The organism is Pseudomonas guariconensis (genome assembly GCF_024127895.1).
In the GTDB taxonomy this organism is placed as follows: domain Bacteria; phylum Pseudomonadota; class Gammaproteobacteria; order Pseudomonadales; family Pseudomonadaceae; genus Aquipseudomonas; species Aquipseudomonas guariconensis_B.
In genome coordinates, this window is the sequence record NZ_JAMYBK010000017.1 from 56,009 (window position 1) to 111,117 (window position 55,109).

General features: G+C 65.5%; 57 protein-coding genes (2 of these 57 running past the window's edge). 26 read left to right on the forward strand and 31 right to left on the reverse strand.

From position 1 onward, the window contains the following. The 3 genes in view from NJF35_RS17210 to NJF35_RS17220 are tightly spaced (at most 9 nt apart) and all read right to left on the reverse strand, a layout consistent with a single transcriptional unit that may run on beyond the window. Positions 1-853 carry the 5' portion of a COX15/CtaA family protein gene (locus NJF35_RS17210; RefSeq protein ID WP_225789980.1) on the reverse strand. Its footprint begins 221 nt before the window's first position, so 853 of the gene's 1,074 nt are visible here — the first part of the coding sequence; its start codon is at positions 851-853; its stop codon lies off the left edge, out of view. A 9-nt stretch (positions 854-862) separates the two neighbouring features. Next, entirely contained in the window at positions 863-1,447 is a 585-nt protein-coding gene (locus tag NJF35_RS17215) for a hypothetical protein (protein WP_253091315.1), read from the reverse strand. Continuing rightward, the gene (locus NJF35_RS17220) at positions 1,413-2,153 is read right to left on the reverse strand and encodes an SURF1 family protein (protein WP_253091316.1); all 741 of its coding nucleotides are present in this window, start codon (positions 2,151-2,153) and stop codon (positions 1,413-1,415) included. The genes NJF35_RS17215 and NJF35_RS17220 overlap by 35 nt, the downstream gene beginning before the upstream one ends. Before the next feature lie 63 nt (positions 2,154-2,216). Between NJF35_RS17220 and NJF35_RS17225 the strand changes: the two genes are divergently transcribed. After that, entirely contained in the window at positions 2,217-2,420 is a 204-nt protein-coding gene (locus NJF35_RS17225; RefSeq protein ID WP_225789977.1) for a twin transmembrane helix small protein, read from the forward strand. 21 nt (positions 2,421-2,441) lie between these two features. On the opposite strand, the gene NJF35_RS17230 is transcribed toward NJF35_RS17225, so the two are convergent. From NJF35_RS17230 to coxB, 4 genes are read right to left on the reverse strand one after another with little or no spacing between them, the layout of a single operon-like run. Then, positions 2,442-3,329 carry a cytochrome c oxidase subunit 3 gene (locus NJF35_RS17230; protein WP_253091317.1) on the reverse strand — a complete coding sequence of 296 codons (888 nt, stop codon included), beginning with the start codon at positions 3,327-3,329 and terminating at the stop codon, positions 2,442-2,444. 16 nt (positions 3,330-3,345) lie between these two features. After that, entirely contained in the window at positions 3,346-3,912 is a 567-nt protein-coding gene (locus NJF35_RS17235) for a cytochrome c oxidase assembly protein (protein ID WP_225789975.1), read from the reverse strand. A 10-nt stretch (positions 3,913-3,922) separates the two neighbouring features. Continuing rightward, entirely contained in the window at positions 3,923-5,512 is a 1,590-nt protein-coding gene (ctaD, locus tag NJF35_RS17240) for a cytochrome c oxidase subunit I (RefSeq protein ID WP_225789974.1), read from the reverse strand. A 52-nt stretch (positions 5,513-5,564) separates the two neighbouring features. Next, positions 5,565-6,692, reverse strand: coding sequence for a cytochrome c oxidase subunit II (gene coxB / locus NJF35_RS17245; RefSeq protein WP_225789973.1), 1,128 nt, complete (start codon positions 6,690-6,692; stop codon positions 5,565-5,567). A 368-nt stretch (positions 6,693-7,060) separates the two neighbouring features. Here coxB and NJF35_RS17250 point away from each other — a divergent pair, with 368 nt between their 5' ends. Together NJF35_RS17250 and NJF35_RS17255 are read left to right on the forward strand one after the other, a co-directional pair. Continuing rightward, positions 7,061-7,705, forward strand: coding sequence for a hypothetical protein (locus NJF35_RS17250; protein WP_225789972.1), 645 nt, complete (start codon positions 7,061-7,063; stop codon positions 7,703-7,705). A 109-nt stretch (positions 7,706-7,814) separates the two neighbouring features. Further along, positions 7,815-8,897, forward strand: a complete 1,083-nt coding sequence (locus NJF35_RS17255) for a hypothetical protein (RefSeq protein WP_253091318.1) — start codon at positions 7,815-7,817, stop codon at positions 8,895-8,897. Between the two features lie 2 nt (positions 8,898-8,899). Here NJF35_RS17255 and NJF35_RS17260 read toward each other — a convergent pair whose 3' ends face one another. The 6 genes from NJF35_RS17260 to prlC all read right to left on the reverse strand — a co-directional run bounded on the left by NJF35_RS17260 (position 8,900) and on the right by prlC (position 17,282). Beyond that, positions 8,900-10,429 carry a SulP family inorganic anion transporter gene (locus NJF35_RS17260; RefSeq protein WP_253091319.1) on the reverse strand — a complete coding sequence of 510 codons (1,530 nt, stop codon included), beginning with the start codon at positions 10,427-10,429 and terminating at the stop codon, positions 8,900-8,902. Positions 10,430-10,631: 202 nt separating this feature from the next. Continuing rightward, a complete protein-coding gene (locus tag NJF35_RS17265; RefSeq protein WP_225789969.1) occupies positions 10,632-11,351 on the reverse strand; it encodes a carbonic anhydrase in 720 nt (239 codons plus the stop codon). A 276-nt stretch (positions 11,352-11,627) separates the two neighbouring features. After that, positions 11,628-12,686, reverse strand: coding sequence for a PA0069 family radical SAM protein (locus NJF35_RS17270; protein ID WP_225790031.1), 1,059 nt, complete (start codon positions 12,684-12,686; stop codon positions 11,628-11,630). A 61-nt stretch (positions 12,687-12,747) separates the two neighbouring features. Continuing rightward, a complete protein-coding gene (locus NJF35_RS17275; protein WP_225789968.1) occupies positions 12,748-14,817 on the reverse strand; it encodes a M3 family metallopeptidase in 2,070 nt (689 codons plus the stop codon). 138 nt (positions 14,818-14,955) lie between these two features. Beyond that, a complete protein-coding gene (locus tag NJF35_RS17280) occupies positions 14,956-15,234 on the reverse strand; it encodes a YheV family putative zinc ribbon protein (RefSeq protein WP_225789967.1) in 279 nt (92 codons plus the stop codon). After that, positions 15,231-17,282, reverse strand: a complete 2,052-nt coding sequence (gene prlC, locus NJF35_RS17285; RefSeq protein ID WP_253091320.1) for an oligopeptidase A — start codon at positions 17,280-17,282, stop codon at positions 15,231-15,233. The genes NJF35_RS17280 and prlC overlap by 4 nt, the downstream gene beginning before the upstream one ends. A gap of 102 nt (positions 17,283-17,384) precedes the next feature. Between prlC and NJF35_RS17290 the strand changes: the two genes are divergently transcribed. Then, complete coding sequence (locus NJF35_RS17290; RefSeq protein WP_225789965.1) at positions 17,385-17,933, forward strand: gamma carbonic anhydrase family protein; 549 nt, start codon at positions 17,385-17,387, stop codon at positions 17,931-17,933. 44 nt (positions 17,934-17,977) lie between these two features. After that, complete coding sequence (locus NJF35_RS17295) at positions 17,978-18,628, forward strand: HAD family hydrolase (protein WP_225789964.1); 651 nt, start codon at positions 17,978-17,980, stop codon at positions 18,626-18,628. Positions 18,629-18,667: 39 nt separating this feature from the next. On the opposite strand, the gene NJF35_RS17300 is transcribed toward NJF35_RS17295, so the two are convergent. Beyond that, entirely contained in the window at positions 18,668-19,759 is a 1,092-nt protein-coding gene (locus NJF35_RS17300) for an aminopeptidase (RefSeq protein WP_225789963.1), read from the reverse strand. A 66-nt stretch (positions 19,760-19,825) separates the two neighbouring features. On the opposite strand from NJF35_RS17300, the gene NJF35_RS17305 reads away from it, so the two are divergent. Next, positions 19,826-20,239: a hypothetical protein gene (locus NJF35_RS17305; RefSeq protein WP_225789962.1), complete on the forward strand. Its 414-nt coding sequence runs from the start codon at positions 19,826-19,828 to the stop codon at positions 20,237-20,239. A gap of 89 nt (positions 20,240-20,328) precedes the next feature. Further along, positions 20,329-20,742, forward strand: coding sequence for a hypothetical protein (locus NJF35_RS17310; RefSeq protein WP_225789961.1), 414 nt, complete (start codon positions 20,329-20,331; stop codon positions 20,740-20,742). 199 nt (positions 20,743-20,941) lie between these two features. On the opposite strand, the gene NJF35_RS17315 is transcribed toward NJF35_RS17310, so the two are convergent. Then, complete coding sequence (locus NJF35_RS17315; protein WP_225789960.1) at positions 20,942-21,175, reverse strand: DUF1161 domain-containing protein; 234 nt, start codon at positions 21,173-21,175, stop codon at positions 20,942-20,944. A gap of 72 nt (positions 21,176-21,247) precedes the next feature. After that, positions 21,248-21,673 (reverse strand): OsmC family protein, encoded by a 426-nt coding sequence (locus NJF35_RS17320; protein ID WP_225789959.1) that lies wholly within the window; start codon positions 21,671-21,673, stop codon positions 21,248-21,250. A 156-nt stretch (positions 21,674-21,829) separates the two neighbouring features. Between NJF35_RS17320 and NJF35_RS17325 the strand changes: the two genes are divergently transcribed. After that, a complete protein-coding gene (locus NJF35_RS17325) occupies positions 21,830-22,834 on the forward strand; it encodes an LLM class flavin-dependent oxidoreductase (RefSeq protein ID WP_225789958.1) in 1,005 nt (334 codons plus the stop codon). Positions 22,835-22,938: 104 nt separating this feature from the next. Here NJF35_RS17325 and NJF35_RS17330 read toward each other — a convergent pair whose 3' ends face one another. Beyond that, positions 22,939-23,160, reverse strand: a complete 222-nt coding sequence (locus NJF35_RS17330) for a DUF1161 domain-containing protein (protein WP_225789957.1) — start codon at positions 23,158-23,160, stop codon at positions 22,939-22,941. Between the two features lie 110 nt (positions 23,161-23,270). Further along, positions 23,271-23,486 (reverse strand): dodecin, encoded by a 216-nt coding sequence (locus NJF35_RS17335; RefSeq protein ID WP_225789956.1) that lies wholly within the window; start codon positions 23,484-23,486, stop codon positions 23,271-23,273. 150 nt (positions 23,487-23,636) lie between these two features. Here NJF35_RS17335 and NJF35_RS17340 point away from each other — a divergent pair, with 150 nt between their 5' ends. Next, positions 23,637-23,960 (forward strand): YqjD family protein, encoded by a 324-nt coding sequence (locus tag NJF35_RS17340; RefSeq protein ID WP_225789955.1) that lies wholly within the window; start codon positions 23,637-23,639, stop codon positions 23,958-23,960. Here NJF35_RS17340 and NJF35_RS17345 read toward each other — a convergent pair. Next, the gene (locus NJF35_RS17345) at positions 23,957-24,853 is read right to left on the reverse strand and encodes a LysR family transcriptional regulator (RefSeq protein ID WP_225789954.1); all 897 of its coding nucleotides are present in this window, start codon (positions 24,851-24,853) and stop codon (positions 23,957-23,959) included. The genes NJF35_RS17340 and NJF35_RS17345 overlap by 4 nt on opposite strands. 107 nt (positions 24,854-24,960) lie before the next feature. Here NJF35_RS17345 and trpB point away from each other — a divergent pair, with 107 nt between their 5' ends. Continuing rightward, positions 24,961-26,178 (forward strand): tryptophan synthase subunit beta, encoded by a 1,218-nt coding sequence (gene trpB, locus NJF35_RS17350; RefSeq protein WP_253091321.1) that lies wholly within the window; start codon positions 24,961-24,963, stop codon positions 26,176-26,178. After that, entirely contained in the window at positions 26,175-26,984 is an 810-nt protein-coding gene (gene trpA, locus NJF35_RS17355; RefSeq protein ID WP_225789952.1) for a tryptophan synthase subunit alpha, read from the forward strand. The genes trpB and trpA overlap by 4 nt, the downstream gene beginning before the upstream one ends. A 56-nt stretch (positions 26,985-27,040) precedes the next feature. Here trpA and NJF35_RS17360 read toward each other — a convergent pair whose 3' ends face one another. After that, positions 27,041-27,370: a DOPA 4,5-dioxygenase family protein gene (locus NJF35_RS17360; protein ID WP_225789951.1), complete on the reverse strand. Its 330-nt coding sequence runs from the start codon at positions 27,368-27,370 to the stop codon at positions 27,041-27,043. A 78-nt stretch (positions 27,371-27,448) separates the two neighbouring features. Between NJF35_RS17360 and NJF35_RS17365 the strand changes: the two genes are divergently transcribed. The 4 genes from NJF35_RS17365 (at position 27,449) to NJF35_RS17380 (ending at position 32,412) form a co-directional block, all read left to right on the forward strand. Then, entirely contained in the window at positions 27,449-28,066 is a 618-nt protein-coding gene (locus tag NJF35_RS17365; protein WP_225789950.1) for an NAD(P)-dependent oxidoreductase, read from the forward strand. A gap of 172 nt (positions 28,067-28,238) precedes the next feature. Further along, positions 28,239-29,756: a choline-sulfatase gene (gene betC / locus NJF35_RS17370; RefSeq protein WP_225789949.1), complete on the forward strand. Its 1,518-nt coding sequence runs from the start codon at positions 28,239-28,241 to the stop codon at positions 29,754-29,756. A 14-nt stretch (positions 29,757-29,770) separates the two neighbouring features. Beyond that, positions 29,771-30,697 carry a choline ABC transporter substrate-binding protein gene (gene choX, locus NJF35_RS17375; RefSeq protein WP_225789948.1) on the forward strand — a complete coding sequence of 309 codons (927 nt, stop codon included), beginning with the start codon at positions 29,771-29,773 and terminating at the stop codon, positions 30,695-30,697. Between the two features lie 149 nt (positions 30,698-30,846). Further along, positions 30,847-32,412, forward strand: a complete 1,566-nt coding sequence (locus tag NJF35_RS17380; RefSeq protein WP_253080750.1) for a SulP family inorganic anion transporter — start codon at positions 30,847-30,849, stop codon at positions 32,410-32,412. Positions 32,413-32,452: 40 nt separating this feature from the next. Here the strand turns inward: NJF35_RS17380 and aroE are convergent, their stop codons facing one another. Further along, positions 32,453-33,277: a shikimate dehydrogenase gene (gene aroE / locus NJF35_RS17385; protein WP_225789946.1), complete on the reverse strand. Its 825-nt coding sequence runs from the start codon at positions 33,275-33,277 to the stop codon at positions 32,453-32,455. Positions 33,278-33,302: 25 nt separating this feature from the next. Then, positions 33,303-34,214, reverse strand: coding sequence for an oxygen-dependent coproporphyrinogen oxidase (gene hemF, locus NJF35_RS17390; RefSeq protein WP_225789945.1), 912 nt, complete (start codon positions 34,212-34,214; stop codon positions 33,303-33,305). 135 nt (positions 34,215-34,349) lie between these two features. Between hemF and NJF35_RS17395 the strand changes: the two genes are divergently transcribed. After that, entirely contained in the window at positions 34,350-35,327 is a 978-nt protein-coding gene (locus NJF35_RS17395; protein ID WP_225789944.1) for an NADPH:quinone reductase, read from the forward strand. Between the two features lie 147 nt (positions 35,328-35,474). On the opposite strand, the gene NJF35_RS17400 is transcribed toward NJF35_RS17395, so the two are convergent. From NJF35_RS17400 to dprA, 3 genes are all read right to left on the reverse strand, one after another. Beyond that, entirely contained in the window at positions 35,475-35,780 is a 306-nt protein-coding gene (locus NJF35_RS17400; RefSeq protein WP_225789943.1) for a DUF3077 domain-containing protein, read from the reverse strand. Between the two features lie 376 nt (positions 35,781-36,156). Further along, on the reverse strand, positions 36,157-36,714 hold the full coding sequence (locus NJF35_RS17405; protein ID WP_225789942.1) for an L-threonylcarbamoyladenylate synthase: 558 nt from the start codon (positions 36,712-36,714) through the stop codon (positions 36,157-36,159). Between the two features lie 37 nt (positions 36,715-36,751). Further along, positions 36,752-37,849, reverse strand: a complete 1,098-nt coding sequence (dprA, locus tag NJF35_RS17410; RefSeq protein WP_253091322.1) for a DNA-processing protein DprA — start codon at positions 37,847-37,849, stop codon at positions 36,752-36,754. 209 nt (positions 37,850-38,058) lie between these two features. Here dprA and def point away from each other — a divergent pair, with 209 nt between their 5' ends. Genes def through NJF35_RS17435 form a run of 5 tightly spaced genes read left to right on the forward strand, consistent with a single transcriptional unit; the run spans position 38,059 to position 42,593 of the window. Further along, entirely contained in the window at positions 38,059-38,565 is a 507-nt protein-coding gene (def, locus tag NJF35_RS17415; protein ID WP_225789940.1) for a peptide deformylase, read from the forward strand. Positions 38,566-38,625: 60 nt separating this feature from the next. Continuing rightward, positions 38,626-39,558 (forward strand): methionyl-tRNA formyltransferase, encoded by a 933-nt coding sequence (fmt, locus tag NJF35_RS17420; RefSeq protein ID WP_253080747.1) that lies wholly within the window; start codon positions 38,626-38,628, stop codon positions 39,556-39,558. Next, the gene (rsmB, locus tag NJF35_RS17425; RefSeq protein ID WP_253091323.1) at positions 39,555-40,865 is read left to right on the forward strand and encodes a 16S rRNA (cytosine(967)-C(5))-methyltransferase RsmB; all 1,311 of its coding nucleotides are present in this window, start codon (positions 39,555-39,557) and stop codon (positions 40,863-40,865) included. The genes fmt and rsmB overlap by 4 nt, the downstream gene beginning before the upstream one ends. A gap of 25 nt (positions 40,866-40,890) precedes the next feature. Next, positions 40,891-42,264 carry a Trk system potassium transporter TrkA gene (gene trkA / locus NJF35_RS17430; protein ID WP_225789937.1) on the forward strand — a complete coding sequence of 458 codons (1,374 nt, stop codon included), beginning with the start codon at positions 40,891-40,893 and terminating at the stop codon, positions 42,262-42,264. 11 nt (positions 42,265-42,275) lie between these two features. Continuing rightward, positions 42,276-42,593: a tetratricopeptide repeat protein gene (locus NJF35_RS17435; protein ID WP_225789936.1), complete on the forward strand. Its 318-nt coding sequence runs from the start codon at positions 42,276-42,278 to the stop codon at positions 42,591-42,593. 274 nt (positions 42,594-42,867) lie between these two features. Here the strand turns inward: NJF35_RS17435 and NJF35_RS17440 are convergent, their stop codons facing one another. Both NJF35_RS17440 and NJF35_RS17445 read right to left on the reverse strand, forming a co-directional pair. After that, positions 42,868-43,755: a lysophospholipid acyltransferase gene (locus NJF35_RS17440; RefSeq protein WP_225789935.1), complete on the reverse strand. Its 888-nt coding sequence runs from the start codon at positions 43,753-43,755 to the stop codon at positions 42,868-42,870. Positions 43,756-43,796: 41 nt separating this feature from the next. Beyond that, complete coding sequence (locus tag NJF35_RS17445) at positions 43,797-44,348, reverse strand: DNA-3-methyladenine glycosylase I (RefSeq protein ID WP_225789934.1); 552 nt, start codon at positions 44,346-44,348, stop codon at positions 43,797-43,799. 83 nt (positions 44,349-44,431) lie between these two features. Here NJF35_RS17445 and glyQ point away from each other — a divergent pair, with 83 nt between their 5' ends. From glyQ to NJF35_RS17465, 4 genes are read left to right on the forward strand one after another with little or no spacing between them, the layout of a single operon-like run. After that, positions 44,432-45,379, forward strand: coding sequence for a glycine--tRNA ligase subunit alpha (glyQ, locus tag NJF35_RS17450; RefSeq protein WP_225789933.1), 948 nt, complete (start codon positions 44,432-44,434; stop codon positions 45,377-45,379). Next, positions 45,376-47,430 (forward strand): glycine--tRNA ligase subunit beta, encoded by a 2,055-nt coding sequence (gene glyS, locus NJF35_RS17455; protein WP_253091324.1) that lies wholly within the window; start codon positions 45,376-45,378, stop codon positions 47,428-47,430. Before glyQ ends, glyS begins: the two co-directional genes overlap by 4 nt. A 4-nt stretch (positions 47,431-47,434) precedes the next feature. Then, positions 47,435-47,965 (forward strand): D-glycero-beta-D-manno-heptose 1,7-bisphosphate 7-phosphatase, encoded by a 531-nt coding sequence (gene gmhB, locus NJF35_RS17460; RefSeq protein WP_225789931.1) that lies wholly within the window; start codon positions 47,435-47,437, stop codon positions 47,963-47,965. Positions 47,966-48,008: 43 nt separating this feature from the next. Beyond that, positions 48,009-48,779: a lysophospholipid acyltransferase family protein gene (locus NJF35_RS17465; protein WP_225789930.1), complete on the forward strand. Its 771-nt coding sequence runs from the start codon at positions 48,009-48,011 to the stop codon at positions 48,777-48,779. A 180-nt stretch (positions 48,780-48,959) separates the two neighbouring features. Here the strand turns inward: NJF35_RS17465 and NJF35_RS17470 are convergent, their stop codons facing one another. Next, complete coding sequence (locus NJF35_RS17470) at positions 48,960-50,579, reverse strand: MFS transporter (protein ID WP_225789929.1); 1,620 nt, start codon at positions 50,577-50,579, stop codon at positions 48,960-48,962. A 96-nt stretch (positions 50,580-50,675) separates the two neighbouring features. Then, on the reverse strand, positions 50,676-52,325 hold the full coding sequence (locus NJF35_RS17475) for a GMC family oxidoreductase (RefSeq protein WP_225789928.1): 1,650 nt from the start codon (positions 52,323-52,325) through the stop codon (positions 50,676-50,678). Between the two features lie 171 nt (positions 52,326-52,496). On the opposite strand from NJF35_RS17475, the gene NJF35_RS17480 reads away from it, so the two are divergent. Next, complete coding sequence (locus NJF35_RS17480; RefSeq protein WP_225789927.1) at positions 52,497-53,384, forward strand: LysR family transcriptional regulator; 888 nt, start codon at positions 52,497-52,499, stop codon at positions 53,382-53,384. Here NJF35_RS17480 and NJF35_RS17485 read toward each other — a convergent pair. Then, positions 53,373-54,191, reverse strand: a complete 819-nt coding sequence (locus tag NJF35_RS17485; protein WP_225789926.1) for a sulfite exporter TauE/SafE family protein — start codon at positions 54,189-54,191, stop codon at positions 53,373-53,375. The two genes, NJF35_RS17480 and NJF35_RS17485, sit on opposite strands and share 12 nt — an antisense overlap. Next, positions 54,188-55,109, reverse strand: the 3' portion of a protein-coding gene (locus NJF35_RS17490; RefSeq protein WP_225789925.1) for an FAD/NAD(P)-binding oxidoreductase. 359 nt of this gene lie beyond the right edge of the window; 922 of the gene's 1,281 nt are visible here — the last part of the coding sequence; its start codon lies off the right edge, out of view; its stop codon occupies positions 54,188-54,190. The genes NJF35_RS17485 and NJF35_RS17490 overlap by 4 nt, the downstream gene beginning before the upstream one ends.

The window sequence follows — 55,109 nt, forward strand, 5'->3', positions numbered from 1 at the left end:
GCACGGCCAGCGCCAGCAGCACCAGGCGGGCCAGGCCGGAAAGAGCGTTGCGGTGCAGCTTCCAGCTGAGCAGCAGCAACACGGCGATGACCAGCAACGCACCGAGCCGGTGGCTGATGTGGATAGCGGTACGCGCATCGCTGTCCAGCTGCCCGCCCAGGTAGTTCGGGCCGACGTGCTGGGTCAGGTGGAAGCCGTTGCTAAAGTCCGCCGCTGGCCACCACTGGCCGTGGCAGGTGGGCAGGTCGATACAAGCGACCGCCGCATAGTTGGCGCTGACCCACCCCCCCAAGGCGATCTGCCCGATCACCACCAGCAATGCCAGCGCCGCCACCCGCCGCAGGCTCAGCGGCAGCTTGGGCAAGGGCGCGAAGGCCCGGGATAGACGCAGGGACAGCAGGAACAACAGGCTCAGGGTGGTGAAGCCGCCGAGCAGGTGCGCAGTGACCACCTGGGGCCAGAGCTTGAGGGTCACCGTCCACATGCCGAACACCGCCTGCGCCAGCACCACGCCCAGCAACAGCAGCGGCAGGCGATAGGGCTGGCCGTCACGGGCATGGCGCCTCAGTGCCTGGAACGCCAGTACGGCGATCACCAGCGCCAGGGTGCCGGCGAAGTAGCGATGGACCATCTCTGCCCAGCCCTTGGCTTGCTCCACCGGATGCTCCGGGAAGTGCAGCTCGGCATGGGCCAACTGCGCCTCGGTCTTGGGCACGCCGATGAAACCATAGCAACCCGGCCAGTCGGGGCAGCCGAGGCCGGCGTGGGTCAGCCGGGTATAGGCACCGAGCAGGACGACCAGCAGTGCCAGCAGGGTGGCGAACACAGCGAGGCGGTATCCGGGTCTGGCCATGGCGGCCTCCTAGCCGATGTTGGACAGTTTGAGCAGGTGGCGCAGGTCGTCGAGCACATGCTTGCCCTTGGCCTTGACGTCGTAGCGCAGCACCAGGTTGCCGTGGGGGTCGACGATCCACAGCTGCGGGCCGGGCTCGCCGACCTTCTGGCCGTAGCGTTGCAGGTCAAGCGGATAACGCTGCAGCTGCGGATATTCGCGGCCCAACAACGCCTGGTAGTCAGCGTCCAGCGGCTGCGCGGCGGCCAGGGCATGGCTGGCACGGCCAGCGTCGCGGCCCAGGCCGATCTGGATCTGCCGGGCCAGGTACACCAGTTGCTGGCAATCCTGGGCACAGGCTTGCGGCGCGCTGACCAACAGTTGCCAGCCTTCCTCCTGGGCGTCGATGCCAATGTCGGCGCGGGTTTCGCCGCTGCCGATCATCGCGCCGTGGTAACTGCGGCCCTCCGGCACCCAGAACTTGAACTTGTACATGCTGGTGGCGAGGATCATCGGCCCCAGCGCCACCAGCAGGATGAGGATCAGCTGCAAGCGCCCACGCGCGCGGGACTTGTGGCGTTCAGGCACGCCCAGTGGACTCGTGACGGCGCCCATGGTTGTTCTCCTTGTTGTTGTGCCAACCGAAATAGAGGTAGAGCAGCACCAGCGCCGTGGCCAACGCGAACCACTGCACGGCGTAGCCCAGGTGTTTTTCCGGCCCCATGGCGACCACCGGCCAGTCCAGCCGGTAGCTGGCTGGCCCCGGTTCGAGGCGCAGCTCATGGGGGAAACCTTCGCGACCGAGCTGTTGCCACACTTGCGCAGGGTCGATGGCGGTGAGCAGGTGCGGCCACTGCTTGCCGGCCGGGTCGGGGTGCAGTTGGAAGATGCTGCCCGGCGCCACGTAGACCGAGGCGTCGAGGGTCAGGGGGTGTTCGGGGGTATCGAAGCGCACCGGCACCCGGCGGTCGGGCCACGGCAGCCAGCCACGGTTGACCAGCAGCCACAGGCCGCTGGCCTGGTCGTGGAAGGGTTGCAGCAGCTCGACGCCGACCTGGCCGTCGCGCAGGCGGTTGTCCAGCAGCAGGCTGTGTGCGGCATCGAAGCGGCCGTGCAGGTGTACGCGCTGGAAGGCCGGGTCAGGCAATTGCTGCAACTGCGCGACCGCCACCGGCGCCTCGACGCGACGCTCGGCATAACTGTCGAGCAGCTGGCGCTTTTCGTCCGCTCGGCGCAGTTGCCAACTGCCGAGCGCGATCAACCCCGGCAGCAGGGCAAGCACCACCAGGGTCGGTACCAGGCCAGGGCGAAACGGCTTCACCACGGCCTCGCAAGGTCGATCGCTATACTTGAAACCATCACTGCATTCCCCCGGAGTATCGCCATGCTCAAGGCTGCGATTGTCCTGATGTTGTTGGCCACCATCGCCAGCCTGTTCAGCGGGCTGGTGTTCCTGGTCAAGGACGACGAACACTCGACCCGCCTGCTCAAGGCCCTGACCGTGCGCGTCACCCTCGCGGCGCTGACCATCGGCCTGGTCGCCTGGGGCTTCATCAGCGGGCAGCTCGTCTCGCACGCGCCGTTCTGAATCCTGTGCAGGAGCCCCCTGCTACAGTACATACACGAAGATGAACAACCCGACCCAGACCACATCGACGAAGTGCCAGTACCAGCTGGCCGCCTCGAAACCGAAGTGCTTGTCGGGGTTGAAATGCCCGCGCAGCACACGCACGAGCATCACGATCAATATCAAGGAGCCCAAGGTCACGTGGGCGCCGTGAAAGCCCGTGAGCATGAAGAAGGTCGCGCCGTAGATCCCCGAACCCAAGGTCAGCCCCAGGTGGGCATAGGCCTCGTAGTACTCGTAGGCCTGCAACGCCAGGAACGACAGCCCGAGCAGGATGGTCAGCCACAGCCACAGCTTCAGTGGGCCACGATGCCCCTTGCGCAGGGCATGGTGGGCGATGGTGATGGTCACGCTGGAGCTGACCAGCAGGATGGTGTTGATCAGTGGCAGGTGCCAGGGGTCGATGATGTCCTTGGGTGGCGGGAACAGCTTCGGGTCCGGTGTGTTGAGCAGCGGCCAGGCGAACTCGAAGCCGGGCCAGAGCATCTGCGAGACGCCCTTGTCGCCCTCGCCGCCGAGCCAGGGCCCGGCCAGCACCCGCACGTAGAACAGCGCGCCGAAGAAGGCCAGGAAGAACATCACCTCGGAGAAGATGAACCAGCTCATGCCCCAGCGGAACGAGCGGTCCATCTGCGCACTGTACAACCCCGCACGGCTCTCCTTGACCACCGCGCCGAACCAGCCGAACAGCATGTAGGCCAAGAACAGCGCGCCGACGAAGAAGATCCACGGCCCATGGGACGCCTCGTGGCCGGCCTTGAGGTCGTTGAACCAGGTGCCCAGGCCGAACACCGTGATGAGCAGGCCGATCGTGGCGATGATCGGCCACTTGCTCTGCGCCGGGACGTAGTAGTGCTCGTGACTTGCCATTGTTGTTCTCCTTCCCTTAACGGGCGCCCTGGACGTCCTGGGCCGCGACATGGGCGACCGGCGGGTGGCGAGCGGTGATATCGAACAAGGTGTAGGCCAGTGTCAGGTGCTTCACGTTGGCCGGCAGGTCGCGGTCGACGATGAAACGCACCGGCATCTCGATGCGCTCGCCGGGTTGCAGCACCTGCTGGGTGAAACAGAAGCACTCGGTCTTGTGGAAGTACGCCGCGGCCTCGGCCGGGGTGATGCTGGGGATGGCCTGGGCACTCATGGGCCGATCGGTCGGGTTACGGGCGACGAAGACCATCTGGTTGACCGCCCCGGGGTTGACCTCGAGCTGGTCGGCGGTGGAATGGAACTCCCAGACCATGTCGCTGGCATTGGTCGACATGAACTGCACCCGCACGGTGCGCGTCGGGTCGCTGACCTGGCTGCCCTGGTACTGCCCGCCGGTCTTGCCGTTGATGCCGAAGGCCTGGCACATGACGTCGTAGATCGGCACCAGGGCGAAGCCGAAGGCGAACATCACCACCGTCAGCATCAGCAGGCGCGTGACCAGGCGTTTGAGCGACAGGCCTTCCATGTTCGACCTCCTACTTCACGTCCGGCGGCGTCTGGAAGGTGTGGTAGGGCGCCGGCGAAGGCACCGTCCACTCCAGCCCGTCGGCGCCATCCCAGGGCTTGGCCGGTGCCGGCGCGCCGCCGCGGATGCACTTGATGACGATGAACAGGAACAGGAACTGCGTGGCGCCGAAGGTGAAGGCGCCAATCGACGAGACCATGTTGAAATCGGCGAACTGCAGGTTGTAGTCCGGGATCCGCCGCGGCATGCCGGCCAGGCCCACGAAGTGCATGGGGAAGAACGCCATGTTCATACCGATGAACGACAGCCAGAAGTGCAGCTTGGCCAAGGTTTCGTCGTACATGTGCCCGGTCCACTTCGGCAGCCAGTAGTAGGCCGAGGCGAAGATGCCGAAGATCGCCCCGGGCACCAGCACATAGTGGAAGTGGGCGACGACGAAGTAGGTGTCGTGGTACTGGAAGTCCGCCGGCGCGATGGCCAGCATCAGCCCGGAGAAGCCGCCGATGGTGAACAGGATGACGAAGGCCACGGCGAACAGCATCGGCGCCTCGAAGGTCAGCGCACCCTGCCACATGGTGCTGACCCAGTTGAACACCTTCACCCCGGTAGGCACGGCGATCAGCATGGTGGCGTACATGAAGAACAGCTCGCCCACCACCGGGATGCCGACCACGAACATGTGGTGGGCCCAGACGATGAACGACAGGAAGGCGATCGCCCCGGTGGCATAGACCATGGAGGTGTAGCCGAACAGCGGCTTGCGCGAGAACGCCGGGATGATCGAACTGACCGCGCCGAAGGCCGGCAGGATCATGATGTACACCTCGGGGTGGCCGAAGAACCAGAACACATGCTGGAACAGCACCGGGTCACCACCGCCGGCGGCGCTGAAGAAGCTGGTGCCGAAGTGGATGTCCATCAGCATCATGGTCACCACGCCGGCCAGCACCGGCATCACCGCGATGAGCAGGAACGCGGTGATCAGCCAGGTCCAGACGAACAGCGGCATCTTCATCAGGGTCATGCCTGGCGCACGCAGGTTGAGCACGGTGGCGATCACGTTGATCGCGCCCATGATCGAGCTGATGCCCATCAGGTGGATGGCGAAGATGAAGAAGGTCACGCTGGCCGGCGCGTAGGTGGTCGACAGCGGAGCGTAGAAGGTCCAGCCGAAATTCGGCCCGCCGCCGGCACTGAACAAGGTCGAGACCAACAGCAGGAAAGCCGCCGGCAGCAGCCAGAAGCTGAAGTTGTTCATCCGTGGCAAGGCCATGTCCGGCGCCCCGATCATCAGCGGGATCATCCAGTTGGCCAGGCCCACGAATGCCGGCATCACCGCCCCGAACACCATGATCAGGCCATGCATGGTGGTCATCTGGTTGAAGAACTCAGGTTCCACGATCTGCAGGCCGGGCTGGAACAGCTCGGCGCGGATCACCATGGCGAACGAGCCGCCGAGCAGGAACATGGCGAAGCTGAACCACAGGTACATCGTGCCGATGTCCTTGTGGTTGGTGGTCAGCACCCAGCGCATCAGGCCCTTGGCCGGGCCGTGGGCATGCTCATGGCCTTGGGCGTGGTCGTCGATCACTGCACTCATGTCCTGTCTCCTGCAATCCGGTGGCTGTTGCGGGAACACCCGTCGACCCGGCTCATTGGCCTTCTGCCTGCTTGAGCGCCAGCACATCCTTCGGCGTGACCATATCGCCCTTGTTGTTGCCCCAGGCATTGCGCTCGTAGGTGACCACGGCGGCGATGTCGACTTCCGAGAGCTGCTTGCCGAACGCGGCCATGGCAGTGCCAGGCTTGCCGTGGAACACGATGCCCAGGTGGTCTTCCTTGGGGCCAGTGGCGATCTTCGAGCCCTTGAGTGCCGGGAACATCGGCGGCAGGCCCTGGCCCTCGGCCTGGTGACAGGCCACGCAGGCGGTGTGGTAGACCTTGTCGCCACGCTCGACCAGCTCCTCCAGGGTCCACTCCTTGCTGGTCAGCTCCTTGAGCTTGGCCGCCTCGGCCTTGCGCTCGCCGAGCCAGGTGTCGTAGTCGGCCTGCGACTTGACCTCGACCACCACCGGCATGAAGCCATGGTCCTTGCCGCACAGCTCGGTGCACTGGCCGCGGTAGATGCCGGGTTTCTCGATGCGCGTCCAGGCTTCGTTGACGAAGCCGGGAATGGCGTCGCGCTTGACCGCGAAGGCCGGCACCCACCAGGAGTGGATGACATCGGCGGCAGTCACCAGAAAGCGCACCTTGGCCCCGACCGGCAAGACCAGCGGCTGGTCGACTTCCAGCAGGTAGTGCTCGCCCTTGGGCGCCTGGTTGCGGATCTGCTCGGCGGGGGTGGCGATGTTGCTGAAGAACTCCACGTCCTGGCCCAGGTACTTGTAGTGCCATTTCCATTGATAGCCGGTGACCTGGATGTCGATGTCCGAGTCGCTGGCGTCGTAGATGTCGATCAGTGTCTTGGTGGCCGGGATGGCCATGGCCACGAGGATCAGGAAGGGGACGATGGTCCAGAGGATCTCCACCCAGGTGTGCTCGTGGAAGTGAGCAGGCTCCTGGCCGGTGGAGCGACGGTGGATGACCATCGACCAGAACATCGCGCCGAACACCACGATGCCGATGACCACACAGATCCAGAAGATGGTCATGTGCAGGTCGAACACGGCGCTGGAGACTTCCGTGGCCCCCGGAGCCATGTTCACGGTCCAGGCAGCGTGCGCCTGACCGAATCCCAACCACAACAGGAGGCCCATCCAGACATGTGGATGTCGCATCATTGCGGGTTCCCCTTATCGTTCTTGTTGTCCCGGAGGCGTGGACCTACGGCAAGGGGGGACGGCGGCCAAGACTGCCTACTTCGACGACCGAGCCCCTGCGACAGCAGTCGGGCCTCATCAACGAATCACGTTCAACCGGAGTATAGACACCGACCAATGGCACGCAACGAAGGCCATGAAATGAACTTCATGATTCCGCCGGATCGCCTGTAAACCCCGTGTTCAACGGCTCGGGGCACAATGATGGCACATTGATATAACTGCTTATGCAGGCGTGTCTTCCGGTTATAACAAATGCGTCTTAGGCATTCTCGTAAGCAAGCTAACTTAGTGTCTTCCGTTTGTAACGCCTTGTCCCTGGAGTTGTCATGAACATCGCCGCTGTACGCGAGCAGATCAGCCAAGCCCATCAACATGAAAGCCAGACCGGCCAATTGAAAGTACGCCTCGAGCAGCAACTGCCCCACCTGCATCCGTCGATCCGACTGCCGGAGCAGGATGCCCAGGGTACCTTGACGCGTTTCGTCAGCGCCTATATCGACCAGGTCCCGGAGTTGCTGGAAGCTGCGCACGCAGTGGCCCGCGAGGCCGGCATCGAGTCGCAGATCAAGCCGGTGCTGAAGATCGCCGAAGCCTATTTCCTCCAGCCTCCGAGCGTCATGCAAGGGCATGTCGGCCTCGACTGCCTGCTGGACGAGGCCTACCTGGCCCATCGCCTGGTCGAAGAGGTCAATGACCTGTACATCCGTCATTTCCAGCAACCGCTGATCCCCCTCGATACCACCGTGGCCAACCTGATCGCCCATCAGTTGATCGGCGAGACCTTCGCCAACCAGCTGGACGAGGTGGTGCACCACTCGGTGGACGAGTTGCTCGACGACGAGAGCTTTGCCGTGGAGTCGGTGGAGACCTACCGCGAGACCCTGTGCAGCCCCGCGACCGGCGAAGCCTGGAAACGCTGGCCGTGCCTGTCGCGGCAACTGAACGTGGACCTTGCCCTGCAACCCTCCTGACGCACCGAGGCGGCTGGGAAAGGCGTCCCGCTGCTGCCCCTCGTACCCGATCGCTACTGTCATCCGGCCGCCGCAAGGGCGGCCCCGACCCATCGAACAGGTGATGACAATGACGATCCAGTGGAATCGAATCTATACCGACCTGCTGCGCGGCAGCCGGCCGACGCTCTGGGGCAACTGGGCCCTGAACCCCAACATCCAGCCAGGCGCGGTCGGCATCGTCGACCCGGCCTCGGGTGACTTCAGGCTCATCTGCGAACAATTGCCCGGCGCAGAAGTATCGAGCAGCCAGCAGGGCCGCAAGTGGCAGATCAGCTCGAGCGGCGTACAGCGCCGCGAAGTCAAGACGAGCGTGGCGGGAATGGTCTACGACCCGGCCACCGGCGCCCAGGTGCAGCCGGATGCCGCCATCGAATGGAGCTTCGACCGCGAGGAATCCATCGCCTCGGAGTTCGCCCTCAGCGGTGAACGCAGCCTCAGCAACCTCACGCTGCTGCACGACAGCTACGACTGGCTGCTGGATCACGCCAGGCGGGTGAACATGGCCACCGCCGCCGGCATTTCCGAAGGTTTCGGCGTGGTGACCACGGTGGTCTATGCCCAGAGCGGCGTCAATGCCGGCGCCAAGAAACGCAACGCCCGGTTCTCCCTCGCCGGCAGCGCCAGCGGCCTGAACAGGTTGCTGGGCGAGGACGGCATCTCCGGCAAGGGCAACGCCAGTTTCATCGTCACCAGCGACAGCAGCGCGATCGAGTCGCACACCTTGCCAGCAAGAAGCGGCGAGGTGGCCAGCGAGCCGCTGCCCGTCGCCTATGGCTTCGCATCCTTCGCCGGCAGCAAGGTGCTGGTGCCCAACTGGATCCGCAAGATGGGCGTGTTGAGCCTGGTGGTCGACAGCAAGGCCTCGGCCTTCACCACCTACACCACCCGGGTCACCTTGTCGTACGAAACCCCTAATGGCCCGGTCGAAGACACCCGGACCATCGTCGGCGGCAGCTCCGCCAGCTTCAGCGACATCCCGCTGACAGCCACCCGGATGACACTCGTCGCCGAGTTCATCAACCTCGGCAAGAACACCCGCCAGGCGCTCACCTGGAACACGCCTGCCACCGAGTGGCTCGGCGGCACCCGGGTCGTCAACCTGACCGGTACCTGGCCGGGTGCACCGCAGATGAAGGAAGTGGACGCCTGAGGTCAGGCGCCCGCAGCGCTGCGCAAGCGCCCTTCGATCCTGCGCTTGAGGCCACGCTGCTCGATACGCAGGCTGCAACCGCTGGCCTGGCTGGCCTTGCCCCAATCCTCGAGCAATTCCAGGCAGGAATGGTCGATGTAGGTCAGGTTGGCCAGCGGGACATGCAACGTGGTGCCGGGCGGCACGCTGTCGAGTACCTGGGTCAAGGCAGGGACCTTGAGGAAGGTCGCCGCCCCGCTCAGGCGCAGTTCCATGTGCCCGGGGCGGTCGAGGTGGACCAGGTTGATCTTCAGCCGCGCGGCCTTGAGCGCCAGCTTCAGCAGCGTCAGGGCGAAGCCCAGGAGCACACCGGTGAGCAGGTCGGTGAAGATGATCGCCAAGGCGGTGGCGGCATAGGTGAACATCGGCATGCGCCCGTAGCGGCCCAGGCCGCGCAACGCCTTGAAATCCACCAGTTTCACGCCGGTATAGACCAGCACGCCAGCCAGGCTCGCCACCGGAATCTGCTGCAAGACGCTGCTCAAGACCACCACGAAGGCCAGCAGCCACACGCCATGGAATATCGCCGACCAGCGTGTCAGCGCCCCGGCCTGGACGTTGGCCGAGCTGCGCACGATCACCCCGGTCATCGGCAGTGCGCCCAGCAAGCCACAGAGCATGTTGCCGATACCTTGCGCCGACAGTTCACGGTCGAAGTCCGAGCGCTGGCCGCTGTGCATGCGATCGACCGCGGCGGCGGACAGCAGGGTCTCGGCGCTGGCGATGAACGCCAGGGCCAGGGCGGCCACCAGCAGGGTCGGGTCGGCCAGCGCGAGCAAGTCGTGCGGGCGCAACCAGTCGATGGCCTCGGACAGGTCGGCCGGTACCTGCACCCGCTTCACCGGCAGCGCCAGCCACAGGCTGATGACCGTCATCGCCGCCACGCCGAGCAGGGCACCCGGCAAGAAACGCAGGCGCTGGGGCCGCCAGCGCTCCCAGCCCCACATCAGGGCGATGGTCCCCAGCCCCAGCGCACCGGCCTGCCAGCCGCTGCCGGCGCTCTCCAGGGGCAATGCCGAGGCCAGCGTGGCGGGAAAGCCCAGCAGGTTTTCGACGCCAGAGGGCTGCGGCGCGGTGTCGAACATCACATGCACCTGGGACAGCACGATCAGCACGCCGATACCGGCGAGCATGCCGTAGACCACGGCCGGCGCGGTGACGCGGAACCAGCAGCCCAGGCGCAAGCGCCCGGCCAGCAGTTGCAGCAACCCCGCCAGCAAGAGGATCGGCCCGAGCATGGCCATGCCATGCTGGCGCACCAGTTCGAACACCAGCACCGCCAGGCCGGCGGCCGGGCCGCTGACCTGCAGCGGCGAACCGGCCAGGAAACCGACCACGATGCCACCGATGATGCCAGTGATCAGCCCTTTGGCCGGCGGCATGCCCGAGGCGATCGCGATACCCATGCACAGGGGCAGGGCTACCAGGAAGACCACGACCGAGGCCAGCAATTCGCGCGGCAGGGCCGCTTTGATCTGTGTCTTGTTCACCATGAAGCTCCTTACTTTCAGTTGCACGGCCATTCCTCTGGCCGGGACACGGGGATCCCTGAATCGCGCGCAGGGGCGCGCCGCCAGCGAGGCCGGCAAGGTATCCAGGGAATTCAAGGCAGCCGATAACCGGACCACACCACGAGGGTGCGGCCGGCGATCAGGACGTCATGTAGAGGTGTTCGGGTCGCTTGAGGCGTGGAGCCTAGTAGCGGCCTCTCGGTGTAGCGCAGGGGATCGGTTCGCCTGCGGCTAGCGGCAGGAAGCTGTCGCTGGCGGCATCGTAGGCTTCGATCTGGCTGGTCTCGATGTCGTAGACCCAACCATGGATGTACAGCTGGCCAGCCGCCAGGCGAGAAGCGACCGAAGGGTGGGTGCGCAGGTGATGCAACTGGGCGATGACGTTTTCCTTGGTCAGCACCTGCATGCTTTCGTGCTCGCTGCCACAGGAGCAGTTGTCCTCGACCACCGTGCGCGCGACCTCGGCATGACGCAACCAGGCCTTGACCGTCGGCATCTTCTCCAGCGCGTGAGGGTTGAGCACCGCCCGCATGGCACCACAGTCGGAGTGGCCGCAGACGATGATGTGATGCACGCCCAAGGCCATCACCGCGTACTCGATGGCGGTGGACACGCCACCGTTCATCTGCCCGTAGGGCGGTACGACGTTGCCGACGTTACGGGTCACGAACAGATCGCCCGGCGAGCTCTGGGTGATCAGCTCAGGGACGATGCGCGAGTCGGCGCAGGTGATGAACATGGCGCGCGGCGTTTGTGCCGTGGCGAGCTTCTTGAACAGCTCCTGCTGCTCGGGAAAGACATCGTGATGAAACCGCAGGAAGCCGTCGACGATATGCTTCAGGGCAGCATCGGCGCTTTCGGCGGGTGCAGCCGGGACGGCCTTGGAGGGGTCCTTGACGGGCATGATTCATCCTCTTGACGGTTTGTAGGCAAATTCCATCTTACCGGTTAAAGATTCTGGCTATGCAGGGTTTAGATGACGCGCACAGGCCATTGATCACAGTCTCTGTGGACTGATTTCCTACGCTACCGGGGAAAACTTAACTGAAACTGAATTCGGAGGCTCTAGAACGGGCGTTCTAGCTGATACAGGCGGGTGCTCGATAATAGCAAAAAAACATCAATCGCCAATACCCATGAGCGAAAATAACAGCTGCCATTAGTGCGGCTGGGGATGGCATCAGAACAACTTCAGTTGCCCGTTCGGCGGGCAGAACGCCGTGCAATCCAGCGCCTGCGCCTCGCGGCCTGCGAACCCCAGCCGCCGCATGGCCTTGCCGAACCGCTGCGCCAGCAACTCGGCGAAAACGCCTTCCCCACGCATGCGTGTGCCGAACCGGCTGTCATACAGCTCGCCGCCCCGGCTCTGGCGGATCAGGCTGAGCACATGGGCGGCGCGCTGCGGGTAATGGTCGTGCAGCCATTGCTCGAACAACGGCGCCACCTCCAGCGGCAGGCGCAGCATCATGTAGGCCGCACTCTGCGCACCCGCTGCCTTCGCCGCCTCCAGCAGGTGCTCCAGCTCGCTGTCGTTGATCATCGGGATCATCGGCGAACACAGCACCCCCACCGGCACGCCCGCCTCGTGCAGGACCCGTATCGCCCGCAGCCGCGCCTTCGGTGCCGCGGCGCGGGGTTCGAGGATGCGCTTGAGTTCGTCATCGAGGGTGGTGAGGCTGATCATCACCCGCGCCAGCCGCTGGCTCGCCAGCTCCGCCAGCAGGTCCAGGTCGCGCAGCACCAATGCGCCCTTGGTGACGATGGTCACCGGATGGCGGAAACGCAGCAGCACTTCGAGCAGGCGCCGGGTCAGCTGCCGTTCGCGCTCGATGGGCTGGTAGGGGTCGGTGTTGGAACCCAGGTTGATCGGCGCGCAAACGTAGCCCGGCTTGCTCAATTGCTGCTCGAGCAATTCGGCCGCGTTGGTCTTGGCGATCAGCTTGGTCTCGAAGTCCAGGCCTGGGGAAAGGTCCCAGTAGGCATGGCTGGGGCGGGCGTAGCAGTAGATGCAGCCATGCTCGCAGCCCCGGTAGGGATTGATGGAGCGGTCGAAGGGCAGGTCCGGCGAGGTGTTGCGGGTGATGATGCTCTTGGCCGTCTCGATCCGCACCTCGGTACCCTGGGTGGGCGGGACTTCCTGGTACCAGCCATCGTCCTCCTTCACCGACTGGCTCGGGGCGAAGCGGTTGTGCGGGTTGCTGGCAGTGCCGCGTCCTCGCAAGGGTGCTGGGTTCATGATGGGACACCGAGATACTGTATCCATATACAGTATCTCGGAGTTAGTCGGGTTTCCAGTACCGTCAGGCGCCAGCCGTCGCCAGGTATCGCGCGCGGTAGGCCTCGTGCGACAACGGCCTGCCCAGGAAGGCCTCCAGCGAGGCGCTCATCGAACGCAAGGCACCCGGCGCCAGGATCTCCTCGCGCAACCGCTGCCCGAGCCTGGCGTCATCCACGCCTTGCGCCTCGAAACGCGCGAAGATATCCAACGCATGGACTTCGGCCCACAGGTAGCCGTAGTAGCTTGCGTCATAACCGGTCACCAGGTAGTCGAAGGCCTCCGGGTATCGTTCGTCATCCTGGCCAGGCAATACCATGACCCGGCTGCTCGCCAGCCCGGCGATTTTCCGTACGTCGATGGGGGTATCGGCAGCCCGGTGCAACAGGATGTCGAACAGCGCCAGGCGCAGGTCCTTGGCCAGGGTCGACAATTGCTGCTTGCGCTTCGCCCGCAGCCATCGCTCGACCTTCTCCAGCGAAGCCTGCCCGCCGTGCTCGAAATGCCTGGAGAGACATTGCAGGGTCTGAGGGCTCCAGCACCATTGCTCCAGCACCTTGCCCACGAACTCCGAGGCATCCCTGCCAAGGTGCTCGATCGAGTTCAGCCGCCGCTGGGCGTTGCCCATCAGCACCTGGTGCAGGCAGTGCCCGAACTCATGGAAGAGCTTGCACAGGTCAAGGTGGCCCAGCAGGGTCGGCTGGTCGTCTTCATGCCTGGGATAAGCACAGGACAGCGCTACGATCGGCAGCGTGGTCCCCGTTTCCGGGTCTTCGTGCCGGCTCCTCATTGGAAAGGCAAACGCCCAGTCCGGCTTGCCCGGGCGCGCGAAGGCATCGATGTAGATGTACCCCAGCGTGCTACCTGCCTGGGTGACCTTCCACAACTGGACGTCCGGATGCCACGCCACGTTGCCCTGGTCTTCCAGCGTGATGCCGAACAGCCGCGCCGCCCATGCCTGCAATGACGCGAGCACACCTGGCAAGGGGAAGTAGGCGAGCATGTCCTGCTCGGGGTCCTGCGCCTCGCGCTCATGCAGGCGGCTGGCAAGGTAGGCCTGGTCCCAAGGCTGCAACCTCCCCATACCTTGTGTTTCAGCCAGATGGACCAAGGCGATGGCCTGCTGTTTCAACGCCGGTCTGGCCTGCTCGGCCAGGGCACCGAGAAATGCCTCCACCTCATCCACCGTCTGGGCGGACTTGCTCTGCAGGCTCAACACCATGGCATTCTCGAAGCCCAATAACTGGGCCTTTTCGTGCCTCAAGCGCACCAGCGCCTGGAGGACCTTCGCATTATCCCAGCCGGTCTTGGCGGCTTGGTCGGAGGCCAGGGTCGACCCTCTGCGGTAGACAGTCTCCCGAAGCGAACGATTGTCGGCATGCTTCAGCAGGGCGGTCACCGTTGTGTCGTCGAGCGTGACCAGCCAACCCTTGCGCCCATTTTCCGTGATGGCGGCCAGCGTTTCGTCTGGAACGTCATCGCTCGTCGCCGTCCTCGCTTTATCTGCCAGGGTGACGAGGGTCTGTTCTGGAATACCGGCAAGTTCGCCTGGGTCAACGATCAACAACACCCCGTCTTTCCTGGACGCGCTCAGGTTATCGAGGAAGGTATCCTCCAGCCCCCTGATGGCCTCCTGCGTCCGAACGAGCTGTTGGCGCTCGGGCTCAGGCAACGCCGCACCGGCAAGCCTGAGCTCCTCCAGGATGCTGGCCAAGGTCGCTTCTTGCTCGGCGTCCAGGTCACCACGGGACACCTGGGAATAGGCCTTGAGCAGCAACGGCGCATGGGCCTCTTTCTCATCCCGGTAGGCGCTCAGATGGGCATGACAGTCATTGACCGCTGCCGCCCAGCCGTCGTCCCGCTGGGCACAGGGAACAACCATCTTGAAACGGTCCTCGATACGCAGGTCGAGGCGCTCGATAGCCATGACCAGGTTGTCCCAGGTAGGGAAGGTGGCCGCAGAGGCAAGAATCGTCTGGAGCTCACGACGGTTGTCTTCGGCGATCTGGCGAAAGGCAGGTTCGAGGTGCTCGACCTCCAGGCGGGCGTAGTCGAGCAGCTCGAAGGGTTGCAGCAGCGGGTTATCCTGGGCCATTTCTTGCTCCATCGAATGAAAAGGAGCGCGAGAGGCTATAGGGCTGACCCCGGGGTGCAGGGTTGAATATCTACCACCTGGCCGACGGAACACACCCAACAACGCCCCGGTGTTGTGAACCGGGGCGTTGCAGACGTGTCACTCCGCTGGCTTCTTCAGCTTCGGATTGGGAAAGAACTGGACCGTCTGCACCTTGGCCGGCGCCTTGGGCGCCAACTGGTTGACCCGGGTGCCGAGCTCCTTCGGAATCGACAGGCCTTGCTCGTTGAGGGTGTCGGAGAACCCGCAGGCCACGCACTCGCGGTGCGGCACGCCGTCCTCGTCCCACATCATCAGCTTGTCGGTCTCGCTGCAGGCCGGGCAAACCGCCCCGGCGATGAAGCGCTTCTTGGTCTTGTTCACACGTACCTCGCTCATGCCGCCGCGTCCTCGCTCAGGCCACTATGGCGCAGCAACGCATCGATGGAAGGCTCACGGCCACGGAAGTCGACGAACAGCACCATCGGCTCGCGGGAGCCGCCACGGGCCAGGATGGCTTCGCGAAAGGCACGGCCGGTCTCGGCATTGAGCACACCTTCTTCTTCGAAGCGCGAGAAGGCATCGGCCGACAGCACCTCGGCCCACTTGTAGCTGTAGTAACCCGCCGCGTAGCCGCCGGCGAAGATGTGGGCGAAGCTGTTGGGGAAGCGGTTGTAGGCCGGCGGACGCATGACCGAGACCTCGTCGCGCACGTCTTCCAGCACCTGCAGCACGCTGCGGCCGTCGCCATGGTTGGCGTGCAGCTCGAAATCGAACAGCGAGAACTCCAGTTGGCGCACCATCATCATGCCCGACTGGAAGTTCTTCGCTGCCAGCATCTTGTCCAGCAGATCCTGGGGCAGCGGTTCGCCGGTCTCGTAGTGGCCGGAGATCAGCGCCAGGCCTTCGGGCTCCCAGCACCAGTTCTCCATGAACTGGCTCGGCAGCTCCACCGCATCCCAGGCCACACCGTTGATACCGGAAACACCGGCATGCTCGATGCGGGTCAGCAGGTGGTGCAGGCCATGGCCGAACTCGTGGAACAGCGTAGTGACCTCATCGTGGGTCAGCAGCGCCGGCTTGCCAGGCGCGGCCGGGGTGAAATTGCACACCAGGTTGGCCACCGGGCTCTGCAGCGCGCCCGCGGCAGTACGGCGACGGTCACGGGCGCCATCCATCCAGGCACCGCCACGCTTGTTGGCGCGGGCGTACAGGTCGAAGAAGAAGCGGCCCACGTGCTGGCCGTTTTCCTTGATCTCGAACAGGCGCACGTCCGGGTGCCAGCTGTCGAAGCCCTTGAGCTCGGCGATCTCGATGCCGTACAGACGCTGGACGATGGCGAACAGGCCCGAGAGCACCTTGTCGATCGGGAAGTAGGCGCGCAGGGCTTCCTGCGACACGCTGTAGCGCTGCTCGCGCAGCTTCTCGCCGTAGTAGCCGGCGTCCCAGCTCTGCAGCTCGGCGCAACCCTGCTCGGCGGCGTAGGCCTTGAGCTGCTCCAGATCCTGGGCGGCGAATGGCTTGCTGCGCTTGGCCAGGTCGCGCAGGAAGCTGAGCACCTGGTCGCTGGACTCGGCCATCTTGGTCGCCAGGCTCAGTTCGGCGTAGTTCCGGTAGCCCAGCAGCTCGGCCAGTTCCTGGCGCAGGTCGAGGATCTCGCTCATCACCGGGCCGTTGTCGAACTGGCCGGCGTTCGGGCCCTGGTCGGAGGCGCGGGTGCAATACGCGGCATAGAGTTCTTCACGCAGAGCACGGTCGGCAGCGTAGGTCATCACGGCGTAGTAGCTGGGGAACTCCAGGGTGATCAGCCAGCCGTCGAGGCCCTTGGCCTGGGCGGCGGCGGCCATCTGCGCCTTGGCCGACTCGGTCAGCCCGGCGAGCACGGCCTCGTCGGTGACGTGCTTGGTCCAGGCCTGGGTGGCGTCCAGCAACTGGTTGGAAAAGCGGCTGCCCAGCTCGCTGAGGCGGCTCTGCACTTCGGCGTAGCGCTGCTGCTTGTCGGCCGGCAGGTCGATACCCGACAGACGGAAGTCACGCAGGGCGTGCTCGATGATGGTCTTCTGCGCGGCATCGAAACCTGCGGCTTGCGGGCTGTTGGCCAGCGCTTCATAGGCCTCGAACAGCGCACGGTTCTGCCCAAGCTCGGTGGAGTAGGCGCTCAGGGCCGGCAGGCAAGACTCGTAGGCCTCGCGCAACGCCTTGCTGTTGCACACCGCATTGAGGTGGCTGACCGGGCTCCAGGCCGCGCCCAGGCGGTCGTTGAGTTCGTCCATCGCCAGCACCAGGCCGGCCCAGGTAGGGTGCTGGCCCTGCTTTTCGAGGATCTCGGCGATGGCTTTGCGGTTGTCGGCCAGGATCTCTTCGATCGCCGGTTGCACATGTTCGGCACGGATCGCCGAGAAGGGCGGCAGATCGTAGGACTGCAGAAGCGGGTTGTTCGCACTCACGGTTTGGATACCTTGGCAGGAGAAACACGCGCCCATCTTAATTACAATCGACGCCGACCGCAGCAGGCAGCCCGCCTATCGGCATTCAAGAGAGGCGCTATCATGGCCATCCGAACATTCCAGCAGCACACTCCGAACCTTGGGCCACGGGCTTTCGTCGACCGCTCGGCGGTGGTGCTGGGCGACGTGGAGATCGGCGAGGACAGCTCGGTCTGGCCGCTGACCGTGATCCGCGGCGACATGCACCGTATCCGCATCGGTGCGCGCACCAGCGTGCAGGATGGCAGCGTGCTGCACATCACCCATGCCGGCCCGTTCAACCCGGACGGCTTCCCCTTGCTGATCGGCGATGAGGTGACCATCGGGCACAAGGTCATGCTGCACGGCTGTACCCTGGGCAACCGGATCCTGGTCGGCATGGGCAGCACCATCATGGACGGCGCCATCGTCGAGGACGAGGTGATCATCGGCGCCGGCAGCCTGGTGCCGCCCGGCAAGCGCCTGGAAAGCGGCTACCTGTACGTGGGCAGCCCGGTGAAGCAGGCCCGGCCGCTGACCGACAAGGAGCGCGCCTTCTTCCCCTACAGCGCCGCCAACTACGTCAAGCTCAAGGACCAACACCTGGCCGAAGGCTACGACCGCCCCGAATGATCCCTGTGGGGCTTGCCCCCGAACACCTGAGTGGACAGCAGCGCATGCACCAGCAGAACATCCTTTTCGACCTCGACGGCACCCTGACCGACCCGCGCCTGGGCATCACCCGCTCGATCCAGTACGCCCTGGCCAAGCTGGGTATCGACGAGCCGGACCTGGCGCGGCTCGAGCACTTCATCGGCCCACCCTTGCTGCAGGCCTTCATGCAGTTCTACGACTTCGACGAGGCCAAGGCCTGGGAGGCGGTGAACTTCTACCGCGAGCGCTTCCGCGTCACCGGCCTGTACGAAAACCTGGTGTTCGAAGGCGTGCCGGCGCTGCTCGAAACCCTCAATGGCCAGGGCCGGACCCTGTACATCGCCACCTCCAAGCCGTGGGAGTTCGCCCGCGAGATCGCCCGGCACTTCGCCTTCGATCATCACTTCAAGGTGATCTACGGCAGCGAGTTGGACGGTACCCGCACCAATAAGGTCGAGCTGATCCGCCACCTGCTCGACGAAGAAGGCCTGGACCCGGCGCAGACGTTAATGATCGGCGATCGCAAGCACGACCTGATCGGAGCCCGTAGCAACGGGTTGCAGGCGGTGGCGGTGGGGTATGGCTTCGGCAGCCGGGAGGAGTTGATGGCAGAAGCGCCGGCGTTCCATTTCGACACCCTGGCGCAGATGCACCAGGCGTTCATCGGCGACTGAACGCCATGACCAGGGGCTGCTTTGCAGCGGCCCCCCCGGTCACCGTCCCCCCGACAATCTGGCCAACTCAGCCTTGCGCACCTCGGCCGGCATCCGCCCCAGCGCCTCGACCCGCGCATAGAACCGGCTCCAATCCCCCCGCACCTGCTCGAACAACGCCGCGAACCCCGCCACCCACTGGTCGTACAGCCCGAACGGCAACAGCTTGGCATTGTTCATCGGCCCGTACATCCAGGCGTCATACCGCCGGTCACCGCCCCACTGGCCATCCCGCAGCACCCGGTACTCTGCGCGCAGGCGCTCGAACTCCGCCTGCTTGGCCGCCCGCTTGCCCGCATCGTCCAGGGGGCCGGCATAGATCGCCTGGAGCCTTTCACGGCAGGCCAGCACCAGCCGGATGAACTGCTCCCGCTGGCGCACGGCGCTCTTCTGAATCGCTGGAAGCCCACGCGCCACGCGCCATTGCCGCGATCCTTCCTGCTCGACGAAGGTGGCGAAGGACTCGTTGAACGCCGTGTCGTCCTTCACATAGAAACGCTGGTGCGCCAGCTCGTGGAAGATCAGCGCGGCCAGGCGCTCGTCGTCCCAGCTGGCCATCGACGACAGGATCGGGTCGTCGAACCAACCCAATGTGGAATAGGCCTCCACGCCCCCCACATAGACGTCCATGCCCGCCTGCCGCATCAAGGCCGCCGCGCCCCGGGCAGCCCCTTGGCGGTAGTAGCCCCGGTAGGCTACGCAGCCGGCGATCGGGAAGCAGTGGGTCACCGGCTGCAACGACAACTCGGGCGTGGCGAACAGGTTCCACACCACGAAAGGCCGGCCCAGGTCGGCGTAGACCCGATAGCTACGGTTGTCGGGCAGCTTCAGTTGCTCGCTGGCGAACGCCCGGGCCTGTTCGGCATGCAGCAGGCGCTGGCGCAGTCGAGGGGACGTGGCCGGGTCCTGCAGCACACGCTCGACCGGCTGGCGGGCGCGCAACAGTTGCCACTGCCCTTGGGCCAGTTGGCCGTAATAGCCGACGCTGGCGCAACCGTTCAGCAGAAGGGCCGCCAACAGGGGAACCAAAACAGGGAAAAAGCGGTCGAGTGCCCCAGGGCTTGAGCGCAAGAAAAGAAAAAGTCTGAACATCGGGGCAGTCTGTCTCGCTCACGGCCGGTGCGTTCCAAGACTATCTCGCCAGGGGGGAGTTTCGCCATGCGTCCATTGTTTGCCGTCGGCACGCTCATGCTGCTGTCCGCGTGTTCCACCTTGCCGGACCCAGACCCGAACCAGGCCTGGATCGACCTGGCCCCGCATGACGACACCTCGCTGCACGCCGTCCAGGTGGACGAGCGTGACTGGGCCGATACCCGCTATTTCGAAGTGCCGCCTGGCCACCATGAGCTCACCGTGCGCTATCAGTTCGCCGTGACCCCGAGCAACATCGGCCCGGTGGACGAACCCCTGTGGCGCGATTGCCAGCTCAACCTGACGTTCAAGGACTTCGGCGCCGGCCAGCGCTATCGCCTGCAAGCGGGCAGCATTGGCTTTCGCCCCTGGATCAAGCTCTACGACCAGCAGCAGAAGCTGGTGGGACAAGGGCTGCCAGCAGGCTGCCAACGCACCTGAAAGGCATGCTCGACGTGACATGGCGCATGGCTGGGGACCGCGCGCGGCGCTATGCTTGTAGCTTGTAAACCGCAAGCGGGAGTCTCGCCATGCGCCAGCCCATGATGCTGATCGCCCTCAGTGCACTGGGGGCCTGCGCCAGCCCCTTGCCGCCCGTCGACCCCAAGCAAGCCTGGATCGACCTCTACACCATCACCCCCGGCAGGACCATCATGGCAGACCGCCTGGACGGCAAGCGCCTCGATGATGGCCGCTATTTCCAGGTCACCCCTGGCCGGCACGAGCTGGTAGTGCGCTTCGACTACGAAGTGTATGCGGGCGGCTTCACGACAGACCCGACCGAACGCACCTGCTACCTGACCGTGCGCTACGACGGCTTCAAGGCCGGAGAGCGCTACCGCCTGGAGGCACGGGCCCCGGTGATGCAACCGCAGGTGCTGCTGTTCGACGCCAGCCGCAAGGTGGTGGTGAACGAGCCCAGCGAAGTGTTCTGCATCCCCTGACGACGGGGCTGCCTTGCAGCCCATCGCCGGCAAGCCGGCTCCCACAGGGTACCTGTTGTGCTTTCGGTCGTTCTCGCAGCCCGAAGGGTTGGGGTAACCGCCCACAGCACACTCTGCGTACCGCAGATGTGTGAGCACCACTGGCACCCTGTGGGGGCTTGCCGGCGATGGAGCGCGAAGCGGCCCCAAGTAGCCCGTGTCAGCGGTCGTTCTTCTGGTAGATGATCTTCTTGGTACCCCCATCGCAACTGCCGACGATCATGTTCTGGTCGCGGACCTCGCTGTTGGGCACGATCTCCAGGGTATAGGACGTCACGCCGGCGGCCTGGATCTTCGCTTCGATCTCGGCCTTGAGCTCCTCGCACGGCTTGGGCGCGGCCCATGCGGTCGTGCCCAGCAGGCAAGCCAGCACGACGGTTGCAACGCGGATCATGGAACGGCTCCTGAAAAGGCAGTCGGGCTGCCAACGCTGGTTAGACTACAGGAAACCGTCCCCGTTGCGCCGCTAGGAGAGCAGGGTGGCGTCCAGGCTGATCTTCGCGTTCAACACCTTGGAAACCGGGCAGCCGGCCTTGGCCTTGTTGGCGATCTCCTGGAACTGCGCGTCGCTGGCCCCAGGCACCTTGGCCTTGAGGGTCAGGTGCACGGCTGTGATAGCGAAGCCGTCTGGCTGCTTGTCGAGGCTGACCTCGGCGATGGTATCGATACGCTCCGGGGTCAGCCCCGCCTCGCCCAGCATCATCGACAGGGCCATGGAAAAGCAGCCGGCATGGGCCGCCCCGATCAGTTCCTCCGGATTGGTGCCGGGCGAGCCTTCGAAACGGGTGTTGAAACCATACGGGTTCTGCTTGAGCGCACCGCTCTCGGTGGACAACAAGCCCTTGCCGTCCTTCAGACCGCCTTGCCAGATCGCCGATGCTGTCTTTTTCATGATTGCCTCCTGGTCATGAGGTAGGTATGCCTATGGGTTCAGAGGCCAACACCCTCCGGCAAGTTCAGATCGGTCCCACACCTGGCATTGAATCTGCCGGATATGCCCATACAGAGTCGAAAAGGCCTCTGGCCAACCACTGCTGCGGAGGCTCCGATGACGCACCTGCGTGACCTGAAGATTTCCACCCTCGACCTGGTACCGGTGCGCGCCGATACAGGCCCGGCGCAGTCGCTACGCAACGCCCTGGACCTGGCACGCCATGTCGAGCGCTTCGGCTACCACCGCTTCTGGGTCGCCGAGCACCACAACATGGACGGCATCGCCAGTTCCGCCACCGCCGTGCTGATCGGCTACCTGGCCAACGGCACCTCGACCATCCGCCTCGGGGCCGGCGGCGTGATGCTGCCCAACCACGCACCCCTGGTGATCGCCGAACAATTCGGCACCCTGGCCAGCCTGTACCCGGGGCGTATCGACCTGGGCCTGGGGCGTGCGCCAGGCGCCGACCAGATGACTGCCCGCGCCCTGCGCCGCGAGCGCTCCGGCAGCGCCGACGACTTCCCCGACGACGTGGAAGAGCTGGTGCGCTACCTGGGCCCGCGCACCCCGGAGCAGAAGGTCATCGCCGTGCCCGGCCACGGCACCGAGGTGCCCATCTGGCTGCTCGGCTCCAGCCTGTTCAGCGCCCAGTTGGCCGGCATGCGCGGCTTGCCCTACGCCTTCGCCTCGCACTTCGCGCCGCGCTACCTGCACGAGGCGATCCGCATCTACCGCGATCACTTCCAGCCCTCGGCCGTGCTGGACAAGCCCTACGTGATGCTCGGCGTGCCCATGGTGGTGGCCGAAACCGACGAAAAGGCCGAATACCTGGCCACCTCGGTGTACCAACGCATCCTCGCGCTGATTCGCGGGCAGAGCCTGATGCAGCGCCCACCAGTGCCGAGCATGGACGGCCTGTGGCTGCCCCACGAACGCGACGCGGTGGGCAGTTTCCTGGGCCTGGCGATGATCGGCAGCCCACAGAAAGTGCGGGCCAAGGTGGAGGTGTTGCTGGAACAGACCGCAGCGGATGAGCTGATCTTCACCTGCGACCTGTTCGAGCATGCGGACCGGGTACGGTCATATGAGCTGATGGCGCAGGCGCTGAAAGCCGAGTGAGGGTAGGGGCAAGCCCGCTCCCACAGCGGCCTGGGCCGCTCTTGAAATCGGCGCCAAGCCTGTGGGAGCCGGCATGCCGGCGATGGGCTGTAAAGCAGCCCTGCTCACTCACGGCGGTAGATGATTTCCTTGGTCCCGCCCTCGCAGCTGCCGATCACCTTGCCACCGCCAGCGCCCTTGTCGACGATCTCCAGCACATAGCCGGTGACGCCCTTGGCCTGGAGCTTGGCATCGATCTCGGCCTTGAGTTCTTCGCACGGCTTGCCCACGGCCAGCGCACTGCCGGCCAGTGCCATCAGGCACACCACCCCTAGCAGTCTGTTCATCGATCGCTTTTCCTTGTTCAGACCCACAGCGTAAAGGGCGCCAATTCACGACTGGCACCCTGGAAGACGCTTCACCCATCGCCCCGGGACACGCCATCCCGGCGCTGTTTTCAGCTATTGGCGATGCGGAAGCCCACCTTCAACGTGACCTGGAAATGCGCGGCCTGGTTGTCGCGGATGTGCCCGCGGGTATCGATCACCTCGAACCACTCCAGGTGCTTGATGCTCTTGCCGGCTTCGGCCAGGGCATTGTTGATCGCCTCTTCGATGCTGGTGGTCGAGGAACCGACCAGCTCGATCTTCTTGTAGGTGTGATGATCGGACATGAGCACTCTCCTTGGATGTCTGAGATTGAGCCTAGCAGCGCAGGCCCGGTTTACCTGCGAGCAATCGCCAACGACGAAAGTTCGATCGCACTTTCGCCATGCCGCGCAGTCGCAACCCTTACCACCCCTACCCAGCGAAGGAGAGTCGACATGGCCCGCAATGCGTTGCGCAAAACATCCCTGGAAAGCATGGAAGCCGAGATCGAAAGCCTGCTCAAGACCCTGGAAAACCTCAAGCACGACGCCTCGGAGGAGTCGCAGAAAAGCATGAAGGCCATCCGCAGCAATGCCGAGAATGCCCTCAAGCATTCGCGCAGCCTGCTCAGCGATGCCTACGAGGAAGTGAAGACCCGCACCCGGCAGACCGGCCTTGCGACCCGCGACTACGCCCAGGAACATCCCTGGACCACCGCCGGGGTCGCCATCGGCGCCCTCGGCCTGCTGGCCGCCTGGCTGATGTGCAAGCGCAACTAGGCGGTTTGCCGCTCCAACTCGTTGCGCAGCCATTGCGCCAACTGCCCGGCGCGCCCGTCCGCGGCGCGCCGGGGCACCCACAGCGCCAGCGCCGCGCGGGTGGGGGAGAAGCCCCAGGGCGCGCTCAAACGCCCGGCGCGCAGGTCGTCCGCCACCAGCGGCTGTGGCGCGATGGCCACGCCCAGCCCGGCGACTGCAGCTTCCAACAGGTAATACAGGTGCTCGAACGCCTGGCCGAACGTCAACGCGGCAGGCTCCAGCCCTTGCGAGGCGGCCCATGTCGGCCACGCCTGGGGGCGCGAGGTGGTGTGCAGCAAAGGCTCGTCCAGCAAGGCCCTTGCCGGTGCGTGGCGCAACCGTTCGAAGCCGCTGTACAAGGGGCTCAGCACCGGCCCGATGCGCTCCTCGGCCAGTACATGGACGTGCATGTCCGCAGGCCACGGCGGCTCGGCATAGACCAGCAGCGCATCCAGCCCAGGACGGCGCGGGTCGAGGTCGCCTTCGCCTGCCGAGAGGTGCAGGCGCAGTTCCGGCAGGTCTGCCTGGAGCCGTCCGAGCCGTGGGATGAACCAGCGTGCCAGCAGGCTGCCCGAGCAACCGAGGACGAAGGGGGCCTCGCCGACATCGCGGCTGAGTTCCACGCAGACCCCGCGCAAGCGGTCGAACGCCTCGCCACTGGCATCGCGCAGGCGAATCCCGGCATCTGTGAGTTTGATGCCGCGCCCATCCTTGACGAACAGGGCCACGCCCAGGTGCTCCTCGAGCACCTTGATCTGCCGACTGACAGCCCCATGGGTGACATGCAACGCTTCGGCCGCCAGGCTGACGCTGTTCAGCCGGGCAGTCGCCTCGAAGGCTCGCAGGGCATTGAGGGGCGGAAGGTCCTGGCGCATGACGTGTGAGTTTTCCTGACAGGTTGGCGCAATCTTATCGGTTTTCAGCCGGGCATGTCGTGGGTAGAGTAAAGCCCATCAACCACAAATCACGCCCTGGAGCGCCCATGACCCAGACCCAATACCGCGCCGGCCACGATGCCAACGGCCTGTTCGGCTCGTTCGGCGGCCGCTACGTGGCCGAGACCCTGATGCCGCTGGTGCTGGACCTGGCCCGCGAGTACGAAGCGGCCAAGGCCGACCCCAAGTTCCTCGAAGAGCTGGCCTACTTCCAGCGCGACTACATCGGCCGCCCCAACCCGCTGTACTTCGCCGAGCGCCTGACCGAGCACTGCGGCGGCGCGAAGATCTTCTTCAAGCGCGAAGAACTCAACCACACCGGCGCGCACAAGGTGAACAACTGCATCGGCCAGGTCCTGCTGGCCAAGCGCATGGGCAAGAAGCGCCTGATCGCCGAGACCGGCGCCGGCATGCACGGCGTGGCCACTGCCACCGTGGCCGCGCGCTTCGGCCTGCCCTGCGTGATCTACATGGGCGCCACCGACATCGAGCGTCAGCAGGCCAACGTGTTCCGCATGAAGCTGCTGGGCGCCGAGATCGTCCCGGTCACCGCTGGCACCGGCACCCTCAAGGACGCCATGAACGAGGCCCTGCGCGACTGGGTCACCAACGTCGAGGACACCTTCTACCTGATCGGCACCGTGGCCGGCCCGCACCCGTACCCGGCGATGGTCCGCGACTTCCAGTCGATCATCGGCAAGGAAACCCGTGCCCAGTTGCAAGAGAAGGAAGGCCGCCTGCCCGACAGCCTGATAGCCTGCGTCGGCGGCGGCTCCAACGCCATGGGCCTGTTCCATGACTTCCTCGACGATGCCAGCGTGCAGATCATCGGCGTCGAGGCCGGTGGCCACGGCGTGCATACCGACAAGCATGCCGCCAGCCTCAACGGCGGCGTCCCGGGCGTGCTGCACGGCAACCGCACCTACCTGCTGCAGGACGAGGACGGCCAGATCACCGACGCCCACTCGATCTCCGCCGGCCTGGACTACCCCGGCATCGGCCCGGAGCACGCCTACCTGCACGAAGTGAAGCGCGTCGAGTACGTCAGCATCACCGACGACGAAGCCCTCGACGCCTTCCATGCCACCTGCCGCCTGGAAGGCATCATCCCGGCCCTGGAGAGCTCCCATGCCCTGGCCGAGGCGATCAAGCGCGCACCGAACCTGCCCAAGGACCACCTGATGGTCGTGTGCCTGTCGGGCCGCGGCGACAAGGACATGCAAACCGTGATGAACCACATGGCCGCCCAGGAGAAACAGGCATGAGCCGTCTTGAACAACGTTTCGCCGAGCTGAAGGCCGAGGGCCGCTCCGCGCTGGTCACCTTCATCACCGCTGGCGACCCGGGCTACGACGCCTCCCTGGCGATCCTCAAGGGCCTGCCAGAAGCCGGTGCCGACGTGATCGAACTGGGCATGCCGTTCACCGACCCGATGGCCGACGGCGTGGCCATCCAGCTCGCCACCCTGCGCGCCCTGGAAGCCGGCCAGACCCTGGCGAAAACCTTGCAGATGGTCCGCGAGTTCCGCACAGGCAACCAGGCCACGCCGATCGTGCTGATGGGCTACTACAACCCGATCCACCGCTTTGGCGTGGAGAAGTTCGTGGCAGAGGCCAAGGACGCTGGCGTCGATGGCCTGATCATCGTCGACCTGCCGCCCGAGCACGACGCCGAGCTGGCCACCCCGGCCCAGGCCGCGGGCATCGACTTCATCCGCCTGACCACCCCGACCACCGACGACGCCCGCCTGCCGCGCGTGCTGGAGCGCAGCTCCGGCTTCGTCTACTACGTCTCGGTGGCAGGTGTGACGGGTGCAGGTTCGGCGACCACCGAACACGTCAACGAGGCGATCGCCCGCCTGCGCCGCCATACCGACCTGCCGATCAGCGTCGGCTTCGGCATCCGCACGCCGGAGCAGGCCGCAGCCATCGCCAGGTTGTCCGATGGCGTGGTGGTAGGGTCGGCGCTGGTCGACAAGATCGCCCAGGCAAACGATGCCGACCAGGCCGTGAAAGACGTATTGGGCCTGTGCGCCCAACTGGCCGAAGGCGTACGCTCGGCCCGCACCTGAGCTTCGCGGCCCATCGCCGGCTTGCCGGCGATGGGCTGCAAAGCAGCCCCTGGCCCTCAAGTGAAGATCGACAGATCCAACGGCCGCACCGCCCCCATCCAGATCGCATGGTCCCGGTGATCCGCCAGCTCATCCCCGGTCAGAGGATGCAGGAACACCACCAACCCCCGCCGATGCAGCGCCAGCCAAGGCAGCACCACGCCGATCACCTCCGGCCCGAAGGCCAGTTGGCAGCTCCAGTCCGGGTGCGGCCCGACCGGCTTCTGGTGCATGCGCCCCATGGTCACAGGGAACAGTTGCGACGCTTGCTCACACAGCTCCCGGGCCTGGGCCTGGGTGCTGGCGTCGTAGTACACGTGGGCGTGATACCCCTTGATCCTCTGCACGATAACTCCTGAATAACAACGAACCCGGCGCATGGCGCGCAGTCCAACGATCACCCGACCCGCAAAGGGAGCGATCCGGTGAAGAATGCCGAAACCCCAGTGTTCAAGCTGGCCCTGTTCGGCGCCGAAAGCAGCCTGGGCAGCGCCCTGGCCGTCGAGCTGCTGTCGCGCCAGCACGAAGTCATCGCGGTGGTCGATGACCTCAACCGCCAGGCACCGCGCCCCGGCCTGCACTTCAAGATAGGCGGGCTGGGCAATGCCCACCAGGCCGAGCAGAGCGTCGCCGGCGCTTCGGCGGTGATCGCCCTGGTGTCGGCCCTCGCGCCCGGCGACCTGCCGACCCAACGGCAGATGACCGAGGCCCTGGTGGCCGGCCTGTCACGCACGACTATACGCCGCCTGCTACTGGTGGGCGATTTCGATGTGCTGGACGAGCCAGCAAAGCATAGCGACGAGCAACGTGAGTGCGTCGACCAGATCGTCGACCTGCTGCAACGCAGCACGCTGCGCTGGACGCTGGTCAATGCGCCGGAGGAAGTGCCTGGGCTGGGGATCGAACATTTTCGCCATACCGAGGGCACGCTGGAGCCTGGGCTGGCCGGGCCTTTGCTGCGATTGGCGCGGATCGCGGCGGGGATGGTCGATGCCCTGGAGCTGAACTTGCACCAGGGTGAGCATCTCAACTTCGTCCCCTAGTGCGCTGGGGCCGCTTCGCGCCCCAGGATCGAAACCCACCGCTCAATTATCTGGCTAAAACATAACCCCAGCTAATCCCAGCCATTGCCCACCATGGGCTTTACCCCTGATACCCACGGCTTCATCCTCGTTCGCAAGCGGTTCCCATAACCTTCAACGATGGAAGCCAACCATGAAGCGCCCTAACATCCTGTTCATCATGGCCGACCAGATGGCCGCGCCCATGCTGCCGATCTACAACCCGTCCCCCATCAAGATGCCGCATCTGGTCCGGCTGGCCGAGCGAGCGGTGGTGTTCGACGCCGCCTACTGCAACAGCCCCCTGTGCGCACCCTCGCGCTTCACCCTGGTCAGCGGCCAGTTGCCCAGCCGCATCGGCGCCTACGACAACGCCGCCGACTTTCCGGCCGACATCCCCACCTACGCCCATTACCTGCGCCGCCTCGGCTACCGCACCGCGCTGTCCGGCAAGATGCACTTCTGCGGCCCGGACCAGTTGCACGGCTACGAGGAACGCCTGACCAGCGACATCTACCCGGCCGACTACGGCTGGGCGGTGAACTGGGACGCCCCCGACGAACGCCCGAGCTGGTACCACAACATGTCCTCGGTGCTGCAGGCCGGGCCGTGCGTGCGCACCAACCAGCTGGACTTCGACGAGGAGGTGGTGTTCAAGGCCCGCCAATACCTCTACGACCATGTCCGCGAGAGCGATGGCCGGCCGTTCTGCCTGACCGTCTCCATGACCCACCCCCACGACCCGTACACCATTCCCCGGCACTACTGGGATCTCTACGAGGCTGTGGACATCCCCATGCCCCGCGACACCCTCGCCCAGCACGCGCAAGACCCACATTCGCAACGCCTGCTCAAGGTCTACGACCTGTGGGACAAGCCGCTGCCCGAACACAAGATCCGCGACGCCCGCCGCGCCTACTTCGGTGCCTGCAGCTACATCGACGACAACATCGGCAAGTTGCTGCAAACCCTGGAGGAATGCGACCTGGCCGACGACACCCTGATCGTGTTCTCCGGCGACCACGGCGACATGCTCGGCGAGCGCGGGCTCTGGTACAAGATGCACTGGTTCGAGATGTCGGCGCGGGTGCCGCTGCTGGTCCACGCGCCCAAACGCTTCGCCCCGGCGCGGGTCGGCGCCGCGGTGTCCACCTGCGACCTGCTGCCGACCCTGGTGGAGCTGGCCGGCGGCCAGGTCGACGCCAGCCTGCACCTGGACGGCCGCTCGCTGCTCGGCCACCTGCAAGGGCAGGGCGGGCATGACGAGGTGATCGGCGAGTACATGGCCGAAGGCACGGTCGGCCCGCTGTTGATGATCCGCCGCGGCCCGTACAAATTCGTGTACAGCGAGGACGACCCTTGCCTACTCTATGACCTGAGCCGCGACCCGCACGAGCGGGAGAACCTCACCGGCAGCCCGGATCACCAGGCGCTGCTGCAGGCATTTGTCGATGAAGCCCGGCAACGCTGGGACCTTCCCCACCTGCGCCAGCAGGTGCTGGCCAGCCAGCGCCGCCGCCGCCTGGTGGCCGAGGCCCTGGCCATCGGCAAGCTGAAAAGCTGGGACCACCAACCGTTGGTGGACGCCAGCCAACAGTACATGCGCAACCACATCGATCTCGACGACCTCGAGCGCAAGGCACGTTATCCACAGCCCGCACCCCTGGATTGAGTAGAGAGGCCGCCATGAATAGATTCTCCACCGCCGTGATCGCCCTGGCCCTTGGCCTGGGTGCGGTCACGGCCCACGCCGACAGTGACACGCAATGCAGCACCGTGAAGATGGCCGACCCCGGCTGGAGCGACATCGCCTCCACCAACGCCATCGCCCGCCTGCTGCTGGAGAGCCTGGGCTACCAGGTGAAGATCGACAACCTGGCCGTGCCGATCATCTATGGCGGCCTCAAGGATGGCCGGGTGGATGCCTTCCTCGGCAACTGGATGCCGGCGCAACAGGGCTTCCATGACAAGTTCATCGCCAGCGGCGACGTCCAGCGCCTGGCGCGCAACCTCGAAGGCACCGAGTTCACCCTGGCGGTGCCGGACTACGTGTGGAACGCCGGCGTGAAGAACTTCGCCGACTTGCACAAGTACGCCGACCGTTTCGACAAGAAGCTCTATGGCATCGGCTCCGGCGCCCCCGCCAACCTGTCGCTCAAGCAGATCATCGACAAGAACGAATTCGACCTCGGCCAGTGGAAGCTGGTGGAGTCCAGCGAACAGGCCATGCTCGCCCAGGTGCAGCGGGCCACGCAGAAGCAGCAGTTCATCACCTTCCTCGGTTGGACGCCGCACCCGATGAACGTGAAGCTGAAGATGCACTACCTGAGCGGCGGGGAGAAATGGTTCGGCGGCAAGGGTGACGTATACACCCTGGTACGCAACGGTTATCCACAGGCGTGCCCGAACGCCGCGAAACTGCTGGGGAACCTGACGTTCACGCTGGACATGGAAAACGCCATCATGGCGCAGGTCGTGGACAAGAAAGTCAGTTTCGACGAGGCGGCCAAAGGCTGGGTCAAGACGCACCCGCAGTTGCTGGAGGGCTGGCTTGCCGGGGTGACCACCAGGCAGGGCGGGGATGCCCTGGCGGCGGTGAAGGCCAAGTTGTGAGCATCGCCTGTTAAGCTGTCGGGGCCGTGCTGCGGCCCTTTCGCGACACAAGGCCGCTCCCACATGCGCGATCCCTGTGGGAGCGGCCTTGTCGAGGGCACAGCCCTCGCCTGCGATCTCGAATGCTGACCGGATACCAGGAACAACGCATGCCCCGCCTCCATCTCCTGCTGCCTTTTCTCACCTGGCTACCACGCCAATCGGGCCGCAGCCTGCGCCAGGACCTGCTGGTCGGTCTGAGCGGCGCCATCCTCGCCCTGCCGCAATCGATCGCCTACGCCCTGATCGCCGGCCTGCCCGCCGAATACGGCCTGTACGCAGCCATCGTACCGGTGCTGGTGGCTTGCCTGTGGGGCTCGTCCTGGCACCTGATCTGCGGGCCGACCGCGGCCATTTCCATCGTCCTCTACGCCAGCATCAGCCCGCTGGCGGTCGCCGGCAGCGACGACTACGTCACCTTGGTACTGCTGTTGACCTTCCTCGGCGGCGTGTTCCAACTGCTGCTCGGCCTGCTGCGCTTCGGCGCGCTGGTCAACTTCGTCTCCCATTCCGTGGTGATCGGCTTCACCCTCGGCGCGGCGGTGGTGATCGCCCTCGGCCAACTGCCGAACCTGCTGGGCATGGACCTGCCAAGCCAGGCCACGGCATTGAAGACGGTGCAGGACCTGGCCAGCCATGCCGGCGAGGTGGACCTGCCCTCCCTGGCACTGGGCCTGCTCACCGTACTGATCGGGATCACCCTCAAGCTCTGGCGCCCACGCTGGCCCAGCCTGTTGATAAGCCTGGTGATCGTCAGCCTGCTGGCCTGGCTGTTGCCCGGCCTCTTCGGCCATGTACCGCGCGTGCCGGCCTTCGTCGGCCAACTGCCGCCGCTGAGCCCCCTGCCGCTGCTGGACCTGGAACTGATCCTGCGCCTGCTGCCCAGCGCCGTGGCGGTGGGCATGCTCGGGCTGGTCACCAGCCTGTCGATCGCCCGCTCCTTGTCGGCGCGCTCCGAGCAGTTGATCGATGCCAACCAGGAGATCCGCGCCCAGGGCCTGTCGAACATGGTCGGCGCATTGTTCTCCGGTTACCTGTCGTCCGGCTCCTTCACCCGCTCGGGGCTGAGCTACGACGCAGGCGCCCGCTCGCCGCTGGCCGGGGTGTTCTCGGCGCTGTGGGTGGCGCTGTTCGCCGTGGCGGGTGCCGGGTTGATCGCCCACCTGCCGATCCCGGCCATGGCCGGCAGCATCCTGCTGATCTGCTGGGGGCTGGTGGATCACCGGGCGATCCGCGCGCTATTTCGCGTCAGCCGCTCGGAGTTCCTGGTGATGGCGCTGACCGCCGCCGCCACGCTGCTGCTGGAGTTGCAGACGGCGATCTATGCCGGGGTGCTGGCCTCGCTGTTCTTCTACCTCAAGCGCACCTCGCGGCCACGGGTACAGCAGAGCCGGGAAGGGGAGGCCGATGTGCTGCGGGTCGGCGGCTCGATCTTCTTCGGCGCCGCGCATTACCTGCAGGTGCGCCTGCAGCGTTGCCAGGGGCCGCACGTGGTGATCGATGCGCGGCAGATCAACTTCATCGACTATTCAGGGGTGGACATGCTGCACCGCGAAGCCAGGCGCCTGACGCGCAACGGCGGCAGCCTGACCTTGCATCGGGCCCGTGCGCAGGTGATCGAGGAGTTGCAGAAGCTGGAAGGGGTGGAGCTGTGTCCGATCCGGTTCGAGGAGTGAAGGTGCCGGGGGCCGCTTTGCGGCCCCACAACACCAGGGCTCACCCCCGCGCCAACTGTCGCCTCAGTTCATCCAGCACCGGCCCGGTATCCGGCCGCACCCCACGCCAGATGAAGAACGCCTCGGCCGCCTGCTCGGCCAGCATCCCCAGCCCATCGAGTACCTTGGCCGCGCCCAGCTTCGTGGCCCACTGGCAGAACGGCGTCGGCTCCTTGCCGTACATCATGTCGTAGCACACCGTGCGCCCTGGCTCGACCAGGCTGTCGGCGATCGGCGGCAACTCGCCGGACAGGCTCGCCGAGGTGGCATTGATGATCAGGTCCACCGGCTCCTGCAGCCAGGCGAAGCCACTGGCGACCACCGGCCCCAGCTCATCGAACTCGCGGGCCAGTTGCTCGGCTTTCTCCACGGTACGGTTGGCGATCACCAGCGACTGCGGCCCATGCGCCAGGATCGGCTCCAATACCCCACGCACCGCCCCACCCGCGCCCAGGACCAGGATGCGCTTGCCAGCCAGCTCCACCCCGGCGTTGACGGTCAGGTCACGCACCAGGCCTGCGCCGTCGGTGTTGTCGCCCTGCAGGGTGCCGTCGTCCAGCTTGCTCAGGGTGTTCACAGCACCAGCGCGCCGGGCACGCGGCGTCAGGCTGTCGCACAGGCGGAAGGCTTCTTCCTTGAATGGCACGGTGACGTTGGCGCCACGGCCCTGCTTGAAGAAACCGCGCGCGCAGTCGCTGAACTCATCCAGCGGTGCCAGCAGAGTGCTGTATTCCAGGTCCTGGCCGGTCTGGTCGGCGAACAGGCGGTGGATCAACGGCGACTTGCTGTGGCCGATGGGGTTGCCGAAAACGACGTACTGGTCCATGGGGGCTCCTTAAGTTTCCACCGGCTTACTGGCTGAGCCAGTCGCGGTCCTGCAGGAAGTACTCGGTCAGGCGCGCTTCCTCGCTGCCCGGCTCGGGCTTCCAGTCGTAGCCCCAGCGCACCTGCGGCGGCAGCGACATGAGGATCGACTCGGTACGCCCGCCCGACTGCAGCCCGAACAGGGTGCCACGGTCGTAGACCAGGTTGAATTCCACGTAGCGCCCACGGCGGTACTCCTGGAATTCACGCTGCTGGGCCGTGTAGGGCGTGGCCTTGCGGCGCTGGACGATGGGCAGGTAGGCGTCGATGTAGGCATCGCCGATGGCGCGGATGAAGGCGAAGCAGGTGTCGAAGTCCCACTCGTTCAGGTCATCGAAGAACAGCCCGCCGATGCCACGCGGCTCGCCACGGTGCTTGAGGTGGAAATAGCGGTCGCACCAGGCCTTGTAGCGCGGGTAGACATCGGCGCCGAAGGGCGCACAGGCCTGCTCGGCGACCCGGTGCCAGTGGATGCAGTCTTCCTCATTGCCGTAGTAGGGGGTCAGGTCGAAGCCGCCGCCGAACCACCAGACCGGCTCCTCGCCTTCCTTCTCGGCGATGAAGAAACGCACATTGGCGTGGGAGGTGGGCACGTGCGGGTTGTGCGGGTGGATCACCAGCGACACGCCCAGCGCCTCGAAGCCACGGCCCGCCAGCTCCGGACGGTGGGCACTGGCCGACGGCGGCAGGCCGGCACCGAACACGTGGGAGAAGTTCACGCCACCTTTCTCGATCACCTTGCCCTCGCCGATCACCCGCGTGCGGCCACCGCCACCGGCTTCGCGCACCCAGGCATCCTCGACGAAGCGGGCGCCGCCGTCTTCGTTCTCGAGGGCAGAGCAGATGCGGTCTTGCAGGTCGAGCAGGTAGGCTTTCACGGCCTCGGTGCGGCTGGTCATCGGGTCACCTGGAAGGAGCGGAGAAGAAATTCGCCGGCTAGCATACCACCGGCGGCCGCCACGCCGCAGTTGACGGCGATCAAGCAAAGGCGTCCGATAGAGGGCCTGTCCCAATCCCGACAACAGGAGTGCGAGATGGCCAAGCGTATCCAGTTCAGCCAGCATGGCGGCCCAGAGGTGTTGCAGTGGGTCGAGTTCGATCCGGCCCCACCCGGCCCGCAGCAGGTTCGCGTGCGTAACCATGCGGTCGGCCTGAACTTCATCGACACCTACTTTCGCAGTGGGCTGTACGCACCGCCCGCACTGCCTTCGGGCCTGGGCACCGAGGCGGCCGGCGTGGTCGAGGCGGTGGGCGAGGGGGTGACCCGCCTGCAGGTCGGCGACCGTGTGGCCTACGCCGGCGGGCCGCTGGGCGCCTACAGCGAGGTGCACACCTTGCCGGAGGCCAACCTGGTCAAGTTGCCAGAGGCGATCAGCTTCGAACAGGCCGCGGCGGTGATGCTCAAGGGCCTGACCGTGCAGTACCTGCTCAAGCAGACCTACGCCGTGCAGCATGGCGACATCATTCTGTTCCATGCCGCCGCCGGCGGGGTCGGCTCCCTGGCCTGCCAGTGGGCCAAGGCCCTGGGCGCCAAGCTGATCGGCACCGTGAGCTCGGCTGAAAAGGCCGAACGCGCCAAGGCGCTGGGGGCGTGGGAAACCATCGACTACAGCCGCGAGGACGTGGCGCAGCGGGTGCTGGAACTGACCGACGGCAAGAAGTGCCCGGTGGTCTACGACGGCGTGGGCGCCGACACCTGGCTGACCTCGCTCGACTGCCTGCGCCCGCGCGGGTTGATGGTGAGCTTCGGCAATGCCTCCGGCGCGGTGACCGGCGTGAACCTCGGCATCCTGGCGCAGAAGGGCTCGCTGTACGTCACCCGGCCGACCCTGGCGTCCTATGCCAACAATGCCGAGAACACCCAACTGATGGCCGATGACCTGTTCGGCATGATCACCAGCGGCAAGCTGGTGGTGGATATCCAGCAACGGTACCCGCTGAGCGAGGCGGCCAAGGCACAAGCGCAATTGTCGGCGCGCCGGACGGTGGGTTCGACGGTCCTGCTGCCCTGAACCAGGGGCCGCTCTGCGGCCCATTCGCGGGCAAGCCCGCTCCCACAGGGTTCTGAGTCGATCACCAACGATGTGATTTGCAGGGCCATGTGGGAGCGGGCTTGCCCGCGAATGGGCTAGACCTGATGAGGCTCTGCCTGCCTTGCTTCAGGCTCCCTGCTGCCCCGTTGGCGCAGACTCAATGTCATCCAGCATGGCCTCCACCAATCCCTCGGCCATCTCGATCGCATGCAAGCTCGACCAGTACATGCCTCGACCTGATTCACCCAGGTGGTCAAGCGCCTTGTAGCCGGTTTCGTAGGCACAGCGCAGGTAAAGCGCTACGTGGACCAGAGCATCGTGGGCGCAGATGTCGGGGTTTACGGTGAAGAGGGGTGGGTGACCGGCGTCGCAACGGCCGAAGGGGTGGGTAGTGGTAGAAGGAAGGGGTGGATCCGGTACGATTTTTTTCATGGTGCGCTCCTGATGATTGGAGCTGACACTCACCCGTTACCACACGGTTTGGGTGGCAGCTGTACGCGGGGTGGTAAGCCGGGCAGGAGGCTAGTCCCGGTAGGCACGAAGCCTCCCGCGCACAGCCGCCATAGGCTGTGAACCGCCTGAAATATCCGGGTTACCACACCCGATCGCCAAGTTGTTCGGCGACGGTCTGGAGCCTAGAGGCAGGAGTTCCCACTGAGAAGGTGATGGCGGTCGACAGGGTTCGTAGGATATTTCCCGAATTGCGAGTCAGATAGCTATCTCAGGCCAGAATCAGAAAAGTCTGCGGGGTTTTCTGGGCGGGGCTTGCCCACGAATCGGGGGCGTAGCCCCCGCCGAGAACAACCGGTTACCCCGGTCGAACGACTTCCCCAGTCGCCAGATTGCGAATCACGCTCGGATGCTTGCGCCCCCCCAGCGCCCCACCCAGCACCAGGTCCAGCTGGCCATGGAAATACTGCTCCACCCGCAACCGGCTCTTGGCCGCCGGGCGCCCGCCGGGGTTGGCGGAGGTCGAGATCAGCGGCCCTACCAACGCGCACAGCTCCCGCACCAGCGGATGATCGCTGACCCGCAGCGCCACGGTGTCATGCTCCCCGGTCACCCACTCGGGCAACAGGTCCTGATGCGGCACCAGCCAGGTGTTCGGCCCCGGCCAGGTACTGCCCATGCGGTCGATCCAGTCCTGTGGAAAATCCTCGAACAGGAAATCGAACTGGCGGATATTGTCGGCCACCAGGATCAGCCCCTTGTCCACAGGCCGCGACTTGAGCGCCAGCAGGCGATACACCGCGTCTTCGTTCCACGGGTCGCAGCCCAGGCCCCAGACCGCCTCCGTCGGATAGGCGATCACCGCGCCCGCCCGAATCTCACGTGCGGCTTGTTGCACACGCCAACTGCTCACCATCGTCGTCTCTCCGCATAAAGGCTGACGCGCAGTTTACTTAGCCGGCCCGGGCAAACCAACGCCCGGCTTCATTACCGACCCGCCCCTGCAGTTCGAGCTCGGTGAGGCTGGCCAGCACCTGGGCCAGCGGCTGGCCGCTGCGCTGGGCGAGCCCTTCGCTGGTCTGGGGGGCCGCCAGGAGCAGGGCGAGCAACGGATGATCGGGTTCGTCCACAGGCGCGGGAGGCAGGTTCTGCCAGCCGCGCAGGCTTTCCAGGATCTGTTCCACGCTTTCCACCAGCAGCGCGCCGTCGCGGATCAGTTGGTGACAGCCCTTGGCACCGGGATGATGGATCGAACCTGGAATCGCATAGACCTCCCGCCCCTGCTCGGCAGCCAGCCGGGCAGTGATCAGCGAGCCGCTGGCCAGGCTCGCCTCCACCACCAGCACGCCCAACGACAAGCCGCTGATGATCCGATTGCGCCGGGGGAAGTTGCCAGCGAGCGGCCCGGCATCGAGGGGATACTCGGAAACGAGCGCGCTGCCCCTGTCGATAATCGCCTGGGCCAACTCACGGTGGCGCTGTGGATAAAGTTTTTGCAGGCCCGTGCCAAGCACGGCGATCGTCTGCCCTTCGGCCTCCAGCGCGGCCCGATGAGCGGCGCCATCCACCCCCAGCGCCAGCCCGCTGGTGATGGTGAAACCAGCCCGGGCCAGGCACCGGGCAAACGCAGCAGCGGTATCCAGGGCAGGGGGTGAAGCACGTCTACTCCCAACGATAGCCAGCTGTGGCCGCTCCAGCAAAGCCGGGTTGCCCGCGACGAAAAGCAGCGGTGGAGCATCGTCCGTTTCGGCCAGCAAGGCCGGATAGGCAGGGTCGTCCCACATCAGCAAATGCTGCTCGGGACGCTCTAGCCAGGCCATTGCGGCGTTGGCACCGTCACGCACCTCGGCGCTGCGGCGGGCCTCGGCACAGGCTGCGGGCAACCCCAGCGAACGCCACGCGCTGGCCGGCGCCGTGAGTGCCGACGAGGCGCTGCCGAAGGCTTCGATCAGGGTACGCAAGCGCCGCGCCCCCACTTCGGGAAGACGATGCAGGCGCAATCGCGCCTCCAGTTCGGCAGGTGGGCAAGCGGCGCAAAAAGGTGGGGTCATGGCGGATCATCCTTGATCGACAGAGGGGTATCCACGTGGCACAACCTGTGGATAACTTTGTTGATAATACTTTGACAACCTGTCCATCGAATGAGGGACGAGGCGTCCTTTCACACCCTAGCCGAGCTTTGCCAGGTGCCGAATTCCCCGTTTCCCTTTATTATGTGTGTTCAGTTTTCAACCGAACGCACAGTGACTGCCTGACCCCTATGGCCATTCTGAACATTCTCGAATTCCCGGACCCGCGCCTGCGCACCATCGCCAAACCGGTGACGGAAGTCGACGACGCCCTGCGCCAGCTGATCGATGACATGTTTGAAACCATGTACGAAGCCCCTGGCATCGGCCTGGCCGCCACCCAGGTCAACGTGCACAAGCGCGTGGTGGTCATGGACCTGAGCGAGGACCGCAGCGAGCCGCGCGTGTTCATCAACCCCGAGATCGAGGAACTGACCCACGACATGGGCCAGTACCAGGAAGGTTGCCTGTCGGTGCCTGGCTTCTACGAGAACGTCGACCGCCCGCTGCGTGTCAGGGTCAAGGCCCTGGACCGCGATGGCAAGCCCTACGAGCTGGAGGCCGAGGGCCTGCTGGCGGTGTGCATCCAGCATGAGTGCGACCACCTCAACGGCAAGCTGTTCGTCGATTACCTGTCACAGCTCAAACGCGACCGGATCAAGAAGAAGCTGGAAAAGCAGCACCGCCAGCAAGCCTGATCCACCCCTTCCAGAAGGCTTGCCACGGCAAGCCTTTTTCTTTTTTGAAGCGAGAACTCCATGCGCATCGTCTTCGCAGGCACACCAGAGTTTGCCGCCGAACACCTCAAGGCCTTGCTCGACAGCCCCTATGACGTGGTGGCCGTCTACACTCAGCCGGACCGCCCGGCCGGGCGTGGCCAGAAGCTCATGCCCAGCCCGGTCAAGCAACTGGCCATGGCCCACGACATCCCGGTGTTCCAGCCGCCGACCCTGCGCAACGCCGAGGCCCAGGCAGAGCTCGCCGCGCTCGCCCCAGACCTGATGGTGGTGGTCGCCTATGGCCTGATCCTGCCCCAGGCGGTGCTCGATATCCCGCGCCTGGGCTGCATCAACAGCCACGCCTCCTTGCTGCCGCGCTGGCGCGGCGCGGCGCCGATCCAGCGCGCCGTGGAAGCGGGCGACGCCGAGAGCGGCGTCACCGTGATGCGCATGGAGGCCGGCCTGGACACAGGCCCGATGCTGCTCAAGGTGGTCACCCCCATCGGCGCCGAGGACACCGGCGGCAGCCTGCACGACCGCCTCGCCGAGATGGGCCCACCCGCCGTGGTGCAGGCCATCGCCGGCCTTGCCGATGGCAGCCTGCAAGGCGAGGTGCAGGACGATGCCCTGGCCACCTATGCACACAAGCTGAACAAGGACGAGGCGCGCATCGACTGGAGCCGCCCGGCTGTCGAGCTGGAACGTCTGATCCGTGCCTTCAACCCGTGGCCGGTGTGCCACAGCACCCTCGACGGGGAAAGCGTGAAGGTCCTGGCCGCGACCTTGTCCACAGGCACGGGCACCCCCGGCGAGATCCTCAGCGCCAGCAAGGATGGCCTGGTGGTCGCCTGCGGCGAGCAGGCGCTGTGCCTGACCCGCCTGCAACTGCCCGGCGGCAAGGCCCTGGGCTTTAGCGACCTGTTCAACAGCCGCCGCGAGAAGTTCGCCAGCCACAAGGTACTCGGCCAATGAACCCACGCCTGGCCGCCGCCCGCGCCCTGGCCGCCGTGCTCAGTGGCAAGGCCTCGCTGAACAGCTCGTTGCCGGCGCAGTTGGACAAGGTCGAGGACCGTGACCGGGGCCTGGTCCAGGACCTGGCCTTCGGCACCGCCCGCTGGCAACCACGCCTGGAGCTGCTGGCCGCGCAGTTGCTGCAAAAGCCCTTCAAGGCCGCCGACAGCGATGTGCAGGCGTTGCTGCTGGTCGGCCTGTACCAGCTGTTCTATACGCGCATCCCGGCCCACGCCGCCATCGGCGAGACCGTCGGCTGCGCCGACAAACTGAAGAAGCCTTGGGCCAAGGGCTTGCTCAATGCCGTGCTGCGCCGCGCCCAGCGCGAAGGCGAGGGCATCCTCGCGGGCATGGCGCGCGACCCAGTGGTACGCACCGCTCACCCACGCTGGCTGCAGAAGTCGCTCAAGGCCTTCTGGCCCGAGCAGTGGGAGGCCATCTGCGCCGCCAACAATGCCCATCCGCCGATGATCCTGCGGGTCAACCGTCGCCACCACAGCCGCGACGCCTACCTGGCCCTGCTGGCCGAGGCCGGTATCGCCGCCAGCCCCTGCCGGTACAGCCGCGACGGTATCCTGCTGGCCGAGGCCTGCGACGTACGCGGCCTGCCGGGTTTCGCCGAAGGCTGGGTCAGCGTGCAGGATGAAGCCGCGCAACTGGCCGCCGACCTGCTGGAGCTGGCACCCGGGCAGCGCGTGCTGGATGCCTGCTGCGCACCGGGTGGCAAGACCTGCCACCTGCTCGAAGCCGAGGCCGGCCTGGGCGAGGTCGTGGCCATCGACCTGGAAGAGAAGCGCCTGGCGCGGGTCCGCGAGAACCTCGAGCGCCTGGGCCTCGACGCCCGGCTGATCGCCTGCGATGCCCGCGACACAGCCAGTTGGTGGGACGGCAAGCCGTTCCAGCGCATCCTGCTGGACGCTCCGTGCTCGGCCACCGGCGTGATCCGCCGCCACCCGGACATCAAGCTGACCCGCCAGGCCGACGACATTCCGGCCCTGGCCGCCCTGCAAGGCGAGCTGCTCGATGCCCTGTGGCCGACCCTGGAAGTCGGTGGCATGCTGCTCTATGCGACCTGCTCGAGCCTGCCGACGGAAAACACCGACGTGATCGACGCCTTCCTCGCCCGCACCCCAGGCGCCCGCGAGCTGGACCTGGCGACCGAGGCTGGCCTGCGCCAACCCCATGGTCGCCAGTTGCTGGCCCAGGAAGGCGGCCACGACGGCTTCTACTATGCCAAGCTGATCAAGATCGCCGCCTCGCGCGGATAAGCAAGCACAAGGACCAGGACTCGCGATGAAGATCATCATCCTCGGCGCAGGGCAGGTAGGCGGTACGCTGGCAGAACACCTGGCCAGCGAAGCCAACGACATCACCGTGGTCGACACCGACGGCGACCGCCTGCGCGACCTCGGCGACCGCCTCGACATCCGCACCGTGCAGGGCCGTGGCTCGCTGCCCACGGTGCTGCGCCAGGCCGGTGCCGACGATGCCGACATGCTGGTGGCGGTGACCAACAGCGACGAGACCAACATGGTGGCCTGCCAGGTCGCCTACACGTTGTTCCACACCCCGACCAAGATCGCCCGGGTGCGTGAATCCGCCTACCTGACGCGCGCCGAGCTGTTCGACAACGAAGCCATCCCGGTGGACGTGCTGATCAGCCCCGAGCAGGTGGTGACCAACTACATCAAGCGCCTGATCGAGCACCCCGGTGCCCTGCAGGTGATCGACTTCGCCGAGGGCAAGGCCCAGCTGGTGGCGGTCAAGGCCTACTACGGTGGCCCCCTGGTGGGCCAGCAACTGCGCCAGATCCGCGCCCACATGCCGAGCATCGATACCCGCGTGGCGGCGATCTTCCGCCGCGACCGGCCGATCAAGCCCCATGGCGACACGGTGATCGAGGCCGACGACGAAGTCTTCTTCATCGCCGCCAGGGGCCACATCCGCGCGGTGATGGGCGAGCTGCGCCGTATCGACGAAACCAACAAGCGCGTGGTCATCGCCGGTGGCGGGCAGATCGGCGAACGCCTGGCCGAGGCCATCGAGAGCCGCTACCAGGTGAAGATCATCGAGATGAGCCCGGCGCGTTGCCGCCACCTCTCCGACACCCTGGAAAGCACCGTGGTCCTGCAGGGCAGCGCCTCGGACAAGGACCTGATGCTCGAGGAGAACATCTCCGACGCCGACGTGTTCCTGGCCCTGACCAACGACGACGAGGCCAACATCATGTCCTCGCTGCTGGCCAAGCGCCTGGGTGCACGCAAGGTGATGACGCTGATCAACAACCCGGCCTATGTCGACCTGGTCCAGGGCGGCGACATCGATATCGCCATCAGCCCGCAGTTGGCCACCATCGGCACCCTGCTGGCCCACGTGCGCCGTGGCGACATCGTCAGCGTGCATTCCCTGCGCCGTGGTGCGGCCGAGGCCATCGAAGCGGTGGCCCATGGCGACTCGAAGTCGAGCAAGGTGATCGGCAAGGCCATCGAGGACATCGCCCTGCCGCCAGGCACCACCATCGGCGCGATCATCCGCGACGAGGAAGTGCTGATCGCCCACGACGACACGGTGATCGAGGCGGGCGACCATGTGATCCTGTTCGTTGTGGATAAGAAGCATATCCGTGACGTGGAGAAGCTGTTCCACGTGGGGCTGAGTTTCTTCTAGGAGGAAGCAGCATGCGCGAATCACTGGAGAAGATGCTGGCCAAGGGTGTGGACAACGCCCTGCTGCGATTCGGCCTGGGCAAGGCCTGGCTCGACGAAGGCAACGGTGCCGAGGCGGCCGTGCACCTGGCGCGTTGCGTCGAGCATGATCCGAAGTATTCGGCGGCATGGAAGCTGCTGGGCAAGGCGTACCAGCTGCAGGGCGACCTGGCGGCGGCGCGCAAGGCCTGGGAGGAGGGGATCGTGGCGGCGCAGGGCCATGGCGACAAGCAGGCCGAGCGGGAGATGATGGTGTATCTCAAGAGGCTGGATAAAGCGTCGAAGCCCTGAAAAACCTTGCAGGGCGCCGTGCCGCTTCAGAACGTTCAGTTGCCTTTGGGGCCGCTTCGCGCCCCATCGCCGGCAAGCCGGCTCCCACAGGGGTGGCCAGTGCTGCGCGCAAATCATGTGGCATGCAGAGGACGCTGTGGGAGATTACCCAACCTTTGGGCTGCGCTGTCACGCAGAGAACTGATAGTGGCTTTACGCGGCCCCTGTGGGAGCCGGCTTGCCGGCGATGGGCTGCAAAGCAGCCCCAAATGGCAGGCATCGGGCCCAGCGCCACTCAGTACCAGCGCGCCTCGCCCGCCGGGCGCTTCTTGAAGCGTTTCATGCTCCACATATACTGGCTCGGGTACTCGCGCACATAGCGTTCGACCACCTTGCTCATGGCCGCCGCCGACACCGTCACGTCCTCGCTGTACATCTCCTGCGGCGCCGCCTCCAGGAACACCTTGAACCCCGACCCATCGGGCAGGCGCAGGGCATGCAGGAACACCCCCACGGCCTTGCCGCCGGCCAGCATGTTCGGCACGAACTTGCTGGTCAGGGCCTGGGTGCCGAGGAACGGCACGAACACCCCGGCGGACTCGGCCGGCTCCGGGTCGGCGGGAATGCCCACCTGGCCGCCACGGCGCACTTCCTTGATCACGCTGAGGATGCCTTCCTTGGTCGAAGGCGCCACCCGGTTGCCCATCTGCACCCGCTGCTCACGCAGCAGGTCGTCCACCGCCTTCAACTTGGGCGGTCGGTAGAAGATGATCGGCTTGCACTGGCTGCAATAGAAGTGGTTCAGCACCTCCCAGTTGCCCAGGTGGCTGGTGATGCCGACCACGCCCTTGCCCGAGGCCAGGGCCTGCTCCAGCACTTCCAGGCCGTGCACCTCCTTGACCAGCTCCAGCGAACGCTGCGGTGGCCAGATCCAGGCACAGGCGCTCTCGACGAAGGACTTGCCGATGTCCATCAGCGCACGGCCGACGAGCTTCTCGCGTTCGGCCGGGTCCATCTCCGGGAAGCACTTGGCCAGGTTGATGCGCACCACGTTGCGCGAGCCGTTGGGGACCTTCCACATGAGCCAGCCGATACCCGCGCCGACGCGCTGTACCGCGCTCCAGGGCAGCTTGGCGAACAGTCGCAGCACCCCGACCATCAGGGCGCCCTTGAATTTTTCCACAGGCCGATTCCTTATTTCTGCAAGGCGCGCATTGTAACCTTTCAGCGCAGCAGGGCGGCGTAGCGATCGCAGTCGGTGGTGTGGTCCATGACCATGCCGGTGGCCTGCATGAAGGCGTAGCAGATGGTCGGGCCGACAAAGGTGAAACCGGCTTTCTGCAGGGCCTTGCTCATGGCCCTGGCCTCGTCGGTGACCGCCGGCACTTCGCTACGGTCCTTGAAATGGTTGACCTTCGGCACACCGCCGACGAACGACCACAGCCATTCGCCAGGGTTATCCACAGCCAGCCAGGCCCGGGCATTGCGCCGGGCGGCGTTGAGCTTGAGGCGGTTGCGGATGATGCCGGGGTCGAGCATCAGTGCGTCGATCCGTTCGTCGCTCATCTGCGCAAGCTGCACCGGGTCGAAGCCGTGCAGCACTTGCCGGTAGCGCTCGCGCTTCTTCAATACGGTGATCCAGGAGAGCCCGGCCTGGAACCCTTCGAGCAAAAGCATCTCGAAGAGCAACGCCGGGTCACGCTGCGGCGTTCCCCACTCCTGGTCGTGATAGGCCTGGTACAACGGATCGTCGGTACACCAAAAGCAGCGTGGCATAAGGCTCCAATGAGTAGAGGGCGAGGCGAATCAGGTTATACTCCCGCTCTTTACATCCGCATCCCCAGATACAGGTGAATTTCGTGAGCCAGCCTACGCCAGCCGTGCGTACCTTCCAAGACCTGATCCTCGCCCTGCAGCAGTACTGGGCGGAGCAAGGTTGTGTGGTGCTTCAGCCCTACGATATGGAAGTAGGCGCCGGCACATTCCATACCGCCACCTTCCTGCGCGCCGTCGGCCCGGAAACCTGGAACGCCGCCTATGTGCAGCCCAGCCGTCGTCCAGGCGACGGGCGGTATGGCGAGAACCCCAACCGCCTGCAGCACTACTACCAGTTCCAGGTGGTGCTCAAGCCGAACCCGGCCAACTTCCAGGAGCTGTACCTGGGCTCGCTGAAGGCGATCGGCCTGGATCCGCTGGTCCACGACATCCGCTTCGTCGAAGACAACTGGGAATCGCCGACCCTCGGTGCCTGGGGCCTGGGTTGGGAAATCTGGCTCAACGGCATGGAAGTCACCCAGTTCACCTACTTCCAGCAGGTCGGCGGCATCGAGTGCTACCCGGTCACCGGTGAGATCACCTATGGCCTGGAGCGCCTGGCCATGTACATCCAGGGCGTCGACTCGGTGTACGACCTGGTCTGGGCCGATGGCCCGTTCGGCAAGGTCACCTACGGCGATGTGTTCCACCAGAACGAGGTGGAGCAGTCGACCTACAACTTCGAGCACGCCAACGTCGACAAGCTGTTCGAACTGTTCGACTTCTACGAAAGCGAAGCCAACCGCCTGATCAAGCTGGAGCTGCCGCTGCCGACCTACGAAATGGTCCTGAAGGCTTCCCATACCTTCAACCTGCTCGACGCCCGCCGCGCCATCTCGGTGACCGAGCGTCAGCGCTACATCCTGCGCGTGCGTACCCTGGCCCGGGACGTGGCGCAAAGCTATCTGCAAGCCCGTGCGCGCCTGGGCTTCCCGATGGCCACCCCTGAACTGCGTGACGAAGTGTTGGCTAAGCTGGAGGCTGCACAATGAGTGCTCAAGATTTTCTGGTCGAACTGGGCACCGAAGAGCTGCCACCCAAGGCCCTCGCCAGCCTGGGCGACGCCTTCCTGGCCGGTATCGAGAAAGGCCTGCAGGCCGCTGGCCTGAACTACACCGGCAAGCAGGTCTATGCCGCCCCGCGTCGCCTGGCCGTGCTGATCCGCCAGCTGGACGTGCAGCAGCCTGACCGCAGCATCAATATCGACGGCCCGCCCCGCCAGGCCGCCTTCGACGCCGAGGGCAACCCGACCCAGGCCGCCCTGGGCTTCGCCAAGAAGTGCGGCGTCGACCTCGCCGAGATCGACCAGAGCGGCGCCAAGCTGCGCTTCTCCCAGCACATCCCGGGCAAGCCGACCACCAGCCTGTTGCCGACCATCGTCGAGGATTCGCTCAACGACCTGCCGATCCCCAAGCGCATGCGCTGGGGCGCCAGCCGCGAAGAGTTCGTGCGCCCGACCCAGTGGCTGGTGATGCTGCTCGGTGACCAGGTGGTCGACTGCACCCTCCTCGCCCAGCAGGCCGGTCGCGAGTCCCGTGGCCACCGTTTCCACCACCCGCAGAATGTGGTCATCACCACCCCGGCCAACTACGTCGAGGACCTGCGCAAGGCCTACGTGCTGGCCGATTTCGCCGAGCGCCGCGAACTGATCGCCAAGCGTGTCGCCGAGCTGGCCCTGCAGCAGGAAGGCAGCGCCATCGTGCCGCCGGCGCTGCTGGACGAAGTGACCGCCCTGGTCGAGTGGCCGGTGCCGCTGGTCTGCTCGTTCGAGGAGCGTTTCCTCGAGGTGCCGCAGGAAGCGCTGATCACCACCATGCAGGACAACCAGAAGTACTTCTGCCTGCTGGACAGCGAAGGCAAGCTGCTGCCGCGCTTCATCACCGTGGCCAACGTCGAGAGCCACGATCCGAAGCAGATCGTGCTGGGCAACGAGAAGGTCGTGCGTCCGCGCCTGACCGACGCCGAGTTCTTCTTCAAGCAAGACAAGAAGCAGCCGCTGGAAACCTTCAACGAGCGCCTGAAGAACGTGGTGTTCCAGGCCCAGTTGGGCACGGTCTACGACAAGGCCGAGCGCGTTTCCAAGCTGGCCGCGTTCATCGCCCCGCGCATCGGCGGCGATGCCCAGCGTGCTGGCCGCGCGGGCTTGCTGTCCAAGTGCGACCTGGCCACCGAGATGGTCGGCGAATTCCCTGAAATGCAGGGGATCGCCGGCTACTACTACGCCCTCAACGATGGCGAGCCGGAAGACGTCGCCCTGGCCCTGAACGAGCAGTACATGCCGCGCGGTGCCGGCGCCGAGCTGCCACAGACCCTGACCGGCGCCGCCGTGGCGGTGGCCGACAAGCTCGACACCCTGGTCGGCATCTTCGGTATCGGCATGCTGCCCACCGGCAGCAAGGACCCGTACGCCCTGCGCCGTGCCGCCCTGGGCGTGCTGCGCATCCTGATCGAGAAGCAGCTGGACCTGGACCTGACCGAAGCCGTGGACTTCGCCGTCGCCCAGTACGGCGCCAAGGTCAAGGCCGCTGGCCTTTCCGAGCAGGTGCTGGAGTTCGTCTTCGACCGCCTGCGTGCGCGTTACGAGGACGAAGGCATCGATGTCGCCACCTACCTCGCGGTACGGGCCCTCAAGCCAGGTTCGGCGCTCGACTTCGACCAACGTGTGCAGGCTGTGCAGGCGTTCCGCAAGCTGCCGGAGGCCGAGGCCCTGGCAGCGGTGAACAAGCGCGTGTCGAACCTGCTGGGCAAGGCCGAAGGCGCCATCGCCGAACAGGTCGAGCCGAAGTACTTCGACAATGCCAACGAGTTCTCCTTGTACTCGGCGATCCAGCAGGCCGACCAGGCCGTGCAGCCCATGGCTGCGGCGCGCCAGTACAGCGAGACCCTGGCTCGCCTGGCAGCCCTGCGCGACCCGGTCGACGCCTTCTTCGAGGCGGTGATGGTCAACGCCGAGGACGCCAAGGTGCGCGCCAACCGTTATGCCCTGCTCAGCCGCCTGCGCGGCCTGTTCCTGGGCGTGGCCGACATCTCGATGCTGGGGTAAGGCCTTGAAGCTGCTGATTCTTGATCGGGACGGAGTGATCAACTTCGACTCCGACGCCTACATCAAGTCGCTGGAGGAGTGGATCCCCATCCCCGGCTCGATCGAGGCCATCGCGCAGTTGAGCAAGGCGGGCTGGACGGTGGCCGTGGCCACCAACCAGTCCGGCATTGCCCGCGGCTACTACCCGCTGGAAACCCTCGAGGCCATGCATGCGCGCCTGCGCGCGCTGGTGGCCGAGCAGGGCGGCGAGGTGGGCTACATCGTGCATTGCCCGCACGGGCCGGATGATGGCTGCGATTGCCGCAAGCCCAAGCCCGGCATGCTGCGGGCGATCGCCGAGCACTACCAGGCCGACCTCTCCGGCGTCTGGTTCGTCGGCGACAGCCAAGGTGACCTGGAGGCCGCCCTGGCCGTCGGTGCACAACCGGTGCTGGTGAAGACCGGCAAGGGTGAACGGACGCTGGAAAAAGGCGTCCCCCAAGCCACACTGGTTTTTGATGATTTGGCGGCCATCGCCAGAGAACTTACTCGATAGTGCGCCGCCTGGCGCACTTTTTCATAAGGCGGTACATGCCACTATGTCGATCCTGCAGGCGATCAGAGTCTTTCTTTTTTACCTGCTGCTGGGCACCAGTTCGTTGCTGTGGTGCACCCTGAGCTTCTTTGTCGCGCCCTTCTTGCCGTTCCGTAAACGCTACCGCTTCATCAACGTCTACTGGTGCCGTTTCGCCGTTGGGCTGGCGTGGGTCGTGCTGGGGATCCGCTACAAGATCACCGGCGCCGAGAACGTGCCGAAAGAGCCCTGCGTGATCCTCTCCAACCACCAGAGCACCTGGGAGACGTTCTTCCTCTCGGCCTACTTCGAGCCCTTGAGCCAGGTGCTCAAGCGCGAGCTGCTCTATGTACCGTTCTTCGGCTGGGCCATGGCCATGCTGCGGCCCATCGCCATCGACCGGAACAACCCGAAAGAGGCCTTGCGCCACGTCGCCAGCAAAGGCGACGAACTGCTCAAGCAGGGCGTGTGGGTGCTGATCTTCCCCGAGGGTACCCGCGTGCCCCATGGCCAGGTCGGCAAGTTCTCCCGCGGCGGTACCGCCCTGGCGGTGAACGCCGGGCTACCGGTGCTGCCAGTGGCGCATAACGCCGGCAAGTTCTGGCCACGTGATGGCTGGGGCAAGCGCCCGGGTACCATCGAGGTGGTGATTGGCGAACCGATGTATCCGGTAGGTACCGGCCCACGGGCGATTGCCGAACTCAACGAGCGTGCCCAGGCCTGGAACGAAGCGGCCCAGCGGGCCATGGGTTCGCTGCCGCCGGTGGCGGAAAATCCGGCGCAGCAGAGTGCCTGACGATCTGTGGATAACTTGTGAGCAATTTTTGGATTAGCGGTGTAGAAAATAATGCAACTCGTTGAATTCATTACTTATTTCAACGAGCGTCATTTTTCTGGAAATCGTGCATAAGTTTTTTCGCAGGCATAAGAAAACCGGCTTTTACAGCCGGTTTTTTTTAGCGGCCGCTATTGGCCATCAGACCTTGTCGATATCCACATCCCGAGTCTCCTTCAGGCAGAAGATCCCCACCACCAGGCTCACCCCGGTGATCAGCACCGGATACCAAAGCCCGTAGAAGATATCCCCGGTATACACCACCAGCGCGAACGACACGGTCGGCAGGAAGCCCCCGAACCAGCCATTGCCGATGTGGTAGGGCAGTGACATGGAGGTGTAGCGGATGCGGGTCGGGAACAGTTCGACCATCACCGCCGCCAACGGCCCGTAGGTCATGGTGGCAATGAGGATCATGGCCACGATCAGCACCACCACCATCACCTGGTTGACCTGTTCCGGATCCGCCGTGGCCGGGTAGCCAGCCAGGTCGATGGCCGCGCGCATGGCTGCCTCGTCGAAGCCGGTGATGGTCTTGTCGCCGATGCTCACCACCACGTCGGACCCGGTGGCATCCACCGAGCTGTAGGGCAGGCCCTGCTTGACCAGGAAGGTCTTGACCTTGTCGCAAGGGCTGTCGAAGCGCGCCTTGCCGACCGGGTCGAACTGGAAGGTGCAGCCCTGCGGATCGGCCGTGACGACGATGGGGGCCTGGCGGCTGGCGGCATCGATCTGCGGGTTGGCGTAATAGCTCAGGCCCTTGAACAGTGGGAAGTAGGCCAGCGTGGCCAGGAGCAGGCCAAGCATCAGGATCGGCTTGCGCCCGACCCGGTCCGACAACCAGCCGAAGAACACGAAGAACGGTGCCCCGATCACCACGCTGATGATCAGCAGCGTGTTGGCCTGGGCCGGGTCCATCTTGAGCATCTGGGTCATGAAGAACAGCACGTAGAACTGTGCCGTGTAGAAGGTCACGGCCTGGCCGGCGTTGATGCTGAACAGCGCGGTCAGCACCACCTTGAGGTTCGGCCAGGAGGTGAACGACTCACGGATCGGCGACTTGCTCACCTTGCCCTGGGCTTTCATTTTCACGAAGGCTGGGGACTCGTGCATGCTCATGCGGATCCAGGTGGAAATCCCCAGCAGCACGATCGACAGCAGGAACGGCAGCCGCCAGCCCCAGGTTTCGAACTGGTCGCCGCTGATATAACGGCTGCCCAGCACCACGACCAGCGACAGCAGCAGGCCGAGGGTGGCGGTGGACTGGATGAACCCGGTATGGAAACCGCGCTTGCCGGGCGGCGCATGTTCGGCCACGTAGGTCGCCGCGCCACCGTATTCACCGCCCAGGGCCAGGCCCTGGAGCATGCGCAGCACCACCAGGATGATCGGTGCGGCGATGCCGATGCTGGCGTAGGTGGGCAGCAGGCCGACGGCGAAGGTCGACAGGCCCATCAGCACGATGGTCACCAGGAAGGTGTACTTGCGCCCGATCATGTCGCCCAGGCGGCCGAACACCAAGGCGCCGAAGGGCCGCACCAGGAAGCCGGCAGCGAAGGCCATGAGGGCGAAGATGAAGGCGGTGGTGTCGTTGACGCCGGCGAAGAACTGCTTGCTGATCACCGCGGCCAGCGCACCGTAGAGAAAAAAGTCATACCACTCGAACACCGTCCCGAGGGATGACGCGAAAATGATCTTGCGTTCCTCGCGTCGGCTGTCGCTGGTCGCCGCCGCGCCTTGCTCTTGGATGTAATCCGACATCGTTGCTGTCCTCGGCCCGCAGGCCACAGTGATTATTCTTGTTGTCCACTGTCGGCGGCCTCTGACCGCAAGCCGCCGGTGTTGCACGCACCCGGGTCAGGGCGTCGGTATCGCGTTTGCGTCGTTGAAGTTGATCTGGGTAGCAGCCCCCTTGAGGATCAGTTGCGCCGCCTTCTCGGCGATCATCAATGTGGGTGAACAGGTATTGCCGGAGACGATCTGCGGCATGATCGAGGCGTCGGCCACCCGCAGGCCAGGGACGCCATGAACGCGCAGCTGGCTGTCGACGACGTCCAGCGGGCCATTGCCCATGCGGCAGGTACCGACCGGGTGGAAGATGGTGGTGCCGATCCGGCCAGCGGCTTCGTGCAGTTGTTCTTCGGTGTGCAGGGCCGGGCCGGGCAGGTACTCGCGAGGCTCGAAGGCGGCCAGGGCAGGGGCCTGGACGATGCGCCGGGTGATACGGATGGCCTCGGCGGCCACGCGCAGGTCGTACGGGTCGCTCAGGTAGTTGGGATCGATCAGCGGCGCGGCGTTCATGTCTGCCGAACGGATGTCGATACGGCCCCGGCTGGCCGGGCGCAGGTTGCATACCGAGGCGGTGAACGCCGGGAAACGGTGCAAGGGTTCGCCGAAGCGCTCCAACGACAGCGGCTGCACGTGGTATTGCAGGTTGGGGGTGGCCTGCTCGGGCCCGGAGCGCACGAACGCGCCCAGCTGGCTCGGCGCCATGGCCAACGGGCCGCTGCGATCGTAAAGGTAGCGCAGGCCCATACCCAGCTTGCCCCACAAGCTGTTAGCCATCTGGTTGAGGGTGCGGGTATTGCGCACCTCGTAGATCAGGCGCAATTGCAGGTGGTCCTGCAGGTTTCCGCCGACACCGGCCAGCTCGTGGCGCACACCGATGCCGAGGCCTTCGAGCAGCTTGCGCGGGCCGATGCCGGAACGTTGCAGGATCCCGGGGGAACCGACGGCGCCCGCGCAGAGGATGATCTCGCGGCGCGCCCTGAACTCATGCCAGGCGCCTTGCCAGCGCGCCTTGACCGCCGTGGCGCGGGTGTTGTCCAGCAGCACCTGGTCGACCTGCACGTCGGTCAGCACGGTGAGGTTGGGGCGCCGTTGCACCGGCCGCAGGAAGGCCTTGGCGGAGTTCCAGCGCACGCCGCTGCGCTGGTTGACCTGGAAGTAACCGCAGCCAGCGTTGTCGCCGGTATTGAAGTCGGGCACCTTGGCAATGCCGCTCTGTTCGGCGGCATCGCGGAAGGCATCGAGGATCGGCCAGCTGTAGCGCTGCTGTTCGACCCGCCATTCACCCTCGGCACCGTGGCTGTCGCTGGCGCCGGCGAAGTGGTGCTCGCTGGCCTTGAACAGCGGCAGCACGTCCTTCCAGGCCCAGCCCTCGTTGCCTTGCTCGGCCCAGCGATCATAGTCGGCAGCCTGGCCGCGCATGTAGATCATGCCGTTGATCGACGAGCAGCCTCCCAGCACCTTGCCCCGTGGATACCCCAGGCTGCGACCGCCCAGGCCGGGCTGCGCCTCGGTCTTGAAGCACCAGTCGGTGCGCGGGTTGCCGATGCAGTAGAGGTAACCGACGGGAATGTGGATCCAGGGATAGGTGTCGCGGCCACCGGCCTCGAGCAGCAGCACGCGGCAGGCAGGGTCGGCGGACAAGCGGTTGGCCAACAGGCAACCGGCAGGGCCAGCGCCTACGACCACGTAGTCGAAGACAGAATCGGCTGATGGCATGTGCAACCTCGCGCCTGATTTTTATTCTTGTCCCGGACCATCTTATTGATTAATTTCGCCGAGGAAACACGAGATTTCGCGCAGCCGCTGTGCGTTTTAGCACAGCGCTCACAGCCACGGCGCCGCTCCTGCAAAACGAAGCGGCACCGTCCGAAATGCACAGGGACAAGCATGTTCGACTGGAATGATCTGCGGTTTTTCCTCGAGTTACAGCGCAGCGGCCGCCTGCTCACTGCCGCCAAGCGCCTCAACACCACCCACAGCACCGTGGCCCGGCACATCGAGAGCATCGAGAAGAGCCTGGGTACCGCCCTGTTCGTCCAGCACGCCCAGGGCTATGAACTCACCCCGTCCGGCCAGGCCTTGCTCAAGCATGCCGAGGCGATGGAGAACGTCGCCTTGCTGGCCCAGGAGGAAATCACCCAGGCCATCACGCCCCTGGGCAAGATCCGCCTGGGGGTCACCGAAGGCATCGGCATCATGTTCTTCACCCCACGCATGAGCGCGCTGTTCGAGCGCTACCCGGGGCTCGAGGTGGAGTTGGTGGCGGTGCCGCGCTTCGTCAGCATCCTCAACCGCGAGGCGGAAATCAGCATCCACCTGGAACGGCCCAGCGCCGATTTGCTCATCACCCGCAAGCTCACCGACTACCGCCTGGCCCTTTACGCCAGCCAGGAATACCTCGACCACGCTCCGCCCCTGCGCAACCGCGAGGACCTGGCCCGGCACAGCTGGATCGGCTACGTCGACGACCTGCTGTTCAGCCAGGAGCTGCTGTTTCTCAACAGTTTCTGCCGGGCCCCCAACGTAGCGTTTCGCAGCACCAGCGTGATCGCCCAGCAGCATGCCGCCCGCGCAGGCCTGGGCATCGCCGTGCTGCCCAACTACATGGCCCGGCACGACCCCACCTTGGTGCGGGTGCTGCCTAGCGAAACCATCCAGCGCAGCTACTGGATCTGCACCCGCCGCGAGCTGCACAAGTCGGTGCGCCTGCGGGTGGTCTGGGACTACCTGCTGGCCCTGTGCGCGGCGGAGCAGGCCGAGCTGCTAGCCGAGTAGCGCCTTGCCGGCCAGCAACACGGCGGCACCGATCCCTGCCAAGGCGAACAGTTGCTGCAGCCGCGGCCCGGCCAGTTTCGCCGCCAGCGGCCGCGCCAGCAGCAGGCCGAGCACCGCACCGACGGCGAACGGGGCACCCAGCCGCCAGTGCACCACGCCTGCCAGGCTGGCACTGGCCACGCTACCGGCAGACACCAGGGCGATCACCGCCAGCGAGGTGGCGACGATGCTCTTCATGTCCAGGTTGGTGTAGCGGTTCAACGCTGGGATGATGACGAAGCCGCCCCCCACGCCTAGCAGGCCGGACAGCAAGCCCGAGAGCACACCCGTGAAGGCCAGGGCGCGTGCGCAGGGCAGGGTCCAGCGCAGCCGTCCCTGCTGTGGGTTGAGCACGCAGGGCATGATCTGCCGCTCGCCACAGGGCGAATCGCCACGCATCTGGCGCCTGGCCTTGCGCCAGATGCGCAGACAGGCGTACACCAGCACTGCGGCGAACACCAGGGCCAGGGGCGTATTGGGCAAACGATGCGCCAGCATCAGCCCGAACGGTGCCGTGACGATGCCAATGGCGGCAATGAACAGCGCCGCCCGGTAGCGCACCAGGCCCTGGCGCAGGCCCAACCCGGCGCCGACCGCCGCCGCCAGGCCCACCGCCAGCAAGCCGATGGGCGCTGCCTCGACCATGCTCAGGCCCAGGCCGAACACCAGCAAGGGCACCGCCAGGATGCCGCCACCGGCACCGGTCAGCGCCAGCACCGCGCCAATGATCGCCCCCAGGCCTGCCCCGAGGAATTGATGTTCGATCACTGCACAGCCTCGGCCTTCATGGGTTGCGGCCGCGCCAGCCACTCCCGGCCCTTGAGCATGGCCTGCCAGTACAGTGGCGGCAGTACTCGCGCCTTGAGCAGCCAGGCCAGGCGGGTCGGCTGGCGCCCATCGAGCAGCCAGCGAGGGAAGCTCGGCGCCACCTTGCCGCCATAGGTGAATTCGGCCAGGACGATCTTGCCGCGCTCGACGGTCAATGGGCAGGAGCCATAGCCATCGTACTGGGCCAAGGTCGGCAGACGGCCCAGGGCGACCAGAACATTGTTGGCCACGACCGGTGCCTGTTTGCGCGCTGCGGCGGCGGTCTTGGCATTGCTGGTGTTGGTCACGTCCCCCAGGGCGTGGATATTGGCGAACCGACGATGGCGCAGGCTGTGCGGATCGACATCGACCCAGCCCGCGGCATCGGCCAGCGGACTTTGCTGGATGAAATCCGGTGCCACCTGTGGCGGCACCACGTGGAGCATGTCGAAGGCCTCGACGTGGGTTTGCGTGCTGCCGTCGGGCAGGGTACGCACGAACGTGGCGCGCTTGCCGGGCCCGTCCACGGCCACCAGGCGATGGGCGTAGTTGAGGTCGACGCCGTACCTGTCGATGTAGGCCATCAGGGCCGGCACATAGTCGGCCACGCCGAACAGCACGGTGCCGGCATTGAAGAAACTCGCCTTGACCGCGCCCAGGTGGCCTTGGCGCAACCAATGGTCGCAAGACAGGTACAGGGCCTTCTGTGGCGCACCCGCGCACTTGATCGGCATCGGCGGCTGGGTGAACAGGGCTCGGCCTTGCTTGAGGTTGCTCACCAACTGCCAGGTGTAAGGCGCCAGATCGTATCGGTAGTTGGACGTGACGCCGTTGCGGCCCAGGGTTTCGTTCACGCCCTCGATGGCGTTCCAATCGAGC

Coding starts and splice junctions, on each gene's coding strand:
- NJF35_RS17215 (WP_253091315.1), bottom strand. CDS start 1,447: ATGGGCGCCGTCACGAGTCCACTGGGCGTGCCTGAACGCCACAAGTCC.
- NJF35_RS17470 (WP_225789929.1), bottom strand. CDS start 50,579: ATGTCGGATTACATCCAAGAGCAAGGCGCGGCGGCGACCAGCGACAGC.
- NJF35_RS17345 (WP_225789954.1), bottom strand. CDS start 24,853: ATGCGCCAGGACCTTCCGCCCCTCAATGCCCTGCGAGCCTTCGAGGCG.
- NJF35_RS17335 (WP_225789956.1), bottom strand. CDS start 23,486: ATGTCCGATCATCACACCTACAAGAAGATCGAGCTGGTCGGTTCCTCG.
- NJF35_RS17380 (WP_253080750.1), top strand. CDS start 30,847: ATGCCCCGCCTCCATCTCCTGCTGCCTTTTCTCACCTGGCTACCACGC.
- NJF35_RS17465 (WP_225789930.1), top strand. CDS start 48,009: ATGTCGATCCTGCAGGCGATCAGAGTCTTTCTTTTTTACCTGCTGCTG.
- NJF35_RS17250 (WP_225789972.1), top strand. CDS start 7,061: ATGAACATCGCCGCTGTACGCGAGCAGATCAGCCAAGCCCATCAACAT.
- NJF35_RS17255 (WP_253091318.1), top strand. CDS start 7,815: ATGACGATCCAGTGGAATCGAATCTATACCGACCTGCTGCGCGGCAGC.
- NJF35_RS17445 (WP_225789934.1), bottom strand. CDS start 44,348: ATGCCACGCTGCTTTTGGTGTACCGACGATCCGTTGTACCAGGCCTAT.
- NJF35_RS17320 (WP_225789959.1), bottom strand. CDS start 21,673: ATGAAAAAGACAGCATCGGCGATCTGGCAAGGCGGTCTGAAGGACGGC.
- NJF35_RS17305 (WP_225789962.1), top strand. CDS start 19,826: ATGCGTCCATTGTTTGCCGTCGGCACGCTCATGCTGCTGTCCGCGTGT.
- aroE (WP_225789946.1), bottom strand. CDS start 33,277: ATGGACCAGTACGTCGTTTTCGGCAACCCCATCGGCCACAGCAAGTCG.
- NJF35_RS17300 (WP_225789963.1), bottom strand. CDS start 19,759: ATGTTCAGACTTTTTCTTTTCTTGCGCTCAAGCCCTGGGGCACTCGAC.
- coxB (WP_225789973.1), bottom strand. CDS start 6,692: ATGATGCGACATCCACATGTCTGGATGGGCCTCCTGTTGTGGTTGGGA.
- def (WP_225789940.1), top strand. CDS start 38,059: ATGGCCATTCTGAACATTCTCGAATTCCCGGACCCGCGCCTGCGCACC.
- NJF35_RS17275 (WP_225789968.1), bottom strand. CDS start 14,817: ATGGCCCAGGATAACCCGCTGCTGCAACCCTTCGAGCTGCTCGACTAC.
- NJF35_RS17475 (WP_225789928.1), bottom strand. CDS start 52,325: ATGCCATCAGCCGATTCTGTCTTCGACTACGTGGTCGTAGGCGCTGGC.
- NJF35_RS17295 (WP_225789964.1), top strand. CDS start 17,978: ATGCACCAGCAGAACATCCTTTTCGACCTCGACGGCACCCTGACCGAC.
- NJF35_RS17340 (WP_225789955.1), top strand. CDS start 23,637: ATGGCCCGCAATGCGTTGCGCAAAACATCCCTGGAAAGCATGGAAGCC.
- trkA (WP_225789937.1), top strand. CDS start 40,891: ATGAAGATCATCATCCTCGGCGCAGGGCAGGTAGGCGGTACGCTGGCA.
- NJF35_RS17330 (WP_225789957.1), bottom strand. CDS start 23,160: ATGAACAGACTGCTAGGGGTGGTGTGCCTGATGGCACTGGCCGGCAGT.
- NJF35_RS17310 (WP_225789961.1), top strand. CDS start 20,329: ATGCGCCAGCCCATGATGCTGATCGCCCTCAGTGCACTGGGGGCCTGC.
- NJF35_RS17260 (WP_253091319.1), bottom strand. CDS start 10,429: ATGGTGAACAAGACACAGATCAAAGCGGCCCTGCCGCGCGAATTGCTG.
- NJF35_RS17265 (WP_225789969.1), bottom strand. CDS start 11,351: ATGCCCGTCAAGGACCCCTCCAAGGCCGTCCCGGCTGCACCCGCCGAA.
- NJF35_RS17290 (WP_225789965.1), top strand. CDS start 17,385: ATGGCCATCCGAACATTCCAGCAGCACACTCCGAACCTTGGGCCACGG.
- choX (WP_225789948.1), top strand. CDS start 29,771: ATGAATAGATTCTCCACCGCCGTGATCGCCCTGGCCCTTGGCCTGGGT.
- NJF35_RS17405 (WP_225789942.1), bottom strand. CDS start 36,714: ATGGTGAGCAGTTGGCGTGTGCAACAAGCCGCACGTGAGATTCGGGCG.
- fmt (WP_253080747.1), top strand. CDS start 38,626: ATGCGCATCGTCTTCGCAGGCACACCAGAGTTTGCCGCCGAACACCTC.
- NJF35_RS17400 (WP_225789943.1), bottom strand. CDS start 35,780: ATGAAAAAAATCGTACCGGATCCACCCCTTCCTTCTACCACTACCCAC.
- trpA (WP_225789952.1), top strand. CDS start 26,175: ATGAGCCGTCTTGAACAACGTTTCGCCGAGCTGAAGGCCGAGGGCCGC.
- NJF35_RS17235 (WP_225789975.1), bottom strand. CDS start 3,912: ATGGAAGGCCTGTCGCTCAAACGCCTGGTCACGCGCCTGCTGATGCTG.
- NJF35_RS17225 (WP_225789977.1), top strand. CDS start 2,217: ATGCTCAAGGCTGCGATTGTCCTGATGTTGTTGGCCACCATCGCCAGC.
- NJF35_RS17435 (WP_225789936.1), top strand. CDS start 42,276: ATGCGCGAATCACTGGAGAAGATGCTGGCCAAGGGTGTGGACAACGCC.
- ctaD (WP_225789974.1), bottom strand. CDS start 5,512: ATGAGTGCAGTGATCGACGACCACGCCCAAGGCCATGAGCATGCCCAC.
- NJF35_RS17230 (WP_253091317.1), bottom strand. CDS start 3,329: ATGGCAAGTCACGAGCACTACTACGTCCCGGCGCAGAGCAAGTGGCCG.
- betC (WP_225789949.1), top strand. CDS start 28,239: ATGAAGCGCCCTAACATCCTGTTCATCATGGCCGACCAGATGGCCGCG.
- NJF35_RS17325 (WP_225789958.1), top strand. CDS start 21,830: ATGACGCACCTGCGTGACCTGAAGATTTCCACCCTCGACCTGGTACCG.
- NJF35_RS17480 (WP_225789927.1), top strand. CDS start 52,497: ATGTTCGACTGGAATGATCTGCGGTTTTTCCTCGAGTTACAGCGCAGC.
- NJF35_RS17395 (WP_225789944.1), top strand. CDS start 34,350: ATGGCCAAGCGTATCCAGTTCAGCCAGCATGGCGGCCCAGAGGTGTTG.
- dprA (WP_253091322.1), bottom strand. CDS start 37,849: ATGACCCCACCTTTTTGCGCCGCTTGCCCACCTGCCGAACTGGAGGCG.
- hemF (WP_225789945.1), bottom strand. CDS start 34,214: ATGACCAGCCGCACCGAGGCCGTGAAAGCCTACCTGCTCGACCTGCAA.
- NJF35_RS17315 (WP_225789960.1), bottom strand. CDS start 21,175: ATGATCCGCGTTGCAACCGTCGTGCTGGCTTGCCTGCTGGGCACGACC.
- trpB (WP_253091321.1), top strand. CDS start 24,961: ATGACCCAGACCCAATACCGCGCCGGCCACGATGCCAACGGCCTGTTC.
- glyS (WP_253091324.1), top strand. CDS start 45,376: ATGAGTGCTCAAGATTTTCTGGTCGAACTGGGCACCGAAGAGCTGCCA.
- NJF35_RS17280 (WP_225789967.1), bottom strand. CDS start 15,234: ATGAGCGAGGTACGTGTGAACAAGACCAAGAAGCGCTTCATCGCCGGG.
- rsmB (WP_253091323.1), top strand. CDS start 39,555: ATGAACCCACGCCTGGCCGCCGCCCGCGCCCTGGCCGCCGTGCTCAGT.